Origin of the sequence: Nocardia sp. NBC_00508 (assembly GCF_036346875.1) — a bacterium.
Classification (GTDB): Bacteria; Actinomycetota; Actinomycetes; order Mycobacteriales; family Mycobacteriaceae; genus Nocardia.
The window spans coordinates 1147242-1204912 of record NZ_CP107852.1 but is presented as its reverse complement, the minus strand read 5'-3'; the positions used below and the strand labels follow the sequence as shown (position 1 = coordinate 1204912).

Genomic DNA, 57671 nt, shown 5'->3' with positions numbered 1-57671 from the left:
CGCGCGGTGTGCTTCGGCGAGCGGGAACGGCTGGGCGGGTGTATCGCATGTCCACGCTTCCGGCCACTGGATCGGGCGCAAACGGCACTGCGTACGGGCGGGCCTGCGTGCGGGTGCTCGGCGGCGCGGCTGGTTGGTGGGCCACACGCACCCGACACCGAGCAGTGCCACACCACATCCGCTGTTCTGTGAGCATCCCTCCGCAGCTCAGCGCCCGTAGGACACGAGCCTGGGCGACGGTGAGGCTTCCGTCTTGTCGGACCATGCGGTTATGGTGCTGCACGCACACAGCATTCGAAGGGCCGAAACGGATAGTCCGATGAAGTCGGCCATCCACCCAGAGGCCGGGCCGGTCCAGACGTAGTCTATCCGGCGCGCAGTGGTTCAAATCGAGCCGAAGCACTGGCAAGGAGGCTTGCGTCGAAGTCGCCTGGCTCGACGCCGGGCACGTCGGTGTCCGCGATTCGAAGAACCCGACCGGCCCGGCGTTGATCTTCGCACCGGGCGAGTGGGCAACGTTCACTGCCGGACTGAAGGATGGCGAATTCGATCGCTGGCAGCGAGATACGAACGGTGACCATTGACCTAACCGGCGCACAGTGGTTCAAGTCATCACGTAGCGGTCCAGCGAACGAGTGCGTCGAGGTCGCCTGGCTCGAGGCTGGGCATGTCGGTGTCCGCGATTCGAAGAACCCGACCGGCCCGGCATTGATCTTCGCACCGGACGAGTGGGACGCCTTCACCGCAGGCGTCCGTGACGCGGAGTTCAGCCGAGGGGCCTGACCCCGGACTCCCACCCGACCACGACGGCGCCCTGCACCCGGCTGCGGCGCAACTCCGGGACAGGGCCGTTGGCGCAATCGGCCGACCGTGCCGTCCAGCCGCACCACCGGCCAACTGGAGTGCGGGTGACGCCTTCATCGCCGCCGTATGTCGCCCTCCCGGTACCGGGGAGATCGCCGGTACCCGGAACCGTGGTTTGTCGTTCAGCCATCACGGTGAGACCGCGACGCCGAGCGTCTGGGCGGCCTCGAAGCGGGGGGCGCCTTCGCCGTAGCACGACTCGGCCTCGCGGATCTCGAAACCGGCGGTTGTCAGCAGGGAGCGGATGTCGCGGTTCAGGTGGCAGCCGCCGAACAGCCTTTTCTGTACGGGGTTCAGCCGGTTCTGCCAAACCTGCACCTTATGGTCTGGTGCGAGCCCGTGCTCGACGAAATGCAAGGTTCCACCGGGCGCCAGCACCCGCCGCACCTCGGCCAGCGCGGTCGCGATGTCGGGAATGGTGCACATCGTCCAGGTCGACAATGCGCAGTCGAAGGTGTTGTCCGCGAAGGGGAGGGCTTGCCCATCCAGCCCCGAGCGCTCGATCGGCACTGTAGTCGCGGCGATCCGCTTGCTCGCCAGCCGCCACCCGAGATCGGCGGGTTCCACCGCGCTGACCGACTCCACCGCCGCAGGATAGAACGGCACGTTGAGCCCCGAGCCGAACCCGATCTCCACGACCCGTCCGTGCAACCCGGCGCACACGCGCTCACGCAGCGGTTTGTTGACCCGCATCCCGCAGGCGACGTTCACGATCCGCGGGACGACCTGCTCGCCATAGATGCCCACACCCCCACTCTCGCAGGGATCGCGAGCCCAGACCAGAGGTATGCGGACGCTGTCGGGCTGCTGGAGCCCCGGGGCGGGCGGCGGTCTCGGTCCGGTGAACACGCCGGTCCGCCGACGGGGCCGCATAGTGCTGCTTTCGCGCCGCCGAACTGGGTGGTGGCGTTCTCACGTCGCTGAAATGGCGGCGTCGCCGTACGGCAGGAGTACGAGGCCGAGATGCCGCCGGGTGCGTGATTTGCCAGGCGTGCAGCCCGCGAAGCATTCGCGCTGTCGGACCGGGTGTTCGTACCCGGCGGCCGGGTCACGCTCATGGGATGCTGGCGCGGTGACGGTGTTCGAGGTGTGGGCGCCGCGGCCGGAGTCGGTGTGGCTGGACCTGGACGGCGTGGTCCACTCGATGACGCGGTCGCCGGACGGATGGTGGCGTGCCGACGTGCCCGCCGCGAGCGGGGCCAGGTACGGGTTCCTGCTGGACGACGACCCGGCCGTGCTGCCCGACCCACGCTCGCCGCGCCAGCCGGACGGGGTGCACGCCCGCTCGGCGCTGCATGCCCTCGATCCGGCGCTGTGGACCGACGCGGACTGGACCGGGCGGCCGCCGGCCGGGGCGGTCTACTACGAACTGCACATCGGGACCTTCACCGCGGCGGGCACCTTCGACGCCGCGATCGAGCGGCTCGACCACCTGGTCGAGCTGGGCGTCACCGTGGTCGAGCTGATGCCGGTGAACGCCTTCGACGGCACGCACAACTGGGGTTACGACGGTGTGCTCTGGTACGCGGTGCAGGAGAGCTACGGCGGCCCCGACGGACTGCAGCGGTTCGTGAACGCGTGCCATGCCCGCGGGCTGGCGGTCTGCCTGGACGTGGTCTACAACCACCTCGGCCCGTCCGGCAACTATTTGCCCCGCTTCGCGCCCTATCTCACGGAGGGCCGCAACACCTGGGGCCAGAGCCTCAACCTGGACGGCCCGCAGTCCGATCACGTGCGCAGGCACGTCATCGACAACGCGCTGCGCTGGCTGCGTGATTTCCACCTCGACGCGCTGCGCCTGGACGCGGTGCACGCCCTGGTCGACCGCACCGCCACCCACCTGCTCGCCGAACTCGCCGTCGCCACCGAACGCCTCGCCGCCCACGTACGCAGGCCGCTGACGCTGATCGCGGAGAGCGATCTGAACGACCCGAAAGTGATCACCCCGCGCGCGGCCGGTGGTTACGGGCTGACCGCACAGTGGAACGACGACCTGCACCACGCCGTGCACACCGCCGTATCCGGCGAGCGGCAGGGCTACTACGCCGACTTCGGCTCGCTGCGCTGCTTGGCCCAGACCCTCACACACGGGTTCTTCCATGCCGCAACGTATTCCAGCTTCCGTCGCCGCATCCACGGCCGTCCGATCGACCCGAGCCTGATCCCCGGCAGCGCGCTGCTTGCCTACACCTGCGATCACGACCAGATCGGCAACCGAGCCCTGGGCGATCGGCCGAGCGCTTACTTGACCGACGGCCAGTTGGCCATCAAAGCAGCTCTGGTGCTGTGCGGGCCGTTCACCCCGATGCTGTTCATGGGCGAGGAGTGGGGCGCCCGCACGCCGTTCCAGTTCTTCACCTCGCATACCGATCCGGTGATCGCCGCCGCGACCGCGGCCGGACGCAAGGACGAGTTCGCCGAGCACGGCTGGACCACCGACGAGGTGCCCGATCCGCAGGATCCGCGGACCTTCCAGCGCTCGAAGCTGGACTGGGCCGAACGGGAAGAACCGCGCCACGCCCGGCTGCTGTCCTGCTACCGCGCCCTGCTCGCGGTGCGCCGGGAACGGGCGGAGCTCAGCGACCCCTGGCTCACCCACGTTTCGGCAGATTACGACGAGGTCGCGCGCTGGATCGTCGTCCATCGCGGCACGCTGGCCCTGGTGTGCAATCTGGGCGAGGACCAGGCCGCCGTGCCGGTCGTCGGTCTCCCGCTGCAGTACTGGGAACCTCCGACCGTAGGCCCTTCCGCGACAACCGTTCCCGGTCACTCGTTCGCCTTGCTGGAAACGGCGCCGCCGGGCCCGCGATGAGCCCCCGGAAGGCCAAGTACCGGCCCCTTTCTGGGCATTTGTTAAATAACGTACGCACAACTGTCCGAGACAGGGGCTTTGCCGGATGTGATCCACGCCATTACCGTGGAGGAATGAGCAACGTCGCTTCCGGGGACCTTGCGGTTCTTCCCCCGGGAATGGGCGGCAGCGCTGCCGCCGAATTCGCACCGTTCGTGCGTGCTTTTGCGCGGGCATTCGGCAACCGCCGAGGTGCAGGCGCGGCGTTCACGCTGCACCGGTATGGCGAGCCGCTGCTGGACATCTGGATCGGCTCCGGTGGTGACGCTCCCTGGGCCAGAGACACCGGCACAATCATCTTTTCCGCCACCAAGGGAATCTCCGCCACGGTCGTGCACCGCCTCGCCGACCGTGGATTGCTCGACTATTCCGCCCCCGTCGCCGAGTACTGGCGGGAGTTCCGGGCCAACGGCAAGCACAAGATCACCGTCCGGCAGCTGATGACGCACCGAGCGGGACTGTCCGCCCTGGCTCCTATCGCCACCGGCTTGGCCGACGTGCTGGATCATCGGCTGATGGAGCAGCGCCTTGCCGCGGCGAAGCCGGACCGGCTGCTCGGCGTTCCCACCTACCACGCCCTGACCTTCGGCTGGTTGGTCGCGGGCCTGGCCCGCGCGATCACCGGCACCAGCCTGGCCGAGCTGTTCCGCACCGAGGTCGCCGAGCCGCTCGGCATCGACGATGGCCTGCACTTGGGCCGGCCGCCCGCGGACGCGGCGATCAGCTATGCGCCACTGGCGGGCACCCAGCTGAGTATGGCCGGAAAGCCGCTCGGCGCGGCGGTCCTCGGCCGCAGCCATCGGATTCCCGGCGCGCTCGGCGCCGCGACGCGCTGCCTGTTCCTGCCCGGTCTGGAAGCCATCCTGGAGGGCCCGCATCCGCCGATCCTGGACACCGAGCTGGGCGCGGGCAACGGCGTGTGCACCGCACCCGCGCTGGCCACGATGTACGGCGCGCTCGCCAACGACGGTGTCCTGGCCGGCCGCAGGTACCTCGGCGGCCATACCATGAAGGCGCTGCGCCGCATCGAGACCTACCAACCCGACCGCGCGCTGTTCTATGCGCCGATGCTGTGGCGGCTCGGCTACCACTCGCTGCCAATGCCGGGCGCGCACGCCGGGTTCGGGCACATCGGTCTCGGTGGCTCGTTCGGCTGGGCCGAACCGCGGCTGGGTCTGTCGGTCGGGTTCGTGCACAACCGGCTCTCCGCCGCCCAGCTGCACTACGACCAGTCGGCGGCCTTCTGGCTGCTGCCGCTCATGCTGAACTGCCTACGCGCGACACGCCGCCGGGTGCCGGTGACGGAGACGCCGAAGGCGGCCTGACGCCCGACGGGCAAGGATCTAGCCCATCGACGTGGCTGAACCGGCGGTGGCGAATCGACGTAGCCGGATCGGCGCGGCTGGACCGGCGTGGTCGATAGGCGGGGGCGGCACGGCTGCGGGATCGGCGCGGCTGGATCGACGTGGCCGAACGGGCGCGATCGGACCGGGATCGTCCGATCGACGTGGCCGATGGGCCTGGCTGAACCGGTGGTGGCGGGTCGGCATGATCGGATCGACATGGCCGTTCGGTGTGGCCAGACCGCCGGGGCGCATCGGCGCGGGCGTATCACGTAGCGGGACCGGCCGGGGCAGGATCGTCCGGGCCGGTGCGGCGGGACCGGTCCGGCCGGTCAGGTCAGGTAGCGGTAGGCGGGCGTGTCCGGCTCCAGGCGCTCGCACTGGATCGGGGAGTGCCGCATGCGTTCCAGCAGCGGCCCGAGGCCGTCCGGCGCGCCGAGTTCGATGCCGACCAGCGCCGCGCCCGTCTCGCGGTTGTTGCGCTTGACGTACTCGAACAGCGTGATGTCGTCGTCGGGGCCGAGCACCTCGTTGAGGAAGCGGCGCAGCGCGCCGGGTTCCTGCGGGAAGTCGACCAGGAAGTAGTGCTTGAGGCCGCGATGCACGAGCGAGCGCTCGATGATCTCGCCGTAGCGGGAGACGTCGTTGTTGCCTCCGGATACCAGGCACACCACCGTCGAGTGCGGCTGCACGGTGATCTCCGTCAGCGCCGTCACGGTGAGCGCGCCCGCTGGTTCGGCGATGATGCCCTCGTTCTGGTACAGGTCGAGCATGGTCGTGCAGATCGCGCCCTCGTCCACCTGCATCATCTGGAAAGCGCCTGCGCCTCTGGGGGATTCGGTGGTGGTCAACAGCGGCAGCGAGGCGTGCGAGACCACCCGCCCGCCGAAGCCGGACACCGCGGCGAACGGTACCGCGCCGACCCGGCGCACCGCGGCGCCGTCCACGAACGGATCGATCTCCGGCAACGTCACCGGGGCGCCCGCCACCAGCGCGGCGGTCATCGACGCCGCGCCCGCGGGCTCCACGCCGAGGATGCCGGTGCGCGGGGAACGCGCGCGCAGGTAGGTGCCGATACCGGCGAGGCAGCCGCCGCCGCCCACCGGCACGATCACCAGGTCGGGGGAGGCGCCGAGCTGGTCCAGGATCTCCGCGGCGATGGTGCCCTGACCGGCTGCGGTGCGCGCGTCGTCGAAGGGCGGCACCATGGTCGCGCCGGTGCGCGCGACGTCGTCGGCGGCGGCCGCGGCGGCCGCGTCGTAGGTCTCGCCGACGGCGATCAGCTCGACGGACTCGCCGCCGTGCGCCCGGATGCGATCGCGCTTCTGCTTCGGCGTCGTGGTCGGCACGTAGATGCGGCCGGTGATCCCCATCGTCTGGCAGGCGAACGCGACACCCTGCGCGTGGTTGCCCGCGCTGGCCGCGACCACACCCGCGGCGCGCTCGTCCTCGGTCAGCTGGATGACGAGGTTGTAGGCGCCACGCAGCTTGTAGGAGCGGACCGCGCCGAGGTCTTCGCGCTTGAGGTAGACGTTCGCCCCGGTCAGCTTCGAGAGCCGCTCGCTGCGCTGCAGCGGGGTCGGATCGATGACGTCGGCAATTCGCTTGGCGGCAGCATCGATCTCGTCCGCGGTGAGCGCGGGACGAGTAGCGGACAGTGCATCGAGGACCTCGAGCGGATTGGACACCCGAAATATGCTGCCACCTGCCGCAGCGGCGGGCTGCGGCGGGTGGCGGTCACACGGTTTCCACCTGCCCCGGGCTACCTGGGGGTGAGGACGAAGACGGGGATCTGGCGGTCGGTTTTGGTCTGATAGTTCGCGTAGTCCGGCCACACCGCGACCGCGCGCTCCCACCACAGCGCCTTCTCGTCGCCGAAGACCTCGCGCGCGGTGTAGTCCTTGCTGACCTCGCCGTCGCGCAGCTCGACGTGCGGTTCGGCCTTGATGTTGTGGTACCAGACCGGGTGCTTGGGCGCGCCGCCCAGCGAGGCGACCACGGCGTATTCGCCGTCGTGCTCCACCCGCATCAGCGGGGTCTTGCGCAGCTTGCCGGTCTTGGCGCCCTTGCTGGTCAGCAAGACGACGGGCTTGCCCTGCAGCGTCGTAGCCTTGGTGCCGGCGGAGCCCTCGTAGCTCTCGGCTTGCTCACGGGCCCAGCCGGATGTGCTCGGTTCGTATTCACCTGTCAATGGCATGTCTGCGGCAACGCGGTAGTGATTCGATGTGTTCCCACGACAAAGTTCGCTCGCCCGAACTTTGATTTCCGACTACCCTGAGGACATGGCAGTGGTGCACCCTCCGGCACGCGGCGCGACGGTCGACATCGCCGGTAGCGCGTGGCCGGTATACAAGCTCGACGCGGTCGTCGTCGGGCTGGTGACCTGCCTGGCGCTGGCGGTGATCACCGGATCGCTGCAAATCGCGGTGCTGGCCGCGGCCGCGGTGGGTACGACGCGATGGCTCGTCGGGCTGGCGGCCGGCCGCCGCGACTCGTCGGCCGGCAAAGCGTCGTAGTCGCACACCTGCGGGGTGTGGCGATCGCCGGAGATCACAAATCGATCAATTCCTCGACGTGTCGCGCGTCACTGTAATAGCTATCTGCTACTACAGTCGTCGCCTATGCCGTCGAATGTCATGAGAGCGCTGCTCGTAGCAGCTGGAGCGGTCGTGGCCGTTGTGCCTTCGGTCGCGTTCGCCCCGTCGGGGGAGGCGGAGATCATCAGCCTGCCGGCGCACGAAAAGCAATTCACCTCGCCGAACGGAATGATCTTCATGGTCGGAAGCCGGGACGAGACGATCAATCGCATCCCACCGCTGAACATGATGGGAACGACGAGAGAGGCTTTCGTCAGCGGCACCGCCTACGCCCGGCTGGAAGGCGACGCCGCGGGCAAGCTCCGGATCGGTTATCACGTCGGCTGCGCCGTGAGTATCGGCAGCGGCACCATAGGTTTTCAGCCCGAGATCGTCATCGCGCCACAAGCATTTCTCAACATCGGACCGGTCGCCGTCCTCGACCTCGCCCCCGGTGAGGTCGTCGAGGTGCCGATCCGGGAGAAGGAGTTGATCCCCGGCAAGCTCGTCCAGATCGTCATGCGCGACTTCCACCTCCGGGTCAACGCGTGCAGCGGCCCGGTGACGCTGCGCCAGTACGCCTACGTCGATCTCGAGACGCCCGAGTTGGACGACTCCGGCGCGGTTTTCGGGGATCCCGGCTGGCTCTGACTCGCGGATACGGCCTCGTCCGTTAACGTTCTCCCGTAGGGCCCGCGATGAATTCGAGTAGTCGAATACGCGAGTCACGGGGACGTTGCCAGCGGGAGGATGGGGCCCATGAAGCGCCTGGTTGTGTGTTGCGACGGCACCTGGAAGGCCGAGTCGAGCAGCACGGTATCCAATATCATCAAGATCGCCCAGACGGTACGGTTCGACGCGCCGGGGCCCGCGGGGGAGACGATCCAGCAATGGGTTACCTATGTGTCCGGCCCCGGCGCCCGCGGATTTCTCTCCGACCGCCTGATGGGCGGGGCCTTCGGGCTCGGGCTCGAGGCGAACCTCTCGTCCGCATACTGGCATCTAGCCCTGAACTGGGAAAAGGGCGACGAGATATACATTTTCGGCTTCAGCCGCGGCGCCTTCACCGCCCGCAGTTTGGCCGGCCTGATCAGCCGTATCGGCATCATGACCCCGGAAGCAATGATCAACGGCAAGTACCCGGACGCGCTGCGGATGTATCGGCAGCGGCCGCCCGGGAAGACCCCGGAGAACCCGGATCCGCCGGAACCCGCCGAGTGGAAGGACTTTCGCCGGAAGTACTGCAGGAAGGCCAAGATCGACTTCCTCGGCGTGTTCGACACCGTCGGCGCATTGGGCGTACCAGGGTTGACTTCGCTGCGGCACCGGTTCCACGACGTCAAGCTCTCGCGACACGTGTACTGCGCGCGCCAAGCCCTGGCCATCGACGAGCGGCGGCGCAACTTCGAGCCGTCGGTCTGGGAGGTGCCGGTCGAACCGACCGTGAAGTACCGTCGCGGGTTCGAGCGGGTCAAACAGGTGTGGTTTCCGGGCGTGCACAGCGATATCGGCGGCGGCTACGCCGAATGCGGCCTGTCCGACGCCACCTTGCAGTGGATGGTCAGCGAGGCGGAATCGGTCGGTCTGGCCTTCGACCGGGACCGACTGGCGGAGCTGTCGAAACGCTGTCGGGCCGCGGGCGGGGACCACATGCGGCTGCACGACTCGCTCGGCATCGGCTACCGCATCCTGAATGTGGTCCGCACGCTTCGCCGCCCGCGCAGCCGCCGCTTCCACTGGGATTCCTGGCGCCGGATGTCCATGCCGACCGATCAGGGCGTCCGGCTGGCCTCCAGCACCCAGGACGCGCTGGACTACCAGCCCACCAACCTGCAGCGGTGGCGCGGGGAGCTCGGCGGCGTGTTCCCGGAACAGATCTTCGAGAAGGTCGACGCGGTGACTGCCGCGTCGACGCCCGAACGCTCAGCGCACCAGTAGCGCGACCGGCAGCCGGGCGAACACCTTCTCCAGCCGGGCTCGCCCCTGGAACGTGTGACCGGTCAGCCGGTCGGTCCAGTTGCCCGAGGGAAGGTCGAGGAACGTGTCGCCCCACCCGCTTTCGGCCAGGCCGACGCTGTGGCGGGTGGCGGCGACGATCACCTCGGGTGCTTCGCCCGTGCGGCCGCGCGCGTAGGACACCACCTTGCTCGCGTGGTCGCCGGTGGCGAACAGCGGACGGTAGCTGCCGCCGACGAAGCAGTCGGGACGCTCGCGGCGCAGCCACAGCGCGTAGGCGACGATCCACATCTTCGCCGCGCCGGTGGTGTCCAATGCCGGTGTGCCGGTGAGTGATTGCAGCATGCCCGCGCGGGCGGCGAAATCGACCGGACGACGGTTGTCCGGATCGACGAGGGAGTCCTCCCACAGCTCGCAGCCCTGGTAGATATCCGGGATGCCGGGGCCGCACAGCTGCAGCAGCTTCTGCGCCAACGAGTCCGACCAGGCGTGCGGAGCCAGCTCGTGCACCAGGTCACCGAGCTCCGAGCCGACCGGCCCGTCGATCACCGCGTCCAGCCAGGTGTGCACGGCGGCCTCGAAATCGGCGTCCGGCTCCTCCCAGGAGGTCTTGCTGTTCGCCTCCCTGATCGCCTTCTCGGCGAAGACGTGCAGGCGTTCGCGCAGGCCCGGCACCGACGCGGCGGGCCGGCCGTCCGCAGGCCACACGCCGAACATGTTCTGCAGCAGGAACAGCGCGGTCGCGCCGTCCGGGGCCGGCGTGGTCTCCAGCCAGGATTCGACACCGCGCGCCCAGGGCTCCGCGGCCTGGGACAGCACGCCGATGCGGGCGCGCACGTCCTCCCCGCGTTTGGTGTCGTGCGTGGACAACGTCGTCAAGGTCGCGGGCCAGCGCTGCGCGCGTTGACTGTTGGACAGGTGGAACTCGTTGAGCGAGTGGCCGAACCGGGCCGGGTTGCCGCCCACCTCCTGCAACGAGACCAACCGCCCGGCCTGATAGAACATGGTGTCCTCGACTGCCTTGGCGGTCACCGCCCCGCACACCTGGCTGAAGCGCACCGCCGCGCCCGAGTCGGCGGCCAGCGCCGCGACCAGCACCGCAAGCGGGGCGGTGAGCTCGCTGTTGCGTTTCTCCACCTCGGCGATCACCGCGCCGACCATCCCGGCCAGCGGCGCGTAGTCGGCCCGGTAGACCGGCATGAACGCGAGCACCTCGATGGTGGCGTTGGTCAGGGCCATCGTGTCGAAGCTCTCGGCGTTCGCGTCCTGCTTGATCGCGGCGACCAGCCGCCGGACCTCCGGCGCCAGAATGCTTTCCGCGACCGCGCGCTTGATCCGGTGCTCGGTCTCGCCGATCCACGCGCGATCGCCGCCGTGCCCGGCGACGCGCCGCGACAGTTCGGTGAGCGCCGGTTCGCCCCGCGGATCGATCAGCACGCCGCCGAAGTCGGCCAGCGCCTCGTAGCCGGTGGTGCCGTCCACCGGCAGTGTCTCGTCCAGTGGCTCGCGGTTGGCCAGGATCTTCTCCACCAGCAGCAGCCGGTGCGGGCCGATGAGCCTGCGCAGCCGGGCGAGGTAGCCGACGGGGTCGGACAGTCCGTCCGGATGATCGACCCGCACGCCGTCGATCAGATCGTGCTCGCACCAGGCGGCGAGCTCGCGGTGGGTGATGTCGAAGACCTCGGGGCTCTCCTGTCGGAGCGCGGCCAGGCTGCTGACCGCGAAGAACCTCCGGTACGTGCACAACCCGGCCTTCCAGCTCACCAGACGGTAGTGCTGTTTGTCGTGGATGCGCAGCGCGTTGTCGCCGTCGGTGCCCGGCGCGATCGGGAAACGCAGATCGTGCAGCGCCAGCATGGGTTCGGCGCCGGAGCGGTCGACGGTCAACGCGGCCGGGTCGTTCTCGCTCTGCAGCACCGGCAGCGCCAGCCGCCCGCCCGCGCCGTTGCCCGGGCTCCAGTCGATGTCGAAATACTGCGCGAACCTGGACTCCTGGCCGTTCCGCAGCACGTCCCACCACCAGGCGTTCTGCCGCGGGTCGGCGACGCCGACATGGTTGGGCACCAGGTCGACGATCAGGCCCATGCCGCGGCTGCGCACTTCGTCGGCGAGAGCCTTGAGGCCGGTCGGCCCGCCGAGGGCCGCGGCGACCGTGGTCGGGTCGGTGACGTCGTAGCCGTGCGTGGAGCCGTGCGCCGCGGTCAGGATCGGCGACAGGTAGAGATGCGAAATGCCGAGTTGCTGCAAGTATTCCGCGATAGCGCGGGCTTCGGCGAAAGTCAGCGCGTCCGGTCGTAGCTGTAGCCGGTAGGCGCTGCGGATCGTCGTCGGGCGGGCGGGCTTGCGGCGCAGGGATACCGGGTCGGTCACGTGCATCTCAGTGGAATCGGGTGCGTTCATCGGCATTCGGGTCAGGCAACCTGGCGGAGGACGAGCAGACAGCGAGCTTCGACGGTAACGGTGGCGCCGCCGGCGTACCCGGTGTCGGCCAGGCCGGTCGGGGTCGAGCAGTCCAACGCCACCGACCAGTCCGCGTCGTCGTCGGTGCCGGGTAGCGCGAAGTCGATGGCCTCGTCGTGGGCGTTGAAGCAGAGGAGGAACGAGTCGTCGGTGATGCGCTCCCCGCGTGGCCCCGACTCGGGAATGCCCGCGCCGTTGAGAAAGACCGCCAGCGACTTGCCGAATCCGCTGTCCCAGTCCGCCGCGGTCATCTCCTCCCCCGACGGGGTGAGCCACGCGATCTCGCGGGCCTGGCCGGTCGGCCGCAGCGGCCCGGCGAGGAACCGCCTGCGCCGGAAGACGGGGTGCTCGGTGCGCAACGCGATCACGGTGCGGGTGAACGCGAGCAGATCGGCATTCGTTTCCCGCAGCGACCAGTCCATCCACGCCAACGGCGAGTCCTGGCAGTACACGTTGTTGTTGCCGTACTGGGTGCGGCCCATCTCGTCGCCGTGCGCGAGCATCGGCACGCCCTGGCTGAGCACCAGCGTCGCCAGCAGGTTGCGGCTCTGGCGGTCGCGCAGGGCGAGGATCTCCGGATCGTCGGTCCGGCCTTCGACGCCGCAGTTCCACGACCGGTTCCAGCTCTCGCCGTCGCGGTTGCCCTCGCCGTTGGCCTCGTTGTGTTTCTCGTTGTAGGACACCAGGTCCCGCAAGGTGAATCCGTCGTGCGCGGTGACGAAGTTGATGCTCGCGCTGGGCCTGCGCCCGGTGGCCTCGTACAGGTCGGAGGAGCCGGTGAGCCGAGAGGCGAACTCGCCCAGCGTCGCCGCTTGGCCGCGCCAGTAGTCGCGCACGGTGTCCCGGTATTTGCCGTTCCACTCCGTCCAGAGGCCGGGAAAATTGCCGACCTGGTAGCCGCCCTCGCCCACGTCCCATGGCTCCGCGATGAGCTTGACCTGGCTCACCACCGGGTCCTGCTGCACCAGATCGAAGAACGTCGACAGCCGGTCCACGTCGTGCAGTTCGCGCGCCAGCGTCGCGGCCAGGTCGAATCGGAATCCGTCGACGTGCATGTCCAGGATCCAATAGCGCAGCGAGTCCATGATCAGCTGCAGGGTGTGCGGATGACGCACGTTGAGACTGTTTCCGGTGCCGGTGTAATCCATGTAGTGCGACGGGTCGTCGTCGACCAGGCGATAGTAGGCGGCGTTGTCGATGCCACGGAAGCCGATCGTCGGGCCGCGGTGGTTGCCCTCGGCGGTGTGGTTGTAGACCACGTCGAGGATCACCTCGATGTCCTCGGCGTGCAGCGCCCGCACCATCGCCTTGAACTCGGTGACCGCCGAACCGGCGCGGTCGATCGCCGCATACTCGTTGTGCGGCGCCAGGTAACCGAAACTGTTGTAACCCCAGTAGTTCCGCAGCCCCTGGTCCAGCAGCACTCGATCGTGCAGGAACTGGTGCACCGGCATCAGCTCGATCGCGGTGACGCCCAACCCCTTCAGATGGTCGATGACCGCAGGGTGCGCGATGCCGGAGTAGGTGCCGCGCAATTCCTCGGGCACCTCGGGATGCGTCATCGTCATGCCCTTGACGTGCGCCTCGTAGATCACCGTCTCGTGGTAGGGCCGGTGCGGCGCGCGGTCGGCGCCCCAGTCGAAGTACGGGTTGATCACCACGCCGGTCATGGTGTGGCCGAGCGAATCCAGCCCATAGGTGTAAAGCGACGGGTGATCGCCGAAGTGTCCGTCGAAGGCCTTGCCGTACGGATCGAGCAGCAGTTTGCTCGGATCGCACCGTAATCCGCGGTCGGGGTCGCAGGGCCCGTGCACCCGGTATCCGTAGCGCTGGCCGGGCTCCACCGCGGGGAGGTAGGCATGCCAGACATAGCCGTCGACCTCGTCGAGCGCGATCCGGGTTTCGGCGTCGTCCCCGGCGATGAGGCAGAGTTCGACCGCGTCGGCAACCTCCGAGAACACCGAGAAATTGGTACCAGCTCCGTCGTAGGTGGCGCCCAGGGGATAGGCGGTGCCGGGCCAGACACCCAGTGGTGTCGCGTCGCTGGGCGCTGCGTCGGGCTGAGCCATGGCAACGACAGTAGCGGCAGCGGAACGTTCGCCTGTGCGGGTGGTCTGGCTGGGTGAGTCAGGGGAGGTCGGAGCCGTTTTCCAGCCAGCGGCGGCGATAGCCGAGGCGTACGGCGAGGCGCGCGAGGCCACCGAGCGGCTGGTCGGCGTGGTCGCGTTCCCGCGTGGCCGGTCCGTCCGGGCGTGCAGGAATGGCTCTGGTCCGGACTCCCTTCGTGCTCCCGCAGCTCGGATGTTAACTTGAACGGTGTTCAAGGAGCCTCGGGCGGGCCGGGGCCGGGACGCGAGGATTCCTGTGGCACTGACCCCTGACGAGATCACCGCCCTCGACGCGAAGCATGTCTGGCATCCGTACGGCGGCTTCCCCGCGACGACCGAGCCGCTGGTGGTGGCGGGCGCCGCGGGAACCAGGCTGACCCTGGCCGACGGGCGCGAGCTGGTCGACGGCATGAGTTCCTGGTGGGCCGCCATCCACGGCTACCGGCATCCGGTGCTCGACGCCGCACTGGCCGCCCAGTCGCGGCGGATGAGTCATGTGATGTTCGGTGGGCTCACCCATGAGCCCGCGGTCCGGCTGGCCGAGCTGCTGGTCGACGTGACGCCCGCCGGTCTGGACAAGGTGTTCCTGTGCGACTCCGGCTCGGTGTCGGTGGAGGTTGCCGTCAAGATGTGCCTGCAGTACTGGCGTTCGCTGGGCGAGCCGGGGAAGCGGCGGCTGCTCACCTGGCGCGGCGGCTATCACGGCGACACGTTCACGCCGATGAGCGTGTGCGACCCGGAGGGCGGCATGCACTCGCTGTGGACCGACGTCCTGGTGGACCAGCTCTTCGCACCCGTACCGCCGCGCGACTACCGGCAGGGGTATGTCGCGGAACTGGAGCGCATGCTCGCCGCGCACGCCGACGAACTCGCGGCGGTCATCGTGGAGCCTGTCGTCCAAGGCGCGGGCGGGATGCGCTGGCATCACCCCGGCTACCTCGCCGACCTGCGCAGGCTGTGCGACGAGCACGGCGTGCTGCTGGTCTTCGACGAGATCGCGACCGGATTCGGCCGCACCGGAACCCTTTTCGCCGCCGATCAGGCCGGAGTGAGCCCGGACGTGCTGTGCGTCGGCAAGGCGCTCACCGGCGGCTATCTCACGCTGGCCGCCGCGCTGTGTACCGCGCGGATCGCCGAGACGATCAGCGCGGCACATGGCGGTCTCATGCACGGGCCTACGTTCATGGGCAACCCGCTGGCCTGCGCGGTCGCGGTCGCATCGATCGAGTTGCTGCGCTCGCGCGACTGGCGCGGCGAGGTGGCGCGGATCGAGGCCGAGCTGGAGGCGGGCCTCGCCCCGGTGCGCGAGCTGCCGAATGTGGTCGAGGCGCGGGTGCTCGGCGCGATCGGTGTGATCGAGCTGGACCGCCCGGTGGACATGCGCGCCGCCACCGATGCCGCGGTCGCGGCCGGGGTGTGGCTGCGTCCGTTCCGCAACCTGGTGTACGCCATGCCGCCGTTCATCAGCACCTCGGACGATGTCGGGACGATCACCGCCGGGATGCGGGCGGCGGTCGCCGCGCAGTCCGATCGGTGACCTCGGTCGAGCGATCCAGGGCGGGACGATCGTGCCGTCGCTGTCCCGTCCCGCCGCTTCCGCCGACGAGGTGACGATGGCGGTGAATCCTTCGCCGGTGCCGACCTGACGCAGCACGTTCGCAAGGATCATCGTATCGCCCTCGGCCGCAGTGAGTTTCGTGAGTTCAACGGGTCCGTGAATCATTCGCGGCCGCGGGTGTCGGCGATGTCCGGACGATCGCTGTCGGACAACACTTCCCAGACTCGGAAGATGCAGTGGTATTCGTCGGACCAGCCGCGCACCATCAGCAAGTAGGTGTCGCCGTCACGCAGGACGACGCGGCGGCCGCGCAGTTTGGGATGCTCGGGGGTGTAGGTGGGCAGCACGCCGGCCAGCTTGGCCAGTGCCTGTGCGCGGGTGCCGACCACTTCCGCGAGAATCCGGGGTGACCAGCGCTTGTGATCGCCCGAGCCCGTTGTTTCCTCGACGACTATCGCCCACCGCGGCATCCGGCCGTTTCCTCCGGGGTGAAGCTTCGTCACCGCAGGCCGGTGACGCCACCAACGATGCAACAACGGTACCAGCCGGGTCGGCGGCTAGCCGTCCTGAACGGCGTTCAAGTATGCTGCGGAGCTGTGACTACCGATCCGTTGAGCTGGTTGGACGAGCGCGCCGCCGCGCGGGTGGCCGCGGGGCTGCGCCGTGAGTTGCGGCCGCGCGCCCCGCAGATGCCCTCGATCGATCTCGCCTCCAACGACTACCTCGGGCTGGTCCGCCACCCCGCGGTGCTCGACGGCGCGATCGAGGCGGTGCGCCGCTGGGGCGCCGGATCGACCGGGTCTCGTCTGGTCACCGGCACCACCGCCGAGCATGAGCTGCTGGAGACCGAGCTGGCCGAATTCGTCGGCGCCGAAGCCGGACTCGTGTTCGCCTCCGGGTACGCGGCCAACCTCGGCGCGGTCACCGCGCTCGCGGGCCGCGGCTCGCTCGTGGTCTCCGACGCGGGCAGCCACGCATCGCTGGTGGACGCCTGCCGCCTGTCGCGAGCACGGGTGGAGATCGCGCCGCACCGCAATGTGGCGGCGGTGGGCCTGCTGCTGGCGGAGCGCACCGAGGAGCGGGCGCTGGTGCTCACCGATTCTGTGTTCAGCGCCGATGGAGACCTCGCTCCTCTGGCCGAGCTGCATCGGGTGACCAGGGCCAATGGTGCGGTACTCGTCGTGGACGAGGCGCACGGCCTCGGTGTGCGCGGCGCGGGCGGGCGTGGGCTGGTGCACGAACTCGGGCTGGCCGGGGCGCCGGATCTGGTGATCACCGCGACGCTGTCGAAATCCCTTGCCGCGCAAGGCGGTGTGGTGCTGGCCAGTGCGCGGGTGCGCGCCCACCTGATCGACGCCGCGCGCACATTCATCTTCGATACCGGTCTCGCGCCCGCTGCCGTCGGTGCGGCGCGGGCCGCGTTGCGCCTGTTGCGCTCGGAACCGGAACTGGCCGGGCGGGTACTCGAACGCGCCGCGGACATCGCCCGGATCGCGGGTGTCCCCGCCCCGGATTCGGCGGTGGTTTCGGTTGTACTCGGCCCCGCGCAGGTGGCCTTCGACGCGGCTCAGGCGTGCCGGGCGCGCGGGCTCGACGTGGGCTGCTTCCGTCCGCCGTCGGTTCCGGAGGGCACCTCGCGCTTGCGGCTGACCGCGCGAGCCAACCTCACCCCGGCCGAACTCGACACCATCGCGACGGTGCTCGGTGAGGTGCTGGCCGAGGCGCGGGGAGCGGTGCCGGCATGACCATCCTGCTGATCACCGGAACCTCCACCGACGTCGGCAAGACGGTCGTCACGGCCGCCGTCGCCGCCGCCGCTCTGGCGGACGGTCGCTCGGTGGCGGTGTGCAAACCAGGTCAGACCGGTGTCGCGGTCGGTGCACCCGGCGACCTCGCCGAAATCCAGCGCCTGTCCGGCGTCACCCGGACGCTCGAACTCGTCCGCTATCCGGACCCGCTGGCGCCCGACACCGCCGCCCAGCGTGCCGGTCTGCCGGAGCTGACCCTCGCCGAAACCGCGGCAGCCATCGACGCTCTCTCCGACGCCGATCTCGTCCTCGTCGAAGGCGCGGGCGGATTGCTTGTGCGGCTGGGCGATTTCACGCTGCTCGACCTCGCCCAGAAACTCGGCGCCCCGGTCCTGCTGGTCACCGCCGCTGGTCTGGGAACCCTCAACCACACCGAACTGACCACCCGCGCGCTGCAGTCGGCGGGCGTGCGGTGCACGGGCCTGGTGATCGGCTCCTGGCCCGCCGAACCCGACTTGGCCGCGTCGTGCAACCGCACCGACCTGACCCGGGTAACCGGCGTCGACCTCGTCGGCGCGATCCCCGCGGGCGCGGGCCGCTGGGACCGGGAACGTTTCACGGCCGCGGCCCCCGGCTGGTTCGAACCCGCCTGGTCACCCGGAATGCTCGGTCCCCTCGGCTGACGCGTTACGCGACCGGAGCGTCCTGGCGTTCCGGCGCTGCCCATGGCTGGGGCGACGCTACCCTGAGAACGCCATGGAGAACGAGGAATTCGCCAACCTGATCACAGGCACGGGGATCGGTTCGATCACGCTGGTCGAGCCGGGTTCGTCGGTAGTGGCGCGGGTCCCGCAGGCATGGCGGCCGATCGCGTCTTCGGTCTCCTCCCACATTCGGTGCGAGTCGGCGCTGGCGCTGTGGAATCTCGATTTCCTGCTGTCGCTGCCGCGGTTCGCCGCGGCTCTCCAACGGGATCTCGCCGACGTGCGGGTGGGTCTGCTGCGCGGCGACTGGGTGCTGTGTTACGCCATCCGGCGGCGTTATCGGCCTTTCCTGGTGCGTATCGGTTGGCATCCGGAGACGTTCGGCGCAGGCGACCCGCCGCACTGGGGCTGTGTTCCGGAGCCATTGCGGTTCTTCCTCGCCGCGGTTCACGCCGGATTCACCGCGCCGGACGGATCGTACGGGCCGCTTCGGCCACGGCAGATGGAGCTGTACGAGGACATTCCCGAGTGCGACTACCGGGTGCGGAACTGGGACGCCGAGGCGTATGTGCCCAGCGACCGGGTGATGCTCCTGGCCAAGGCCGCCGGAATCTTCAATTGCTGTGTGTCGCCGGACTTTCCGTCCGGCACGATGGGGCGCGAAGCCGATGGCAACATCTCGCATGCCGAGCAGTTCGACCTCTGCTTCGACGAATTCCTGAGTACCGGTTTCGACGTCGATACAGACGTGGCCATCGAGGCCGAGCAGCTGGCGGAGGTGTCCGGCCCGGGCACCGCGACGCTCGAGATAGCTCCCGACGCGCTGCGGGCAGCCGCCGCGAGCCTCCCGCCGGTGGCGCGAGCGGTCGGAGTCGTCTCGAGACTCACCGAAGCCGGGGCGCGTCACCGAGTCGACGAGTGTCTCGACGAGCTGTTGCGCCATCTCCCGGTGCCGGTGTCGCTGCACTACCCGAACGGCCGCGGAACCGTGGCGCCATGCGACGACGGGATCGGGACGGAGTATCCGGTGCTGAGTATCCGGCTGAGATGCGTTCTCGTCGGCCCGCCGGAGCACGAGACCGCGCAGTACCTCGGACTCATCACCGGCGGGTCCCGCCACCTCGGATGGCGTGTCGACGATCCCGGCGACGGGCCGTCCCGGCGCCTGCGCACCCCCGACTACTACCAGTTCGTCGTCACCGATGTCGGAGGCACGATCCAGATCGACGTCGAGTCGCCCGGCTTTCCTCGAACCGCCGCCCAGCGGTGAATGGCCTGGCGACGTCGCATCCGAAACACGGAATCGCTCCCGAGGACAACGAACTCGGCTGGCGGATCTCGCTCGGCAAGCTCGCCGCGACGGCCGCGAAGGTGCGCTGACCAGCAGAGAGCCTGTGCGATAGCGGTGGCGTCGCGCGTCTCGGGGGCACGGCTCGCGGTGGACCGGGCCGCCCGACACGCCCGCGCCGGTGCTGCCGTCATGGTAACCGTCCGCACCCGTGCCTACAGTGGGGTGGATGTCGCCGTTGGACGAGAGGCACCCGTCCACCGTCTCCGACTGGGATGACGCGCGACGCCGAGCTCGGCTGCGGGACACGGGCCTGGGGCACGGGTGGAAGACGTTGCGCCGCACCAGGGTGACGGTGCTGCGGGTCGCCGCACTGCTACTGGCCGGGCTCGTGGTGTTCGCACAGTACTGGAAATACGACGTCGTGCCGGAACAGGCGCGATTGGCGCGCACCGACCCGGCCATCCTGCCCGTCGCCCCGCCGGTGGACCCGAAGAATTGGGACACCGTCGTGGTGGACCTGGTCGGATTGGGCGGCCTGGACGCCAGAGACACCGCCGCCGCGCTGCCCGCCCTGCGCACGATGGGCATGGTGTGGGCGATCCGCTACGACAATCAAGGCATCGATACCAAGGTGATCGCCGACCTGATCGTCCGCGCCGCGGAACTGTCCGGGCTGAAGAACGTGGTGCTGGTCGGGCACAGTATGGGCGGGGTGATCGCGCTGGAGGTCGCCGAGCACATCCACCGGGACAGCGACCGCAGGCTGGTCGGCGTGATCCTGGACTGCACGCCGATGGACCTGAACGCGGTCCGCCTGGAGAGCCGCGGGCGCGGCGAGGACATGCTGCGCTGGATGGGGTGGTTGCCCGGCGCCAGGGAAAGCCGCCTGCTGCGTTTGACCGTGGAGTCCTACGCCCGCCGCGAACGGTTCCTCGACCGTGGCGAAGGACTGCCCGGCATCCGGTTCGGCGAGCTGGGCGAGGTGCTGCGGGAGGTGCTGCGGGAGAAGATCCTCTCGGGCGACGCCGCGAGCAACGGCCTGATCGAGTCCCAGTTCACCGCCATCGTGGCGGGTGGTGCGGCGGACAATCTCCGCGCCTTGGCCGAACCCGTGCCCGAGAAGCCGAGGCCCGCCATCGTTTTCATCCGTCCGCGCGATGCGGGCCGAGACCGCGTGGTCGATGTGGAGTATTCCCACCAAGTGCTGATCGAGCGGTCCGGCGGCGTGGACGGCACGCTGCTGGTGGTGCTCGCGCGAAACACCGGGCACGCCAATCCGATGCAGCGTCCGCGGGAGTACAACACGGTGATCGAACAGCAGGTACTACCGTTCGTCCAGCGCTACCAGCAGCAGGTTCGAGGGACGACGGTGGCGGCGCCGCCCCGCTGACGGAGGTTCGAACCAGGCTGAGACAAACCGTTCTCCTGCCGGATTCGACTTGTTTCAATTCGCCTATGTTCCGACCAAGCACGTTCCGGTCCGGCCTCCGTAGCCGCACGACCGCCGCATTGCTCGCCGTGGCAACCGTTGCGACCCTGGGACTCACCGGCTGCGCGAACGACGACAAGCCGGTCGGTCCCACCACCGACGGGCCGCTGCCCACCGAGGTTCCGGCGGGCACCACCCTCGTGATCGCCGACCAATCCGAGCGCCTGCAGTCCGTCCTGCGTATCTCCGGTGAACTCGACAAACTTCCGTTCACGGTGGAGTTCGCCAACTTCGTCGGCGGCCCTGCCATTCTCGAGGCGTTCCGCGCAGGCGCCGCCGATGTGGCGCAGGTGGGCGACGTTCCCCCGATCCACGCGCTGGTGGCCGGGCAGGACGTTCCGATCATCGCGGCCTACCAGACCAGCACCACCGCGCTGAAACTCGCGGTGGCGCCGGGCAAGCCGGTGTCCACGCTGGCGGATCTGAAGGGCAAGAAGATCGCCTACGCCGAGGGCACCGCCCAGCAGGCCGCCGTGCTGCGCGCGATCGACAAGGCCGGACTGAAAACGTCCGACGTACAGCTGGTGCGGTTGCAGCTGGCCGAGTTCCTCGACGCGGTGCGCACCGGCCAGGTCGACGTCGCCCCGCTGATCGAACCGAACGTCACCCGGTTCCTGCGCACGCCGGGCACTTCGCTGATCCCCGACTCCGAGACCGCGGGCATCTACGGCGGCCTCGCCTACCTGTATGCCCGCCGCGCCGTCGTGCGGGACCCGGCCAAGGCGGCCGCCACCCGCGCCCTGGCCGGTGCGTTCGTGCGCGCCTACCAGTGGGCCAACACGCATCCCGAGGAGTGGGCGCGCCGCTACTACGTCGAGAACCAAAAGGTGAGTGCGGACGACGCCGAGCGCATTGTGGACTCGTTGGGCACGTACGTCTTCCCGCACCTGGACCAGCAGCTCGTCGACCGCCAGCAGTCCACCATCGACGCTATCGCCGAAGCGGGGGAATTGCCCAAGAAGGTGCAGGCCGCCAACGGCTTCGACCTGCGTTTCGACGCCGCGATCACCCAGGCGGTCACCGAGAGCGGTGCCGCGTTCGAACCGAAGGCACGCTGATGGCAACGCTGGACGCCGGAGTACTGCACCGCATCGGCCTCGGCCGTTCCGGGCCGGAACCGATACTCGCCAAACGCAAGATCGCCCGCCCGCGACTCGGGCCGGGCCGCCCGATCCCGTTCGGCATCGCCGTGGGACCGACGTTGCTGGTCGCCGTGTGGGTGGCCGGGTCGGCTTCGGGCGCCTTGGATCCGGAGACCCTCCCCGCGCCGTGGACGGTCGCGCAGACCGCCGGTGACCTGCTCGCCGACGGCCGCTTGCAGAGCAACCTGCGCACCTCCGTGCAGCGCGCCGTGATCGGGCTCGGCCTCGGCGTCGCCATCGGCTTGGTGCTCGCGCTGCTGGCCGGGCTGAGCCGGATCGGCGAGGCATTGGTGGACGGGCCGATCCAGATCAAGCGCGCCATTCCCACGCTCGCGTTGATCCCGCTGTTCATCGTGTGGTTCGGCATCGGCGAGGAAATGAAGCTGCTGGTCATCACCACCAGCGTGGCGGTGCCGATCTACCTGAACACGCACGCGCACTTGCGCAGCGTCGACGCGGGATACCTGGAACTCGCCCAGACCGTGCAGCTGTCGCGCTGGGGGTTCGTCCGCCGGATCGCTTTGCCGGGATCGCTGCCCGGATTCTTCACCGGCCTGCGGCTCGCGGTCACCATTTCCTGGCTGGCACTCGTCGTCGTGGAACAGGTCAACGCGACCAGCGGTATCGGCTATCTCATGACCCAGGCCCGCACCTACGGCCAGATCGACGTCATCGTGGTCGGCTTGGTGATCTACGGCCTGCTCGGCCTGTTCGGCGACATCCTGGTGCGCGCCGCGGAAAGGAAGGCGCTGTCATGGCGACAGACACTCGCGGACTGAATGTGGTCCGCGCCAGGCAGCTGCGACGCGGGTTCGGCGACCGGGTCGTGCTGCGCGATCTGGATATCGACATCGCCCGCGGCGAGTTCGTCGCGCTGCTCGGCCGCAGCGGCTCCGGCAAGAGCACGTTGCTGCGGGCACTGGCCGAACTGGACTACGACGTGCCGGGATCCGGTGAACTGAGTGTGCCCACCGAACGTTCGGTGGTGTTCCAGGACTCCCGGCTGCTGCCATGGGCGCGGGTGCTCGACAACGTGACCCTCGGGCTCAGCGGCTCCGAGGCGGCCGAGCGCGGACGCTCCGCGCTGGCCGAGGTCGGCCTTGCGGGGCGGGAGAAAGCCTGGCCCAAGGAGCTTTCCGGTGGCGAGCAGCAGCGCGTCGCGCTGGCGCGGTCGCTGGTGCGAGAGCCGGAGCTGCTGCTGGCCGACGAACCTTTCGGCGCGCTCGACGCGCTGACCCGGATCAAGATGCACGCACTGCTGCAGGACCTGTGTGCCAGGCACCGGCCCGCCGTGCTGCTGGTCACCCACGATGTGGACGAGGCCGTGCTGCTGGCCGACCGCGTCTTGGTGCTCGACGACGGGCGCATCGCGGTGGATCAGCGCATCGACCTGGAACGTCCACGCCGCCATGGTGATCCGGCGTTTCTGCGGCACCGATCTCTGCTATTGGCCAGCCTGGGTGTCGGCGTGGAGACGCCCGCCGACGACGAAGAGAAGAAAGCCTCATGACCACACCACGCCAACTCAGCCTCAACGCGTTCATCTACCCCTCCGGTCACCACGAAGCCGCGTGGCGGCATCCGTGGAGCAGCCCGGAGCGGATCTACGATGTCGCCTACTACCAGGAGATCGGCCGTACCGCCGAGGCGGCGAAGCTCGACGCGGTGTTCTTCGCCGACGGTCCTGCGCTGCGCACCAACGTGAAGCACAACGCGGCCTCCGGATTGGAGCCGATCACTCTGCTCACCGCGATCGCCACGGCCACCACGCATCTCGGTCTCATCGCCACCGCGTCGACCACGTACTACGAGCCCTACAACCTGGCCAGATTGTTCTCCACGCTGGACCACATCTCCGGTGGCCGCGCGGGCTGGAACATCGTCACCACGGGAACGGATCTCGCCGCGGCGAACTTCGGGCTGGACCAGCACCCCGACCACGCCGAAAGGTACGCGCGGGCACGGGAATTCGTCGACGCCGTGGTGGCGCTGTGGGACAGCTGGGAGGACGACGCCATCGTCCTGGACCAGGCTTCCGGAGTGTACGCCGACCCCGGCAAGATCCACCGGATCGACTTCGCGGGCGAATACCTGCGGGTGCGCGGGCCGTTCAACGCGCCGCGTACGCCGCAGGGGCACCCGGTGCTGGTACAGGCGGGCGCGTCGAACGAGGGCCGCGCGTTCGCGGGCAAGTACGCCGAGGCGATCTTCACCGCGCACCAGCGGCTGAGCGACGCGCAGGCGTTCTATGCCGACATCAAGGCGCAGGCCCGCGGTTTCGGCCGCGACCCGGAGCACGTCAAGATCCTGCCCGGCATCAGCCCGTTCATCGCCGATACCGAGGCGGCGGCCAAGCGACTGGAACGCGAGTTCAACGAGCTCACCGTGCCGGAATACGGCCTGGCCCAGCTGGAGGGCGTCGTCGGGATCAGCCTGCGGCACCTGCCGCTGGACGATCCGATTCCGGTCGAACTGTTCGACACGGCAGGAGATGTCACCGACAACGGACAGAGCCGCTTACAGGTCGTCGCGGGCATCGTGCAGCGGGAACGGCCGACCGTGCGCGGTCTGCTGCACCGCCTCGCCGGTGCGCGCGGTCACCGGGTGTTCGCCGGGACCCCCGAGCAGGTCGCCGACACCATCGAGGAGTGGTTCCGCAATGGCGCCGCGGACGGTTTCAACGTGATGCCGCCGTACTACCCGGGAGGACTGGAGGTCTTCGCCGAGACGGTCGTGCCGATCCTGCAGGAGCGCGGTCTGTTCCGTACCGAGTACACCGGCACCACCCTGCGCGACCACTTCGGCCTGCCGCGTCCGGAAAACCGATTCACCCGGGAGCCCACGCTGACCCATTGAGCGCCACGGGCGAAACCGGCTGCCCGCCGCGCGACCGGACCGCCGCACTGTCCGGAGGCGCCGTGCTGATATCTGCGCGGAAGTGGCCGCTTCGATCGGCGTGCCACTTCGGTAGCCGGGTGTGGCCGGGTGCGGGTCAGCGGACGCGGGTACCGAGCAAGTGCCGCACGCCGGCGACGAACAATTGGAGACCGAAGTCGAAACGCGCGGTGGCGTCGGGGGTTTCGTCCAATGGCGTCGCGTCTTCGGCGAGCGCGCCGACCGAATCCATCTGCATTCTCGACTGCTCGTCCACGGTCTGGCCCAGCACGTAGTAGAGCAGGGTGAACGCCGCGAGCTCGGCCTCGTGCCGCGGCATGCCCGCGCGAATCGCCGCGCTCACCAAGCGTTCCCGGCCCTTGCTGGTGGTGAGCCGGGAAGCGTAGGTCGCCGAGACCAATTCGGCGCCGTCGCGATAGGCCAGCAGGCAGTCGCGCAGGCGATGGGCCAATTCGGTGACCTGCCCGGACCACTCGTCGGCCGCGATCGGGTCCTCCATCGGGGCGAGGATCTTGTCCGCGACCGCGCCGAGCAACGCTTGCTTATTGGGGAAGTGCCAGTACAGCGCGCCGGGTTGCACCTGAAGTGAACCGGCCAGCCTGCGCATCGTGAGATCGGCGAGGCCGTACTGATCCAGAATCGCGATGGCTCCATCCACCACGTCCGCCCGGTGCAGTTGCACTGGAAGTCCTTCCCCGTCGTGTTTTGACTCACTCTTACCGCTACCCTAGCCTGAACACCGTTCAAGTTGCACGGCCACCTCGGCCGGACGAAGGGATTCGTGCAGTGACCCAGGCACCCGTTGATATCGATATTCTGTCGATCGCCCGTGCGCAGGTGCTAGAGCGCGGCCAAGGGCTGAACCAGGAACAGACCCTGGAGGTACTGCGCCTGAGTGACGACCGGCTGGAGGAATTGCTCGCTCTCGCCCACGAGGTGCGGATGAAGTGGTGCGGTCCCGAGGTCGAGGTCGAGGGCATCATCAGCCTGAAGACCGGCGGCTGCCCCGAGGACTGCCACTTCTGCTCGCAGTCGGGGCTGTTCCAGTCGCCCGTGCGCGCCGCGTGGCTGGATATCCCGAGCCTGGTCGAGGCCGCCAAGCAGACCGCGAAGACCGGCGCCACCGAGTTCTGCATCGTGGCCGCCGTGCGCGGCCCGGACGAGCGCCTGATGGCCCAGGTCGCCGCGGGCGTCGAGGCGATCCGCAACGAAGTCGACATCCAGGTCGCCTGTTCGCTCGGCATGCTCACCCAGGAGCAGGTCGATCAGCTGGCCGCGATGGGCGTGCACCGCTACAACCACAATCTGGAGACCTCCCGCTCCTACTTCCCGAACGTGGTGACCACGCACACCTGGGAAGAGCGCTGGGACACGCTGCGCATGGTCCGCGAAGCGGGCATGGAGGTGTGCTGCGGCGGCATCCTCGGCATGGGCGAAACCCTGGAGCAGCGTGCCGAATTCGCCGCGAACCTGGCCGAACTCGAGCCCGACGAGGTGCCGCTGAACTTCCTCAACCCGCGGCCGGGCACACCGTTCGGCGACCTGGAGGTGCTGCCCGCCGCCGACGCGCTACGCGCTGTCGCCGCGTTCCGGCTCGCGCTGCCGCGCACCATGCTGCGCTTCGCGGGCGGCCGGGAGATCACCCTGGGCGATCTCGGCGCGAAGCAGGGCATCCTGGGTGGCATCAACGCCGTCATCGTCGGCAACTACCTGACCACCCTCGGCCGCCCTGCCGAGCAGGACCTGGACCTGCTCGGCGAGCTGAAGATGCCGATCAAGGCGCTCAACGAAACGCTCTGACCCCGGCTCGGTTGGAGGAAAGAGACCACGACCATGGGTACTGTCATGGACATGGACGAGCGCTACAACCCGTTCACCGGCAAGCGGATCGTGCCGGGGCTCGACGACGCGATCCCGGCGGCCGCCGCGCTGGGCTTGGAGCCGCCGCGCTTCTGCGAACAGTGCGGCCGCCGCATGATCGTGCAGGTGAGCCCGGACGGCTGGTGGGCGAAATGCTCCCGGCACGGCGTGCTCGACTCCGCAGATCTGGAACGCCGCTAGTGGTGCCGGTGACGGCGCCGTCCCGAGGCGGGATGCGGCGCGAGGTGCGTGCCGCGGCGGTGGTCGCCGTGGCGGTGCTGCTGGCGAGTGCGATCGGCGGTGTCGGATGGGGGTTGCTGGCGCCGACCGAGCGGCTGCTCGTGGTCGAACCGGGTCGAGGTGTCGCGCTGACCGGCGAGAGCGCGCACCAATTCGACGGGCTGGCGATGTTCCTGCTCGCGGGTGCGGTGCTCGGTCTGCTGTCGGCCATGGCCGCGTGGCGGTGGCGATCCGCGCGCGGACCGCTGCTGCAAATCGGCTTGCTGGTCGGTTCCGGTGTGGGCGCGGTGATGATGGCGCGAGTCGGCGAACAGGTCGCCGAATGGCTGCATCCGCGCCCGGATGATCCGCCGGTCGGCCAGATCGTCGCGCTGCCCATCGAGATGGGCAGCGCGCTCGCGCTCATCGTGCAGCCGCTGATCGCGTCGTTCGTCCTGCTGTTCCTCGCCGCGCTGAACACCTCGGAAGACCTCGGCACCGGTCTGCGCGCTGCTGGGGTCGCGCGCGGATCCTTCGACACCACCGACGCGTTCACGTCCTATGGTGACGCTGCGCGTGGGGCGGAGTTGCCCTCTCGTGGCTACGCCCCTGCCGCCGACGGGTATTCGCTGCCCGAGTCACGTCCACGGCACTGACGCCTTTTCTGCGCGAGTCAACCGCGAGCCGGGTCGATGTGGGAGATGATCAGCGAGCAGTCTCTGCCGCCGTGCCCGGTGTCGACCAGCTGCTGCAGTTGGGCACGCACGAGTTCCGCGGCGGGCAACTCGGTCCCGGTCGACGCGGCAGCCGCGAGCGCCAGCCCGATGTCCTTGTTTGCCAGCTCGGCGGTGAAGGTGGCGGCGAATCCATTGTTGGCGGCGGACGTTTCGACGATTCCGGGCACCGGATACCAGGTGCGCAGCGCCCAGGAGTCCGCCGAGGAGACCGAAGCCACATTCCAGAAGACCTGCGGATCCAGGCCGAGGCGCTCGGCCAGCACCGCACCCTCGGCGCAGCCGGCCAGGTTGATCAGCAGCATCATGTTGTTACAGATCTTGGCGGCTTGGCCGCTGGTGGCGCCGCCGGTCCGAATGATGTTGCCGCTCATCGGCTCGATCAGGCTCGCGGCGGAGGCGACCGCGTCGGGTGCACCGCCGACCATGAACGTCAGGGTGCCGGCGGCGGCGCCGCTGATGCCGCCCGAAACCGGTGCGTCGACGAATCGGAAGCCGCGCTCGCGCGCTGTCTCGTGCAGCGTGTGCGCGGAATCAATATCGATGGTCGAGCTGTCCACCAGTAGCGTGGTCGGTGCCGCGTGGTCGAGCACACCGTCCTCGCCCAGGTACACCGAGCGGACGTGCTCGCCCTTGGGCAACATGGTGAACACGGCGTCGACGTCGCCGACAGCCTCGGCGAGCGAGGCCGCGGGGTGGACGCCGCCGGCGGCCGCGGCGTCGACGGCCGCCGCGTCGAGATCGAAGCCGGTCACAGTGTGCCCACCCTTGACGAGGTTCGCCGTCATGCGGCTTCCCATGTGCCCCAGGCCGATCCACCCGATTGTTGCCATGCTGCGCTCCGTTCCGTCCGTGCGGGCCGCGTGATGTGGACCACGCTACGAAACCGATCGAGCCGATATCAATGCAGTTGGCGGCGCGATTTCGCAGTAATGCCCTGCAGATTTGCAGCTCGAGTGGTGGAATCATCCCATGACACAGCGCAGTGCCCCGCTCGGCATCCGGCCCAGTCCGGATGATCTTCTCGTCCTGCTCGCCGTGGCGCGGCTGGGCCGGTTCGCCGCGGCGGCCACCGCGCTGGGCGTCAATTCGACGACAGCGTCCCGGCGCATCGCGGCCCTGGAGAAAGCGGTCGGCGGCCGACTGCTGGTACGCGGTCCGCGTGGCTGGGAGCTGACCGAGATGGGCCGCGGGGTGCTCGGGGTCGCCGAGGAAATCGAGAAATCGATGCAGCTGCTCGCCACGCCCCTGCGGGCGCGCAGCGACGGTCTCGGCGGACTGGTGCGGATCGCCGCCTCGGACGGATTCGTCGCCCGGTTCGCGGTGCCCGCGCTGGCGCGGCTACAGGAAGCGCATCCGCGGCTGGCCATCGAACTCATCAGCGCGACACAGCGGGTCCGGCAGAACCGATCCGGCGTGGACCTCGAGATCGTGGTCGGTCAGCCCGACGTACACCGTGCGATCGCCCGGCACCTGACCGACTACCGCCTGGGTCTGTACGCCGCCGATACCTACCTGAACCGGCACGGGACACCGGGCGCCCTCGCGGATCTGGCCCAGCACCGCCTGATCTTCTACGTCGAATCGTCGCTCCAGGTGGACGAACTCGACCGCGCGGCCAAACAGTTGCCCGAGCCGGTCGCCAGCATGCGGTCCACCAGCGTTTTCGCACATGTCGAGGCCGCTGTCGCGGGTGCGGGGGTGGCAATTCTGCCCGCGTATCTGGCCGACGCACGTCCCGAGCTGCGGCGCCTGCTGCGCGAGGACTTCGACTATCAGGTCTCGTATTGGACCGTGGCGCGGGAGGAGTCGCTGCGCAGCAATGCGGTCCGGGCAGTGCTGGCCGCGTTACGCACCGAGGTGGCCGAGCGTGCCGCGGAACTGCGCGGCCAACCGGACTGACACCCCGGCGCACTGCACTCCGCAGGGCATCAGCTGCACAGCCGCCTCGACATCACCTAGGCCGATTCGCTCGAGCGACTGCTGGGCTGTCGGGCACTGTCAGTAGTCGAGGTCGGACCAAGGTATGTGAATGGCGAACGGGAAATCGATGTGGATTCCGTCGGTGGTCGCCGGGGTCCACTCGTCGGCCAGAATGTAGTTGGCCCGGTGTAGCGGCCGGACTCCGGCAGGGAGTTGGCCGTGCCCGGTCTCCAGCGCATAGGCGCGGACGATCTCGATTCCGCGCGGATCGCGTGCCAGCCTGACCTCCCAGTACCACGGGATGCCACCGTCGGCATAGCGGGCCTTCTTGGCTTCGATGTCTCTGTGTGTATTCGATGGCGAGAGTACTTCGCCCGCGATCAGGACATCGCTCGCTCGGATGTCCTGATAATCGGACTCGAGACAGCGGAAAACCAAGAAATCCGGTGTGACGAAGTCGGATTTCCCGTTGGGCTGCAGAAAGACGTTCGTTTCCATGCCCACCTGCCAGCACTGCTCCGGCTGCCCGGACATGACGTGGTGGACGCATCGCCGCAGAGCGGTCCAGAACAGTCCGGTGTACTGCTGGTGCTCGAAGGGGCCACGCCGGACCCAGACGACACGACCGTCCCAGAGCTCGATCTGGCTCGCGATTTCCTCGGGGAGGCGCTCGAGCTCCTCCCACGTCATGAACTCGGGAAGCTCCGGCCGATCTACTCGCGGGGTAGACATGCCGCTCATGGTAGCCGGGTGAGCCGTCGCCACCGAGCGATCCGGTCATCGCCATTCGCGCCGCGGACAGCTCTGCCGGAGAGCTTCGCCACCCGAGCTACTGTCGCCTACCGCGAGTCGCACTCGACGTGCCGTCGCCCGAGGTTGACGCGACATTCGAATACCACCCGAGCCCCACCGCGATCATCGATTTCGTGCACAGCGGGACAGAAATCACTGGAGCCGAGAAGGTTTCATCGATACCGTGATCCGGTCGAGTGGTTGAGGATGTGTCGAAGGGAGGTAGGTGGTGAATCGCGCACAGCGGGTGGCTGCCGACGCGCCTTCGGCGGCGTCCGCGGAGCGCGCCGATCTGGTCGCGTGGCGGCGGCGGGATGCATTGCGGCGCAGCAACGCGGCGCGGCCGGTGCCGAACAAGCGTCGGTATCGGCGCGGGCACAAGCATCGCAAGGCGGCGGCGGAATGCTGAGCGGGAAGGCGGCTGGGCTTGGTCGGGGAGACGCAGACTGCGGCGTGCCGGCCGAGTGACTCGCTCAGGACGGTGGGCGCAGGGCCGCGAATTCGTCGGTGACGCGTAGACCGGAGTCGGTGAATCGGTAGACGGCGGCGGGGCGGCCGCCCGCGCGACCCGGAGCGGCGGTGGCGCCGGTGGGCGTGATCACCTTGCGGCGCGAAAGAACCCGCTGGAGGTTCGTGGTGTCCACGTCGTATCCGAGTGCAGCGCAATAGATTTCGCGCAAGGTCGACATAGTGAACCGGTCGGGCGCGAGCGCGAAGGCGATGTTGGTGTAGGACAGTTTCGCGGCCAGTCGGGTGCGGGCGTGGTCGACCACGGTGCGGTGGTCGAAGGACATGTCCGGCAGGGCCGAGACCGGATGCCAGGCGGTGTCCGAAGGTAGCCGCGGGTCGGCGGTGAGCGGCACTAGGCCGAGGTAAGCCGAGGCGATGCGCCGCGGGCTCGGCACCCGGTGGGGGGCGCTGAACACCGAGAGCTGTTCGAGGTGGGTCAGCTCGCGCACGTCGACCTTCTCGGCGAGCTGGCGGCGCGCGGAGGCGTCCAGGTCCTCGTCGTCGCCGAGTCGGCCGCCGGGCAGCGACCAGGTGCCCTTCTGTGGATCGAGCGCGCGTTCCCACAGCAACACCGCCAGTTCGGTCCGCTGGTCCGGTGGGCAACGTTGCAGCATGCCTTCCGCGCGGTCCGCGGAGCTTCTACCTGCGGCGATCTCGACGGGGAAGCGGCGAACCTGGAACACCGCGGTGAGCGATTCGTGGATGGTGCTACCATGGGGCACGTTTTCGATTGTAAGACGAAAACCTGGTTTGGTGCGAATCGGCGGAGTAGCCGACCGCACGAGGAAGGGAGCCATCCATGGCGACGACGGGTGCGAAACTGGCGCCCCCGCTGATGGGGCAGGTGTTCGACGGACCCGCGGGGTTCGCCGGAGTCGAGGCGACGCCGGAATGGGCGCAGGAGGTCAAGCGATTGGCCAGGGAGCGCAACGCGACCATTCTCGCGCACAACTATCAGCTGCCCGAGATCCAGGACGTGGCCGACCACGTCGGCGACTCGCTGGCGCTGTCGCGAATCGCGGCGGAGGCGCCGGAGGACACGATCGTGTTCTGCGGCGTGCACTTCATGGCCGAGACCGCCAAGATCCTCAGCCCGGCCAAGACCGTGCTCATCCCGGACCAGCGCGCCGGATGCTCGCTCGCGGACTCCATCACCGCCGACGACCTGCGTGCCTGGAAGGCCGAACACCCGAAGGCGGTGGTCGTCTCGTACGTGAACACCACCGCCGAGGTGAAGGCGCTCACCGACATCTGCTGCACCTCGTCCAACGCGGTCGACGTGGTGGCCTCGATCGATCCGGACCGCGAAGTGCTGTTCCTGCCGGACCAGTTCCTCGGCGCGCACGTCAAGCGGGTCACCGGACGCGCGAACATGCACATCTGGGCGGGTGAATGCCACGTGCACGCGGGCATCAACGGCGACGAGCTGACCGAGCAGGCGCGCACCCATCCGGACGCGGAGCTGTTCGTGCACCCGGAATGCGGCTGCGCCACGTCGGCGCTGTACCTGGCGGGCGAGGGCGCGTTCCCGGCCGAGCGCGTGCACATCCTGTCCACCGGCGGCATGATCGACGCGGCCAAGGCGGCGAAGTCGAACCAGGTGCTGGTGGCCACCGAGGTCGGCATGCTGCACCAGTTGCGCAAGGCCGCCCCCGGCATCGACTTCCAGGCCGTGAACGACCGGGCCTCGTGCAAATACATGAAGATGATCACCCCGGCGGCACTGCTGCGGTGCCTGGTCGACGGTCGCGACGAGGTGCACGTCGATCCGGAAACCGCTGCGCTGGGCCGCAATTCGGTGCAGCGGATGATCGCGATCGGCAACCCCGGCGGCGGTGAATGAGTTCGACCTCCGTGGTCGGTCCCCGGCGGAACGCGGTGGACGAGGCGCGAGCGCTGATCGCCCCGAATCCGCCCGAGGCCACGCGGATCGGAAGGCAGCGAGGCGCGAGCCGATGACACCCGGGATTTCGATCGACTGGGAGGCCGAGACCGACCTGGTCGTGATCGGCGGCGGCGTCGCGGGACTCACCGCGGCGCGGACGGCGTCATTGCGCGGTTTGCGGGTGCTCACGCTCAGCAAAGGCGGGCCCACCGACACCTCGACCCAGTACGCGCAGGGCGGCATCGCCGTTGTGGCGCCGCACGGCGATTCCGTCGAATCACACGTGCACGACACGGTGGAGGCGGGCGCCGGGCTCTGTGACCCGGGCGCCGTGCGCTCCATCGTCGAGGGCGGGCAGGCCGCGGTGGACGCACTGACCGACCTGGGCGCGGTGTTCGATCTCGGTCGCGACGGCCAGGTTTCGCGTACCAGGGAGGGCGGCCACAGCACCCGCCGGATCATCCACGCGGGCGGCGACGCGACCGGCGCGGAGGTGCAGCGGGCGCTGAACGAGGCCGGTCTGCCGGTGCTGTTCGGGGCCGCGGTGGGCGAGATCGTCACCGGGCGCGGCGGCGTGCAGGGTGTTGTCGCGGTGTCGGACAAGGGATTCGGCGTCGTCCACGCGCCCGCGGTGCTGCTGGCCACCGGCGGGCTCGGCCAGCTGTACGCGCTGAGCACCAACCCGCCCGGCGCCACCGCCGACGGCATCGCGCTCGCGCTGTGGGCGGGCGCCACCGTCACGGATCTCGAGTTCGTGCAGTTCCACCCGACCGTGCTCTACACCAAGGGCGGGGTGGGCTGCAGGCCGCTGATCAGCGAAGCGGTTCGCGGTGAAGGCGCGATACTGGTCGATACCGAAGGCAATTCGGTGACCGCAGGGGTGCATCCGCGTGGCGACCTCGCACCGCGCGACGTGGTCTCGCGCGCCATCGCCGCGCGCATGCGGGCGCTCGGCACCGAGCATGTCTACCTCGACGCACGCTCGATCGACCACTTCGCGCAACGGTTTCCGACGATCACCGCCTCGTGTCTGGCCGCGGGCATCGATCCGCGTACGGATCTGATCCCCGTCGCCCCGGCCGCGCACTATCAGTGCGGCGGGGTCGTCACCGACACCCACGGCCGCACCGAAGTGCCCGGCCTGTACGCGGCGGGTGAGGTCGCGCGCACCGGCCTGCACGGGGCGAACCGATTGGCATCCAACAGCCTGCTGGAGGGTTTGGTGGTCGGCGAGCGCGCCGGAGCCGCCGCGGCCGAGCGGCTCGGCGAGCGGGCGTCCGTCACCGAGATCCCGGTTCGCGTCGCCGCGTGTGCCGATCGCGAGATCGTGCAGCGGTTGATGACCACGCACGCCTCGGTGGTCCGCGACGGCGCGGGCCTGGCCGAAGCACTGAAACGGCTGGACGACGTGGTCGCCCGGCGCGTCACGTGCACCGGCGTCACCCACCCGATCGCCGCGATCGAGGACGCCGCGCTCACCCTCGCGGCGCGCACCCTGCTGCTGGCCGCCCTCGCCCGCACCGAAAGCCGTGGCTGCCACACCCGGTCGGACCACCCGGACCTCGTCGACGGACTCCGCCGCGGCCTCCCGATCCGGCTGAACGACGAGGGCGCCCCCGAATACCCATCACCCATTCCCTGAACACAGCCGTCGAGCAGGACTACGGGAGCTCTCCACCATGTCCCGCTCGGCGAGAGAGGAGCGCTCCCATGGCTCTGGACGCCGGTCTGGATCATGACGAGGTGCTGCGGATCATCCGCGCCGCGCTGGACGAGGACCTGCGCTACGGCCCGGACGTCACCACGACGGCCACCGTGCCCGCCGACGCGGTGGTGAAGGCGTCGGTGGTATCGCGGCAGCCGGGAACGATCGCGGGGCTCGACGCCGGGCTGCTGGTGCTCGACGAGGTGATCGGCGCGGGCGAGTACGAGGTCACCGACCGCCTGGCCGACGGCACCCGGGTGACGCCGGGACAGTCCGTCCTGACCGTGGTAGCGCCGAGCCGCGGCCTGCTCACCGCGGAGCGCACGATGCTCAACCTCGTCTGCCATCTGTCCGGCATCGCCACCGCGACGGCCGACTGGGTGGACGCGGTCGCGGGCACCCGCTGCCGAATCCGGGACAGCCGCAAGACGCTGCCGGGACTGCGCGCGTTGCAGAAGTACGCCGTCTGCGTCGGCGGCGGCGTCAATCACCGCATGGGTCTCGGCGACGCCGCGCTGATCAAGGACAACCACGTGGTCGCCGCGGGGTCGGTGGTCGAGGCGCTGCGCGCGGTCCGCGCCGCCGCCCCCGGCATTCCCTGCGAGGTGGAGGTGGACAGCCTCGACCAACTCGACGCCGTGCTCGCCGAGAACGTGGAACTCGTCCTGCTGGACAACTTCCCGCTCTGGCAGACCCAGGCCGCCGTGCAGCGCCGCAACGCCACGGCACCGCAAACCAAGCTGGAATCCTCGGGTGGCCTGAGCCTCGACGTGGCCGCCGACTACGCCCGCACCGGCGTCGACTACCTCGCCGTCGGCGCCCTCACCCACTCGGTCCGCGTCCTCGACCTCGGCTTGGACATGTAGGCGCCCTTCCGAACCGTTCGGCGGCGCGGCACATGAACCGGCTCATCTCGCGGGAGGTCGCCCGAACAGGGGCGGGCGCTCCGCGTTCCCGGTACCACGCCGCCGTAACCCTCAGCTGTCGCGGACCATCGTGCGCTGATGCACCCGTTTGCCGTGATAGCGCAGGCCGGGTACCAGGGGCTCCCGGCCGTGGGCGGTGAAGCCCATGCGGTCGAAAAACCTGACGGCGCGGCTGTTTTCGACCAGGGTCTGTAGATGGCAGCCGGGTGACCCCGCCTCGGTGAGTCGCTCGAACCAGCGCAGCATCAACCGGTCGGCAGCGCCGATGCCTCTGGCTTCGGGTGCGACGTTGATGTGCAGATGGCTGGGCCAGCGGTCGTCGTGGATCTCGCCTGCCGTCGGTGCCCGGCGGATGGCCGCGCCCGCCATGTCGGCGAGGCTGCGTGCGAAGAACGCGGCGGATTCGCGGCGGAACATCAGGCGATAGCGACGGATCGCCTGATCCATGCGCTCGCCTTCGCTGGGAAATGCCGAACTGTCCACGCACCCGGTGAGATACCCGACCAGTGCGCCGTCGGACTCCGCGACGAACAGCGATTCGGGTTCCAGATCCATATACGGCTCGAGATAGACCGCCGCCTCGGATTCCGGGTGGCCCCACAGCGACTCGGTCGGCGATTCCGCGCCCGCACGCACGAACAAATCGCGCAGGGCGGATCGGTCGCCGTCGGCGAACCCGCGAATCTCCATGCCGCCCAAGCTACCAGTGCCGACGAATTGGCCGAGGCGCCCGCAGCCGGGGCAATCGGGTGGTCGCGATGATCAGGCGGTGAGTTCGCGTTCCAGCGGTGTCCGGAAGCGCGGAACGGCGCGCACGTCGCCGAACCAGTCCGTGACCCGCTGGGATTCCGTGACGATCAACGATTCGGCGTCCGCCCCGACGTCTTCCAGGAGGCGGTAGACGATCTCGCCGTCCTTGCGCTGCGCCCAGCCGCCGACGATCCGACCGTCCCACCAGACGGTGGGGCCGATATTGCCGTTGCGATCGAACAGGCGGGCGGCGTGCGGGCCGAGAAACCAGTCCCGTGCCTGCCAGCCCATCGGGGTCGGGTCGAGCGCGGGCAGCAGCGCCGCCCAAGGCTGCGGCGCCGCGACCGGCTCGACGTCGTCGGCGAGCAGTACGCCGGTGACACCGTCCAAGTCGGCATCGACCAGGTCCAGCGCGCCGAGCGCCGCGCGGACTTCGCCCAGCGTCCAGCCGGTCCACCACTTGATATCGGACACCGGCGCGGGTCCGAAGGCGCGCAACCAGCGCCGGACCAGCTCCACACGGGCCTCCGCGGCGGGCATGGCCGCGACGCCCTCCGGCAACCACGATTCGATCGGCGCCCAGGTGTACTGGCTGCTCGCCCAGCTGCCGTTCGGCCTACCGCGCACGATGCGACCCTCGCAGCCCAGCGTCACCAGCACCCACGTGGTGATGTTCGTCGGCTTCGAATACGCCTTGTCCGGCGCGGGGTTCACCTGGGTGCGCAGCCGCGGGACGGCCTTGCTCAGCTGCGCGCCGGTGGCGGCGCCGCGGTCCAGCAGCGCCTTGTGCGTCTCGGCTTCGACCTCGGCGAGCCAGCGCTGCACGTCGCCGTCGCCGACGCCCTCCTGCGCGAGGTACTTGCCGTAGGTGCGGCGCTGCTTGTGCGCCAGGGCATCCGCGCACGATGCTTGCAGGACCGGGACCAGATCCACCGGCGCCACGAACATGGTGCGGCGCATCGCCAGCATGCGCAGCAAGGCGCGGTCCTCGTACAGGGCGCGCTCGACATCCGCAGGGGTGAGGCCGTCGCCGCGGGCCGCGACCGAGAGGAATACGGTGGCCGGATCGGTGGCGTGCAGCGCCACCATCGACCCGGCGATCTCGGCGACCCCAGTGGCCCGTTCTGGTGTCGCGAGCCGGTGCCGTACCGCCAGCCGAGCGCGCCGCTCGGCGGCATCAATCGAACGCATAGGCGAATCGTAGCGTCAGCCGGGATGGATCAGCGCCCGAAGCTCTCTGGGGTGACCGTCGGTGTCCGGCAGGCGCCGCCGGTTTCGGCGGGTCGGTGACTACCTGTCGGAGTGCGCGGTAGCCAGCTGATCAGCGTCGGTCGTCCGATCTCCATGCCCACCAGCGCTGTAGCGAAATATCGCCACCTGCGGCCGTTCCCGGCGTGCCCGCACAACAGTCGGGTCGAAATGCGATTCCCGCCTAGACGGGGGTCGGCAGGCGGGGTGGGAGTCGCGGCGCGTGCCATGATTCGAGCATGAGGCGCTGGTATCCGGTGTTCGTGTGCTGTGTTCTCTCGACCCTGTTCGTGGCGACGAGTATTGCGGCGCTTCCCGTTTCGGCGGCGCCCGGCTGCGCGGCAGGGGTGGTGGTACGCCCGGTGACGCTGAGCGTGGACGGCGAGAACGCGACCGGCCGGGTCTACGAGCCCTACCGGTGCGCCGAAGGCGACGTGACCGCGCAGGCGCTCGTCGTCGCCGTGCACGGGCACGAGGGGTCCTCGGCCGACTTCGCCGACTACCTCGTCTCGATCGCGCGGCGCACCGCGACCCCGATCCTGTCGATGGACCTGCGCTCGGTGCAGAGCGTGTGGCGGCCCGGGGAATGGAACCTGTGGGCGGGATGGCGCGACATCGTCGCCGCGACCGCGTGGTACCAGGACGCCCATCCCGCGCTCACGCGCACCGTGCTGTGGGGCTGGAGCCAGGGCGGCATCACCAGCGGTCTCGCGGTGGCGCACGGTCCGCGCGGGATGTTCGACTATTGGGTCGACAACTACGGTCCCGCCGACGATTTCACCATGTGGCTGGGCGCGGTGGCCGTCGATCCCGCACTGCCGGGGCAGATCGAGCGCGACGCGGGCGGCTGTCCTCCCACGGCCTGCCCGCTGGCCTACGTCGACCGTTCACCCGCGCTGCTGGCGCACCGGATGGATGTGCGCCGCGCGTTCCTCGTCCATGGCACCGCCGACGACGTGGTGCCTTACGCCACCAGCGTGGAGATGCGTGCCGGGCTCCTCGCCGCGGGCAAACCCACGTCGATGTACACCGTCGTCACCGGCCGCGATCTGACCGGGCGGGTGGTCCCCGGCGATCACAGTGTCGGCCCGGCTTTCTTCGAGGGCGGCTGCGTGGTCGAGCGCCTCCTGCTCGGCGTGGAGCCGGTCGACGGCCCGGATCGCGACTACGTCGTGGACGTCGCGCACGGCGTCGTCACCGCTCCGTCCGCCCCGCCGGGCGCCAAGTGCGCGGCCTGAGACGAGCGCGGGAACAGGATCGCGGCGCCGCGCGGTTGATCATGTGGAGCCCGATGACGAAGTGAGGACGCGATGACCAAGCCGACCGACCCGGCTTACCACTGGAACGGCGCCGATCTGGATCTGGACGCCTACCTGGCCCGGATCGGCTTCGATGGCGAGCGCGCCGCCACCGTGACGACGCTGCACGAACTGGTGCGGGCGCACACCACCGCGATCCCGTTCGAGAATCTGGAGATCATTCTCGGCCGCTCGATCGACCTGGACCTGGCCACCTTGCAGGACAAGATCGTCCGGCGCCGCCGCGGCGGCTACTGCTACGAGAACGTCGGACTGTTCGCGGCCGCGCTGGAACGGCTCGGTTTCGGCGTCACCGGCCTCAGCGGCCGGGTGAGCATGGGCGCGGGCGCGGGATTGCGGCCTGCCACCCACGCCCTGCTGCGCGTGACGACCGCCGATGACGACCGGATCTGGCTCTGCGATGTGGGCTTCGGCTCGGGCCCGCTCGTGCCGTTCGAGTTGTCCACGCAGACCGGCGAATTCGCCGCCGGGGCATGGCGGTTCCGGCTGGAGCGCACGTTCGGCGAGCTGGATTCCGACTTGTGGGTGCTGCACCAATTCGGCCGGGAAGGCTGGGTCGACCGCCACAGCTTCACCCTCGACCCGCAATACCGCATCGATTACGCCGTCGGCAATCACTTCGTGTCCACCTCGCCGCGTTCCCCTTTCACCACCCGGCCGTATCTGCAGCGCTTCCACCCCGACGTGCACTACGTGCTGGACGGCACCACGTTCATCACGGAGCATCCCGACGGAACGAGCGAGACACGGGAATTGGAACCGGCCGAGCTGCCCAAGATCCTCGCCGAGGTGTTCGACATCGAGCTCGCCGACGCCGACGCCGCCGCGCTGGCTCGAGCCCCGTGGGCGCGCGACTGACACCGCGACCCGATGGCGCCGCTGGACGTGGGCCGTCTACAGCCCGAGCCGCTTACTTCGTTGCCTCGCTCCGGCCCGATAGTGTCGTCGGCGTGCGTATCAACCGGAACTCTCTCGTCCTGTTCGCCGCACCTGTCCTCGTGCTCGCCGCGTGCTCGTCCGGACCGGAGCAGCCCGACACCGTAGCCGGGCAGTTCGCCGAGGCGCTCAATCGCGACGACATCGCCGCGGCCGCCGCGCTCACCGACAACCCGGCCGCGGCGTCCGACACGCTCGGCAGGCTCTACGACGGGCTGGGCAAGGACGTGCGTTTCGAGGTCAGCTCGGCCGACGACAACGGCTTCGCGCTGGCCGCGACCTGGAAGCTGGGCGAGGGCGGCAAGGCCGAGTGGGCTTACACAACCAACGGCACCGCGAGCGACAGTGGTGCGGGTTGGAAGGTGAAGTGGGATCCCGCCACCCTCGCCCCTGGTCTGGCTTCGGGGCCGTTGAGCTACAGCCCGCTCTATCCGGAACCCGCCCGCGTTCTCGATTCCGCCGGCGGCGACTTGATGACCGAACAGGTCGTCACGCTGGTGAACATCGCCCCGGGCGTCGATCTCGCGGCGGCGGCGGATCTGCTCGGTCCGCTCGCATCCGGTCTCACCACGCAGTCACTGCAAGCGGAACTGGTCCAGGCGCAAGGAAAGCCGGTCACCGCGATCACCCTGCGCGACACGGATATCGCTCCGATCCGGGATCGGCTCGCCGCGCTTCCCGGTGTCACCCTCGCGCCGCAGACCCGGTTGCTGACGACCGACAAAGCACTGGCCACACCGACCTTGTCCGGGCTCGCCGAGTTGTGGCAGGAATCCGCCGACGCGAACGCGGGCTGGGCGGTGCGCGCCCAGACGCCCCAGGGCACCCAGCGCGTTGCCGGAAAGGACCCGACACCGACCGCCGATATCGTGACCACTCTCGACCTCGGCCTGCAGCGCGCGGCGGAGGCGGCGCTGGCCCCGATCACGCAGCCCGCCGCGATCGTCGCCCTGCGACCTTCGACCGGTGACGTGGTCGCGATCGCACAGAACGCCACCGCCGACGCGCAGGGCCCGATCGCGCTGACCGGCCTGTACCCGCCCGGCTCGACGTTCAAGACGGTCACCGTCTCCGCCGCGCTGCAGGCGGGGACGGTCACCCCCGACACCGAGGCGCCCTGTCCCGGCACGGCGAACATCGAGGGACGCCGCATCCCCAACGACAACAATTTCGATTTGGGCACAGTGCCGCTGCACACCGCGTTCGCCCGTTCCTGTAACACCACCATGGGCTCGCTCGCGGTGAAACTGCCCGCCGACGCCCTGCCGAAAGCCGCCGCACAACTCGGGCTGGGGATCGATTACGTCACACCGGGCCTGACAACTGTCACCGGAAAGGTGCCACCGTCCGACACTTCCGCATTGCGTGTGGAGTCGGCGATCGGTCAAGGACAAGTGACAGCGTCGCCGTTCGGAATGGCACTGGTCGCCGCCTCGATCGCCCGCGGTGCCGTGCCCGCGCCCGCACTCGTCGCGGGCAGGCCCGGCACCCCGGACCGTACGCCCGACGCGCTGCCGCAGACCGTCGCCGACCAGGTGAAGTCCATGATGCGCGAGACGATCACCGCGGGCACCGCGACGCAGCTGCGCGATGTTCCCGGCCTGCTCGGCAAGACCGGCACCGCGGAGTACATCGATGACACCCACGCGCACGGCTGGTTCGTCGGTATCGACGGTGACCTGGCGTTCGCCGCGTTTGTCAGCGACGCGAGCGGTTCGGCTCCCGCGGTGGAGGCCGCCGGCCGGATGTTGCGCGCGGCGCGATAGTCCGTTTCGGGCGATTTGGGGCTGGAACATGGCCCGGCTGACGCGTGCGAGCATTCCGGCGCCCGCTACACTCATCCCCGGACCGCGTGAAGTTATCAATATGCGGGATGTCACGATTTCGAGAAGGTTCGGAGTAGGCGCCATCGATACCGGTCAGTTGATCGCGGAGCATTACCGCCTGGTCGAGCGGATTGGTAGCGGCGGCACGGGCGTGGTCTGGCGTGCCGTCGATGAACGCCTCCAGCGCTCCGTAGCCGTCAAGCAGATCCACATCCAGCCGAGCCTGCCCGAGGCCGAACGGGACGTGGTGCGCCAGCGCGCCATCCGGGAGGCCCGCAATGCCGCCCGCTTCCAGCACCCGAACGCGATCGTCGTGTTCGACATCACCGAGCACGAGGGTGACCCCTGCCTGGTGATGGAGTACCTGAAGTCCAAGAGCCTCGCCGCGGTGATCGGCGCGCAGGGCACGCTGCCGCTGACCCAGGTGGCGCGGATCGGCGAGCAGGTCGCCTCGGCGCTGATCGCCGCGCATCAGGCGGGCATCGTGCATCGCGACGTGAAGCCGGGCAACATCCTGCTCGACGACCACGGCACGGTGAAGATCACCGACTTCGGGATCTCCCGCGCGACCGGCGACGTCACGCTCACCGAGACCGGACTGATCTGCGGCACCGCCGCCTATCTCGCACCCGAGATGGCCCGCGGCGCCGATCCGACGCCCGCGTCCGACGTGTTCGCGCTGGGCGCCACGCTGTTCCACGCGCTGGAGGGCGAACCGCCCTACGGCGGGGGCTCCAACCCGCTCGCGGTGCTCTACGCCGCGGCCAACGGTCAGCTGAGCGAGCCGCGCAACGCGGGTCCGGCAACGGATTTCCTGCTCGACCTGCTCAGCCCCGAACCGGCCGAACGCCCCAGCATGCGGGTGGCGCGACAGCAGCTCGCCGCGTTCGCCGACGCCGGTCCCGCGCCGGTGGCAGCCGGATTCGTCCCGGCCAGTGAGGCTTTCGCCCGGCCGAGAGCAGGCGAGTCGGACGCGGCCACCCGCGCGCTGCGACCGTCGGCGATGTCCTCGGCGCCCTATACGCCGGCCGAGCGGCATCAGCGTCCGCGTCCGGCGCCGGCGCGCTCGGCCGACCGGTTCGACACCGCGGCACATCCGCCGACCATGGCGCAGCCGCGGCCGGTGCCCGAGCGGCGCTCGGGCGGCAAACGACGCGCGGTGCTGATCGGCGCGCTGGTGGGCACGCTCGCCGCCGTCTCGGCGCTGCTGATCAGCGCGTTCAGCCAGTCCGATGGCGACTCGCCGGGTCCGCAGGCGAACCCGCCGTCGGCGACCGCGACGACGAAACCCGGTTCGACCTCGACTGTCGCGGCCGAGCTCGGTCGAACCCCCAGCTCCGGGGAGCGGGTCGACATCGGGGCGGCAGGTGGCCTGATCGAGCAGTTCTACAGCGACCCGAGTGCCTCGTGGACCCTGCTGACGCCCGCCGCGCAGCAGATCTACGGCAACGAACAGGGCTTCCGTCAGTACTGGGGGTCGCGGACGATCGAGACCTTCGCCACCATCGAGGCGGCCAAACGGTCGAACAACGAGGACGGGTCGGTCGACATGCGACTGGCCAGCCTCACGATCGAGGGCCAGACCAAGGGCCTGACCTTACGGGTGATCAGCTCTGGCGGGCGTCTGCTCATCGATAGCGACACCCGTTAGGTATCGATCGCCGAGTAGGTCGAGCACCGCTGAGTAGTAGTCGCCCACGGCGGTTCGGGACGAGAGTGCCGTCACATTTCGCCTCATCGAGACGCCGACCCGGACAGGTCGACGCACATTCGTGTCGCGAGCGCTGTCGTGACCACGCAGATCACGGGCGGTTCGGGCTTGCCGGGCGCCCAGCCCGGCGGCGGCTGTGGCCGGATCGGGTCCGGACGCGTCGATTAGGCTGGAGCTGCAACTTTCCTGTTGCGAATCAGCTGGAGACAAGGACCGACACCACATGACAACCCGCATCGAGCTCGCCCGCGTCGATCTGCGCGGTCGCACTCCCTCTGTTGCCGAGCTGCGCGCCGCGCTGCCGCGCGGGGGAGTCGACGTGGACTCGGTGCTGCATCAGGTGCGGCCGGTGGTCGAGGCGATCCGTGACGAGGGTGTGTCGGCGGCCTTGGAGTTCAGCGAGCGGTTCGACGGCGTCATCCCGGCGACGGTGCGGGTACCGGCCGCCGAGCTGGACGCCGCACTGGACCGGCTGGACCCGGCGGTGCGCGCGGCACTGGAGGAATCGATCGCCAGGGCGCGCAAGGTGCACGCCGATCAGCGGCGCACCGACAAGACCACCGAGGTGGTTCCCGGCGGCACGGTGACCGAGCGCTGGGTGCCCGTCGAGCGAGTGGGCCTGTACGTGCCGGGCGGCAACGCCGTCTACCCGTCCAGTGTCGTCATGAACGTGGTGCCCGCGCAGACCGCGGGCGTCGGCTCGCTGGTGGTGGCCTCGCCGCCGCAGGCGCAGTTCGGCGGGCTGCCGCACCCGACCATCCTCGCCGCCGCGCGGATGCTCGAGGTCGACGAGGTGTGGGCGGTCGGCGGCGCTCAGGGCGTCGCGCTGCTGTCCTATGGCGGCGTCGACACCGACGGCGCACAGCTGGAGCCGGTCGACCTGATCACCGGCCCCGGCAACATCTACGTCACCGCGGCCAAGCGGCTGTGCCGCGGCCTGGTCGGCATCGATGCCGAGGCGGGCCCCACCGAGATCGCGATCCTCGCCGACGCGACCGCCGATCCGGTGCACGTGGTCGCCGATCTGATCAGCCAGGCCGAGCACGACGTGCTGGCCGCCAGCGTGCTGGTCACCGACAGCGAGCAGCTGGCCGACGCGGTGGACGCGGCGCTGAACGCGCAGCTGACCGTGGTCAAGCACGCTCACCGGGTGAGCGAGGCGTTGCGCGGCAAGCAGTCCGGCACGGTCCTGGTCGACGACATCGAGCAGGGCCTGCGCGTGGTGAACGCCTACGCCGCCGAGCACTTGGAGATCCAGACCGCTCACGCGCCCGCGGTCGCGGCCCGAGTGCGCAGCGCGGGGGCGGTGTTCGTCGGCGCCTACGCGCCGGTCAGCCTCGGCGACTACTGCGCCGGTTCCAATCACGTGCTGCCCACGGCGGGCTGCGCCCGGCACTCGTCGGGCCTGAGCGTGCAAACCTTCCTGCGCGGCATCCATGTGGTGGAGTACACCGAGGCGGCGCTGAAGGACGTCGCCGGTCACGTGGTGGCGCTGGCCAACGCCGAGGACCTGCCCGCGCACGGCCAGGCCGTGCAGGCGCGTTTCGAGGCGTTGTCGTGACCGGCGCGGTACGCGCGCCCGGCGCGGACGTGACCCTGGACGACCTGCCGCTGCGGTCCAATCTGCGCGGCAAAAAGCCTTACGGCGCACCGCAATTGACGGTCCCGGTGCAGCTGAACACGAACGAGAACCCGCATCCGCCGAGCCGGGCGCTGATCGACGACGTCGCCGAATCGATCCGCGCGGCAGCCGCCGATCTGCACCGCTACCCGGACCGCGACGCCGTCGCGCTGCGCACCGACCTGGCGCGGTACCTGACCACGCAGACCGGCGTCGCGGTGGAGACCGGCAACGTGTGGGCGGCCAATGGTTCCAACGAGATCCTGCAACAGCTGTTGCAGGCGTTCGGCGGCCCCGGCCGCAGCGCCCTCGGTTTCGTTCCCTCGTACTCGATGCACCCGATCATCTCCGAAGGCATCGACACCGAGTGGATCGAGGCGAAGCGCAACGCCGACTTCTCCCTCGACGCCGACCACGCGCTGGCCGCCATCGCCGAGCGCACGCCCGACGTAGTCTTCGTGACCAGCCCGAACAACCCCACCGGGCACAGTATTCCGCAGCGGGACCTGGCGCGCATCCTCGCCGCCGCCCCCGGCATCGTGGTGGTCGACGAGGCCTACGGCGAGTTCTCCGCGCAGCCGAGCGCCATCGGGCTGATCGAGGAGTTCCCGGCCAAACTCGTGGTCACCAGGACGATGAGCAAGGCGTTCGCGTTCGCGGGCGGGCGGCTGGGCTACCTGGTGGCCGCGCCCGCGGTGATCGACGCGATGTTGCTGGTGCGGCTGCCCTACCACCTGTCGGTGGTCACCCAGGCCGCCGCGCGTGCGGCCCTGCGGCACGCCGAGGAGACCCTCGGTAGCGTCGCCGAGCTGGCCGCGCAGCGCGATCGGGTCGCGGCGGCGTTGCGGGAGATGGGTTTCGACGTGATTCCCAGCGACGCCAATTTCCTGCTGTTCGGGCGGTTCACCGACGCCGCGCAGACCTGGCAGCGCTATCTGGACCACGGCGTGCTGATCCGCGATGTCGGCATCCCCGGCTATCTGCGCACCACCATCGGCCTCGCCGCCGAGAACGACGAACTGCTGAAGGTCAGTGCCGCCCTGGCGGGCACCGACCTCACACCGCGATGACCCAGCGCCGGGAAGCCCTCGGCGCCGACCCGATTGGACGTGAGCATGAGTAGGACCGCCCGGGTGGAGCGGATCACCAAGGAATCCGGCATCGTCGTCGAACTCGATCTGGACGGCACCGGCAAGACCGAGATCGCCACCGGCGTCCCGTTCTACGACCACATGCTGACCGCCCTCGGCGCGCATGCGAGCTTCGACCTGACCGTCCGCGCCGAGGGCGACATCGAGATCGAGGCGCACCACACCGTCGAGGACACCGCGATCGTGTTCGGCCAGGCGCTGGGTAAGGCGCTGGGCGACAAGGCGGGGATCCGCCGTTTCGGCGACGCCTACATCCCGATGGACGAGACGCTCGCACACGCCGCGGTCGACGTGTCCGGCCGCCCCTACTGCGTGCACACCGGCGAACCAGAACACCTGCTGCACACGGTGATTCCAGGCTCCGGTCCCGGCGCGCCGTATTCCACCGTGCTGAACCGCCACGTATTCGAGTCGATCGCGCTGAACGCGCGTATCGCCCTGCACGTGCGCGTGCTCTACGGCCGCGACCAGCACCACGTCACCGAGGCCGAATTCAAGGCGGTCGCGCGGGCCCTGCGCGCCGCGGTGGAACTCGACCCGCGGGTGAGCGGGGTCCCGTCCACGAAGGGAACGCTGTGAGTAGATCCGTCGCCCTACTCGACTACGGTTCCGGCAATCTGCACTCCGCCGAGCGGGCGTTGACCAGGGCGGGCGCCCGGGTCGAGGTGACGGCGGACCCGCAGCTGGTGCTGGCGGCCGACGGTCTGGTCGTGCCCGGAGTCGGCGCCTTCGCCGCGTGCATGGCAGGCCTGAAGACAGTGCGGGGGGAGCGCCTGATCGGTCAGCGGCTGGCCGGCGGACGCCCGGTCCTGGGGATCTGCGTCGGCATGCAGATCCTCTTCGAGCGCGGCGTCGAGTTCGGTGTGGAAACCGACGGGTGCGCCGAATGGCCCGGCACTGTCGAACGCCTGTCCGCGCCGGTGTTGCCGCACATGGGCTGGAACACCGTCTCCGCCCCCGCCGACAGCGTCCTGTTCGCGGGCCTCGACGCGGCCACTCGCTTCTACTTCGTGCATTCCTACGCCACCCAGACCTGGGATCTTCCGCCCAGTGACCATTTCGCCACACCCGGACTGACCTGGGCCGAGCACGGGGTGCCTTTCCTGGCCGCGGTGGAGAACGGTGCGCTCTCGGCAACCCAGTTCCACCCGGAGAAGTCCGGCGACGCGGGCGCACATCTCCTGCGCAACTGGGTGAACTCGCTGTAGCGACGATCCCGCGCACCCGGCGCGGGATCCGGCCACTCAGCGTGACACGACTGTGGCGGAGGTGCAGGCGACGGTGAGTGCGGCCAGCGGGAGTGCGAGCACGGGGAGGGCGAGGCGAATCTTGCGCATCGGACGAGCCTTTCGGTCATAACGTTGGAGGTGCCAACGTTGGCGTCGTCAACGTTATCGGGTCGTGGGCGGCACCAACCACAGCGGCTGACCGTCGCCGGTGATCGAGGTCCCATTCGCCCAGGCCCATGACTCCGACGCGGACCGGTAACCACTAGGCTGCTCTCGTGAGTCTTGTGCTGCTACCCGCCGTCGATGTCGCCAACGGAGAGGCCGTGCGTCTCGTGCAAGGAGAGGCCGGTAGCGAAACCAGCTACGGTTCGCCTCGTGACGCGGCGCTGGCTTGGCAGGAAGCCGGCGCGGAGTGGGTCCATCTGGTCGACCTGGACGCGGCCTTCGGGCGTGGCTCGAACCGGGAGCTGCTCGCGGGCGTCGTCGGCGAACTCGACGTCAAGGTGGAATTGTCCGGCGGTATTCGCGATGACGAGAGCCTGGAGGCGGCGCTGGCCACCGGCTGCGCCCGGGTGAACCTCGGTACCGCGGCGCTGGAGGACCCGGCCTGGTGCGCCAAGGCCATCGCCCGTCACGGCGAGCGCATCGCCGTCGGCTTGGACGTGCGCATCGTCGACGGCGAGCACCGGCTGCGCGGTCGCGGCTGGGTCAGCGACGGCGGCGATCTGTGGGAGGTGCTCGAACGCCTGGAACGCGACGGCTGCTCGCGCTACGTGGTGACCGACGTGACCAAGGACGGCACGCTCACCGGCCCCAACCTGGACCTGCTGCGCGAGGTGTGCGCGGCCACCGACGCGCCGGTCATCGCCTCCGGCGGCGTCTCCACCATCGACGACCTGGTCGCGATCGCCGAACTCGTGCCGGACGGCGTCGAAGGCTCGATCGTCGGTAAGGCGCTGTACGCGGGACGGTTCACCCTGCCCGAGGCGCTGGCCGCGGTGAGATGACCCAGGCGCTGTCGGCACTGCTCGCGGTGGCGAGTGAGGTCCTGGACTCGGTGCGCTCGCGGTTCGTCGAAGGTGTCGGCGCGCCGAGTGCGGTCGTGAAGGGCCGCAACGACTTCGCCACCGCCCTCGACCTGGAGCTGGAACGCACCATCTCCGCCGAGCTGCAGCGGCGCACCGGCATCGAGGTGCACGGGGAGGAGTTCGGCGGCCCGCAGCTCACCTCCGGCACGGTGTGGGTGCTCGACCCGATCGACGGCACGTTCAACTATTCCTCCGGCCATCCGCTCTCGGGCATGCTCCTGGCGCTGGTGCGCGATGGCGAGCCGGTCCTCGGCCTGACCTGGCTGCCGCTGCTCGGCCGTCGCTACGCGGCCATGGCCGGTGGCCCGCTGCTGCTGGACGGCCGGGCGCTGCCGCCGCTGCCGCGGGGCGCATTGGCCGAGTCGATGATCGGTTTCGGCGCGTTCAACGTCGACTCGCACGGCCGCATCCCCGGACAGTTCCGCTTCGATCTGCTCGGGCCGCTGAGCAGGTTGTCCTCGCGGGTGCGCATGCACGGCTCCACCGGCATCGATCTGGCGTTCACCGCCTCCGGCGTGCTCGGCGGCGCGATCGTCTTCGGGCACCACCCCTGGGACAACGCGGCGGGCGTCGCGCTGGTGCGCGCGGCGGGCGGCGTGGTCACCGACCTGGCGGGGCAGCCGTGGACCATCTCCTCCGGCTCCGTGCTGGCGGCGGCCCCGGGCGTACACGAAGAACTGCTCGACATGATCTGCACGGTCGCCGACCCCGCGACCGCGGAGAAAGGGTGAGGCAATGACGTTGGCGGTACGTGTGATTCCTTGTCTGGACGTCGACGCCGGCCGGGTGGTCAAGGGCGTCAAGTTCGAGAACCTGCGCGACGCGGGCGATCCCGTCGAGCTGGCCGCCCTGTACGACGCGCAGGGCGCCGACGAGCTGACCTTCCTCGACGTGACCGCCTCCACCGGCGACCGGGGCACCATGATCGATGTGGTCACCCGCACCGCCGAGCAGATCTTCATCCCGCTCACCGTCGGCGGCGGGGTGCGCACCGTCGAGGACGTGGACCGGCTGCTGCGCGCGGGCGCGGACAAAGTCTCGGTGAACACCGCCGCGATCGCCCGTCCCGAGGTATTGCGCGAGATGTCCGAACGGTTCGGTTCGCAATGCATCGTGCTGTCGGTGGACGCGCGCACCGTGCCGGACGGCGAGCCGGACACCCCCTCGGGCTGGGAGGTGACCACGCACGGCGGCAAACGCGGCACCGGCATCGACGCCGTCGAATGGGCGGTGCGCGGCGCCGAACTCGGTGTCGGCGAGATCCTGCTGAACTCGATGGACGCCGACGGCACCAAGGCCGGTTTCGACCTGCCGATGATCCGCGCCGTGCGGGCCGCGGTCACGGTGCCGGTGATCGCCAGCGGAGGCGCCGGCACGGTCGAGCACTTCGCCCCTGCCGTGCACGCCGGGGCCGACGCGGTGCTCGCGGCCAGCGTGTTCCACTTCGGCGACCTGACCATCGGCCAGGTCAAGGACTCCATGCGGGCGGAGAAGATCGTCGTCCGGTAGCGGTTGGCGGAAATCTGCCGGGCCGGAAGGGGCGTCGCGCGGTCGCGGTCGATCGAGTTGTCCGGCGCGACGCGCGCCGCGGATCTGGTGGTGATCGGCGACGAGGAGCTGGTCGCGGCGCGGGTCGAGGAGTACTTCGCGGCGGGTGCGACGGAGGTGGTGTTCTCGCAGACCGATGTTATAAACGGTGCTATGAGTCTGGATCCCGCCATCGCCGCCCGTCTCAAGCGCAACGACGCCGGGCTGGTGTCGGCCGTCGCGCAGGAGCGCGCCACCGGTGAGGTGCTGATGGTCGCGTGGATGGACGACGAAGCGCTGGCGCGGACGCTGGAAACACGCAAGGCGACGTACTATTCGCGCTCGCGACAGCAGTACTGGGTCAAGGGGGAGACCTCCGGTCACACGCAGTTCGTGCACGAAGTGCGGCTCGACTGCGACGGCGACACGATCCTGCTCGTCGTCGATCAGGAAGGCGCGGCCTGCCACACCGGGACGCACACCTGCTTCGAGTCGGATGTGCTGCTGCCCGCGGAATCCTGAACGCGCGCCTTACGAGTTGGACGGGCGGTTGTCGTCCGTACCTGCCGAGGTGAGTCCGCCGGGCCGGTCGAGCGTGTCGGCGAGCCGCGCGGCCAGCAGCTCGCCCAGTTCGGCGAGCTGGGCTTTCTGCCCGTCGTCCAAGCCGTCGAAGACCAACTGGCGCACGGCGTCCACATATCCCGGCGCGGCCTCGACGACCTTCAGGTATCCGTCGTCGGTGAGCACGGCGTGCACGCCGCGCCGCCCCGCGGTCGCCGAACGCTCGGCCCAACCCATGCGCTCCAATTTGGACACCACGTGGGACAGTCGTGATAGCGATGCGTTTGCTTTGTGGGCAAGCTCACTCATTTGGAGCCGGTGTCCCGGTTCCTCCGACAGCAGGGTCAGTACCCAGTACTCGAAATGTGTCACGCCGGACTCGCGCTGCAGCTGGGTATCCAATGCCGCTGGTAGACGTGTCATCAGCGCCACGATCGCGCGCCAAGCTCGTTGTTCGACGGGGTCGAGCCACTTCGTCACCGTGTGCCTTCTTTCAAGCCAAGTGACGTGGTTGTGTTCGTGGTCCTAGTGATTGTTGAAAAGCATGTGCACAGTCACCCGCGTGGATGAGTTTGCCACGACTTCGCTCGACCGTCATAAAGATAGCGAATGACGTGAGTTCACTCACACCTTCTCGGAGCCCGTCGTCGGCTGGGTTGCCGCGGTGCGGGGGTGCGTGCGCCGCCACTTGCGCAGCAGCAACACGCCGACCGCGAGCAGGAACAGCAAGGTGGAGACGATCGCGCCGGCGAGCGCGGCGCCACGGAACGCGGGCGCGTCCACATCCAGGGTGCGCTCGCCCGCATGGGCCGCGCTGCTGTTGCCCAGCACGATGGTCAGCGTCATCAGGTTGGGGATCGCGAACAGGATCGCGACGACCGCGGCCGCGCCCGCCAGGAACCGGCCCGCCTTGCGGCGCCAGACCAGTACGGCGAACAGCATCAGGAAAAGCGGTACGACGGTGCACAATCCGCCGTAGAGCAAGCCCCACCCGATGCCCTTGGCGAAGCTGCCGCCCACCATCGACCCGAGCCGCTGGGCCCACCAGCGCGGGATGAACGCGGCCAGGACGAAATAGGTGAGGACCAAAAGAGCGAGGATCGCGGCACCGACGATGATCCGTGTGCGCCAGACGGCGGCCGTGGATTTGCGTCCGCCGGGCTGAGCCTCGGTCGAAGTCATCTGCCCAGCCTAAGCGGCTGCCTCGCCTTTGCTCGGCCCGGCGCGCTGGCTCGGGACGGACTTCGTCCCGCTGCGCCCGTTATGCCGCCCACCAGCGCGAATCCGGCTTTTGCGGACGCGGCGCGTGGTCTACCTGGTGCGCAGGTACTTCAGCGCCTCGTCGGCGTGCACCGTGGCGCGCAGTTCGCCATTGATGACCTTGCGGACAGTGCGATCGGTGTCGATGACGAACGTCTGGCGCTTCACCGGCGCCAGTCTGCCCAGCAGCCCGCGCTTGACGCCGAAGCGGGCGGCCACGGCGCCGTCGGCATCGGACAGCAGCGGATAGCCGAGGCGCTGCTTCTCGGCGAACCCCGCCTGGGTGTCCACCCCGTCGGTGCTGATGCCGACGCAGGTGGCGCCGACGGCGGCGAATTCGGCGGTCAGGTCACGGAAGTGACAGGCTTCGGCCGTGCACACCGGAGTGTTGGCGGCTGGAAAGAAGAAGAGGACCAGCGGGCCGTCCGCCAACAGCGCGTCGAGCGAGCGGGGGGTGCCGGACTGGTCGGGAAGCTCGAAGTGCGGGGCGAGCTGTCCTGGCTGCATGCCCGAGGACACTACCGGGCACTTGGTTCATTCGGTACACGGTCGGGCCTGCGTCACAGTGGGGCTCCCAGCGCTCTTGCCCGCCGGTGCGCCGCTCGCGATCCGATCGCCGCGCCGGTGGCCGGGCATGAGGCCTGCCGCCACCGCCGATGTGCGCGGCCATCTCGGGATTCTGGCTAGCTAGCCCCCCACCCGTCCGGGAGACCGTGTGGGACTGGACGGGCGACCCGATTTGCCGGTTTTGTCTCCTCCGGTGCCGTGTCACCGGCACCGCTGACCGGCCTGTCGGTCCGGCCTGGGATGATATGTCCCATGCCAGGCACGTCCACTCCCACCACCACGACCCGCGAACAGTTCCATCTGCTGGCCGCGGAACACCGGGTCGTCCCGGTGACCCGAAAAGTGCTGGCGGACTCCGAAACCCCGCTGTCGGCCTACCGCAAGCTGGCGGGTGACCGGGCCGGCACGTTCCTGTTCGAGTCCGCGGAGAACGGTCGGTCGTGGTCGCGCTGGTCGTTCATCGGCGCGGGCAGCCCGTCGGCGCTCACCGTCGTCGACGGCGAGGCGGCCTGGCTCGGTCACATCCCGGCCGACGCTCCCTCCGGCGGAGACCCGCTGGTCGCGCTGCGCGAGACCCTCGAGTTGCTGCGCACCGAGCGACTGCCCGGACTGCCTCCACTGACCGGCGGCATGGTCGGGTACCTCGGCTACGACGCGGTGCGCAGGATCGAGCGGCTGCCGAATCTGGCGATGGACGACCTGGGCCTGCCGGAGATGGTGTTGCTGCTGGCCACCGACCTGGCCGCGTTCGACCACCACGAGGGCGCGATCACGCTGATCGCCAACGCGGTCAATTGGAACGGCACCGCCGAGCGGGTCGACGAAGCCTACGACGACGCGGTGGCCAGATTGGACCGGATGACCGCCGCGCTTGGCGCGCCCGCCGATTCCACCGTGTCGGTGTTCGACCAGCCCGAGCCGCAGTACCGGCGCAGGCGCACCACCGAGGAGTTCGGCGCGGGAGTGCGCCGCCTGGTCAAGGAGATCGAGGCGGGCGAGGCGTTCCAGGTCGTCCTGTCGCAGCGTTTCGAAATGGACTACGGCGGCGCGCCGCTGGACCTGTACCGGATGCTGCGCGCCTCGAACCCGAGTCCGTACATGTATTTGCTGCACATCCCGGACGGCGAGGGCGGCACCGCGTTCTCCATCGTCGGCTCCAGCCCGGAGTCGCTGGTGACCGTGCAGGACGGTGTGGCGACGACCCATCCGATCGCGGGCACCCGCTGGCGCGGCGCCACCGAGGAGGAGGACCTGCTGCTGGAGAAGGGCCTGCTCGCCGACGAGAAGGAGAACGCCGAGCACCTCATGCTCGTCGATCTCGGCCGCAACGATCTGGGCCGGGTGTGCGAGCCCGGCACCGTGCGGGTCACCGAGTACCGGCACATCGAGCGCTACAGCCACGTGATGCACCTGGTGTCGACGGTGTCGGGGCGGCTCGCGCCCGGCCGCATTGCGCTGGACGCGGTTCGTGCCTGCTTCCCGGCGGGCACCCTGTCCGGCGCCCCCAAGGTGCGCGCCATGGAGCTGATCGAAGAACTCGAGCCGACCCGCCGCGGCGTCTACGGCGGCGTTGTCGGCTACCTGGACTTCGCGGGCGACGCCGACACCGCGATCGCCATCCGCACCGCGCTGCTGAAGGACGGTACGGCCTACGTGCAGGCGGGCGCCGGTGTGGTCGCGGACTCGAACCCGGAGTACGAGGACGTGGAATCGCGCAACAAGGCGATGGCGGTGCTGAAGGCGATCGCGGCGGCCGGAACCGTCCGCGCCTACGGCACGGAACCGGGTGTGGAGAGCGGCGAACCGCGATGACCGCGGCCGACCGCGACAAGGAACCGGGCAGGGCCAGGGAACCCGCCCCGGACGCGAGCGCCGCGGCAGAGCCGGAATCCGTTCGCGCGCAGGACGATTCCGCCGCGTCCGCGCAATCGCCTCCCGACGCCGATCCGCGCCGCGGGTATCCGGTGGGTCCTGTCGTGTTGCTCGCCATCGCCGCCGCCGCGCTGTGGGCCTCGTCCCGGATGACCTGGGTGACGGTCGGTTCCTCCGACGGTCTCAGCCAGCCGCGCATCGATCGACTCAACGGTGGGGTGTGGTTCGGGGCTCTGACCCCGCTGGCGCTGGTGCTGCTCGCCTCGATCGCGGCCGTGCTGGCCACCAGGGGCTGGTTGCGCCGTGTGGTCGGGGTGCTGATCGCCCTGGTGGCGGCGGTGGCCGCCGTGCCTGCGTTCGCGCTGCTGACCAACTCCGGCAAGATCGCCGAACGGGCCGCGAAGCTCGCCGAACTCCCGGGGCGTGCGCAGGTGGCGGAGGCGACCACGTCGGCGTTCCCGGCCGTGCTCGCCTTGCTCGGTGCGATCGCCGCCTTCGGCGCAGGCGCCCTGTTGACCAGAATGCCCGCCGAGACGGCCCGGCTGTCCGGCAAATACGACAACCCGGCCGTCCGTCGCGCCGCCGCGACGGCGGAGGTCACGCAGCGGCGCGCGCAGTCCCCGGACGACCGGTCGTCACCGCAGTTGTCCGAGCGTGTGCTGTGGGACGCGCTGGACGCCGGTACCGACCCGACCGAGGAACCTCCGGACGATCCGCACCCCGGCGAGGCGAGCCGACGTGGGCGCTGAGCTGATTCCGCGTGGCGGGTGTGGCGGGTACCACCTTGCGCCGGGCCCTTCCGCGTGGTCCAACTCGAGCCCCGGCGCAAACGCGCCCCGTAGGTCCATTTATTCTTTGTCAGCATCGGTGAGACAGCGCCTGGGGGGATTCTCAGGTAGCAAGTCCGTCTCCCCAGAAAGGATTCGAGCCAGATGACGGTACTCGACTCGATTCTCGACGGGGTCCGCGCGGATGTGGCCGCTCGGGAAGCCCTTCTCGACTTCCAGGCGGTAAAGGCCGTCGCCGCCGCCGCGCCCGCGCCGCTGGACGCCCGCGCCGCGCTGCTCGAAGACGGCATCGGCGTGATCGCCGAGGTCAAGCGGGCCAGCCCGTCCAAGGGCGAACTGGCGGACATCCCGGACCCGGCGAGCCTGGCCAAGGCATACGAGGACGGCGGCGCACGGATCATCAGCGTGCTCACCGAGGGCCGCCGCTTCAACGGGTCGCTGGACGACCTGGACGCGGTCCGCGCCACGGTGAACATCCCGATCCTGCGTAAGGACTTCGTCGTCGGCCCGTACCAGATCCACGAGGCCCGTGCGCACGGCGCGGACGTCATCCTGCTCATCGTCGCCGCGCTGGAGCAGGACGTGCTGTCCTCGCTGATCGACCGCACCGAATCGCTGGGGATGACCGCGCTGGTCGAGGTGCACACCGAGGAGGAGGCCGACCGCGCGCTGGAGGCGGGCGCCTCCGTGATCGGCGTGAACGCCCGCAACCTCAAGACGCTCGAGGTCGATCGCGACGTGTTCGCCAGGATCGCGCCCGGACTGCCCACCGAGGTCATCCGGATCGCCGAGTCGGGCATCCGCGGCACCGCCGACCTGCTGGCCTACGCGGGCGCGGGCGCGGACGCCGTTCTGGTCGGCGAGGGCCTGGTGACCAGCGGCGACCCACGTGCCGCGGTGTCGGAGCTGGTGACCGCGGGGACCCACCCGTCCTGCCCGAAGCCGGCGCGGCGGGGCCGGTGACGGCCGTGGCGGCATTACCGCAGGCCAGCGACGGTGTCGCCCAACGTAGCGGTCACGAGCCGGACGCGGGCGGGCACTTCGGCGTCTACGGCGGCAGGCACGTCCCCGAGGCGCTGATGGCCGTGATCGAGGAGGTCACCGCCGAGTACGAGAAGTCCCGGCTCGACGAGTCGTTTCTCAACGAGCTCGACCGGCTGCAACGCGACTACACCGGCCGCCCATCGCCGGTGTTCGAGTGCACGCGGCTGGCCGAGCACGCGGGCGGTGCGCGCATCCTGCTCAAGCGCGAGGACTTGAACCACACCGGGTCACACAAGATCAACAATGTGCTCGGCCAGGCCCTGCTGGCCAAGCGGATGGGCAAGACCAGGGTGATCGCCGAGACCGGCGCGGGCCAGCACGGCGTGGCCACGGCGACCGCCTGCGCGCTGCTCGGCCTGGACTGCATCGTCTACATGGGAGCGGTCGACACGGCGCGCCAAGCGCTGAACGTCGCGCGGATGCGCCTGCTCGGCGCCGAGGTGGTCTCGGTGACCTCCGGTTCGCAAACTCTCAAGGACGCGATCAACGAGGCGTTGCGCGACTGGGTGACCAACGCGGACGACACCTACTACTGCTTCGGTACCGCCGCGGGCCCGCACCCGTTCCCGATGCTGGTGCGCGATTTCCAGCGCATCGTCGGCATGGAGGCCCGCGCCCAGGTGCAGGCCTCGACCGGCCGGTTGCCGGACGCGGTCGTCGCCTGCGTCGGCGGCGGCTCCAACGCCATCGGCATCTTCCACGCGTTCCTCGACGACGCCGACGTCCGGTTGATCGGCTACGAGGCCGCCGGCGACGGCGTCGAGACCGGGCGGCACGCGGCCACCTTCACCGGCGGGACACCCGGCGCCTTCCAGGGCGCGTACTCCTACCTGCTGCAGGACGACGACGGCCAGACCATCGAGTCGCACTCGATCTCGGCGGGCCTGGACTACCCGGGTGTCGGCCCCGAGCACGCCTTCTTGAAAGACATCGGCCGCGCCGAGTACCGCCCGATCACCGACACCGAGGCGATGGATGCGCTGCTGCTGCTCAGCCGTAGCGAGGGCATCATCCCGGCGATCGAGTCGGCGCACGCGGTGGCGGGTGCGCTGCGGCTGGGCAAGGAACTCGGCCCCGGCGCGATCATCCTGGTGAACCTCTCGGGCCGAGGCGACAAGGACATGGACACGGCAGCGCGGTGGTTCAGGCTGTTCGACACCGAGGAGGCGGAGTTGTGAGTGAGCGTCAGCGAGTGAACCGAGGACACGGCGCGTGGTGGCGCGCGACGGAGCTGAGCGGCAGCGAGGCGGAGTTGTGAGTGAGCGTCAGCGAGTGAACCGAGGACACGGCGCGTGGTGGCGCGCGACGGAGCTGAGCGGCAGCGAGGCGGAGTCGTGAGCCAGCAGTCCCGGCTGGCGAACACCTTCGCCGCCTGCCGCGCCGAGGGCCGCGCCGCGCTGATCGGCTACCTGCCCGCGGGCTTCCCCGACCTCGCCGGTTCGATGGACGTCGTGCGCGCGATGGTCGAATCCGGCTGCGACATCATCGAAGTCGGCGTCGCCTACTCCGATCCCGTGATGGACGGCCCGACCATCCAGGCCGCCGCGGAGCAGGCGCTGCGCGGCGGTGTGCGGGTGCGCGACGTGTTCTCCGTGGTCGAGGCCATCGCGGGCGCGGGCGGCAAGGCCGTGGTG

55 protein-coding genes and 1 pseudogene (1 of these 56 only partly in view) are annotated in these 57671 nt (G+C 69.6%); 41 read left to right on the top strand and 15 right to left on the bottom strand.

Translation table 11 applies throughout. The annotated features are described in order from the left end of the window. Positions 1-434 precede the first annotated feature (434 nt). A pseudogene (locus OHA40_RS05300) lies at positions 435-584 on the top strand (DUF397 domain-containing protein); the annotation flags it as partial. Then, positions 574-783, top strand: a complete 210-nt coding sequence (locus tag OHA40_RS05295) for a DUF397 domain-containing protein (protein ID WP_330231946.1) — start codon at positions 574-576, stop codon at positions 781-783. The pseudogene OHA40_RS05300 and the gene OHA40_RS05295, both read left to right, overlap by 11 nt. A 210-nt stretch (positions 784-993) precedes the next feature. Here OHA40_RS05295 and OHA40_RS05290 read toward each other — a convergent pair whose 3' ends face one another. Next, positions 994-1611, bottom strand: a complete 618-nt coding sequence (locus tag OHA40_RS05290; RefSeq protein ID WP_330231945.1) for a class I SAM-dependent methyltransferase — start codon at positions 1609-1611, stop codon at positions 994-996. Between the two features lie 325 nt (positions 1612-1936). Between OHA40_RS05290 and treZ the strand changes: the two genes are divergently transcribed. Both treZ and OHA40_RS05280 read left to right on the top strand, forming a co-directional pair. After that, positions 1937-3676, top strand: coding sequence for a malto-oligosyltrehalose trehalohydrolase (gene treZ, locus OHA40_RS05285; RefSeq protein WP_330231944.1), 1740 nt, complete (start codon positions 1937-1939; stop codon positions 3674-3676). A 113-nt stretch (positions 3677-3789) separates the two neighbouring features. Beyond that, complete coding sequence (locus OHA40_RS05280) at positions 3790-5040, top strand: serine hydrolase domain-containing protein (protein ID WP_330231943.1); 1251 nt, start codon at positions 3790-3792, stop codon at positions 5038-5040. A 350-nt stretch (positions 5041-5390) separates the two neighbouring features. Here the strand turns inward: OHA40_RS05280 and ilvA are convergent, their stop codons facing one another. Continuing rightward, positions 5391-6746: a threonine ammonia-lyase IlvA gene (ilvA, locus tag OHA40_RS05275; protein WP_330231942.1), complete on the bottom strand. Its 1356-nt coding sequence runs from the start codon at positions 6744-6746 to the stop codon at positions 5391-5393. A gap of 74 nt (positions 6747-6820) precedes the next feature. Beyond that, positions 6821-7255, bottom strand: coding sequence for a nitroreductase family deazaflavin-dependent oxidoreductase (locus OHA40_RS05270; protein WP_330231941.1), 435 nt, complete (start codon positions 7253-7255; stop codon positions 6821-6823). 85 nt (positions 7256-7340) lie between these two features. Between OHA40_RS05270 and OHA40_RS05265 the strand changes: the two genes are divergently transcribed. The 3 genes from OHA40_RS05265 (at position 7341) to OHA40_RS05255 (ending at position 9572) form a co-directional block, all read left to right on the top strand. Next, positions 7341-7574: a hypothetical protein gene (locus OHA40_RS05265; RefSeq protein WP_330231940.1), complete on the top strand. Its 234-nt coding sequence runs from the start codon at positions 7341-7343 to the stop codon at positions 7572-7574. Positions 7575-7727: 153 nt separating this feature from the next. Further along, entirely contained in the window at positions 7728-8285 is a 558-nt protein-coding gene (locus OHA40_RS05260) for an MspA family porin (protein WP_330231939.1), read from the top strand. A gap of 108 nt (positions 8286-8393) precedes the next feature. Then, entirely contained in the window at positions 8394-9572 is a 1179-nt protein-coding gene (locus OHA40_RS05255) for a DUF2235 domain-containing protein (RefSeq protein ID WP_330231938.1), read from the top strand. Here OHA40_RS05255 and treY read toward each other — a convergent pair. Beyond that, positions 9558-11966, bottom strand: coding sequence for a malto-oligosyltrehalose synthase (gene treY / locus OHA40_RS05250; protein WP_330234053.1), 2409 nt, complete (start codon positions 11964-11966; stop codon positions 9558-9560). The genes OHA40_RS05255 and treY overlap by 15 nt on opposite strands. A 35-nt stretch (positions 11967-12001) precedes the next feature. Continuing rightward, a complete protein-coding gene (glgX, locus tag OHA40_RS05245) occupies positions 12002-14119 on the bottom strand; it encodes a glycogen debranching protein GlgX (RefSeq protein ID WP_330231937.1) in 2118 nt (705 codons plus the stop codon). Between the two features lie 295 nt (positions 14120-14414). Here glgX and OHA40_RS05240 point away from each other — a divergent pair, with 295 nt between their 5' ends. Continuing rightward, entirely contained in the window at positions 14415-15695 is a 1281-nt protein-coding gene (locus tag OHA40_RS05240) for an adenosylmethionine--8-amino-7-oxononanoate transaminase (protein ID WP_330231936.1), read from the top strand. 182 nt (positions 15696-15877) lie between these two features. On the opposite strand, the gene OHA40_RS05235 is transcribed toward OHA40_RS05240, so the two are convergent. Beyond that, on the bottom strand, positions 15878-16186 hold the full coding sequence (locus OHA40_RS05235) for a hypothetical protein (RefSeq protein ID WP_330231935.1): 309 nt from the start codon (positions 16184-16186) through the stop codon (positions 15878-15880). Positions 16187-16312: 126 nt separating this feature from the next. Here OHA40_RS05235 and OHA40_RS05230 point away from each other — a divergent pair, with 126 nt between their 5' ends. From OHA40_RS05230 to OHA40_RS05195, 8 genes are all read left to right on the top strand, one after another. Further along, positions 16313-17461, top strand: a complete 1149-nt coding sequence (locus tag OHA40_RS05230; RefSeq protein WP_330231934.1) for an 8-amino-7-oxononanoate synthase — start codon at positions 16313-16315, stop codon at positions 17459-17461. Further along, a complete protein-coding gene (bioD, locus tag OHA40_RS05225; protein ID WP_330231933.1) occupies positions 17458-18147 on the top strand; it encodes a dethiobiotin synthase in 690 nt (229 codons plus the stop codon). Before OHA40_RS05230 ends, bioD begins: the two co-directional genes overlap by 4 nt. A 73-nt stretch (positions 18148-18220) precedes the next feature. Further along, entirely contained in the window at positions 18221-19438 is a 1218-nt protein-coding gene (locus OHA40_RS05220; protein ID WP_330231932.1) for a hypothetical protein, read from the top strand. Between the two features lie 247 nt (positions 19439-19685). After that, positions 19686-20849, top strand: coding sequence for a lipase family alpha/beta hydrolase (locus OHA40_RS05215; protein WP_330231931.1), 1164 nt, complete (start codon positions 19686-19688; stop codon positions 20847-20849). Between the two features lie 65 nt (positions 20850-20914). Further along, positions 20915-22006, top strand: a complete 1092-nt coding sequence (locus OHA40_RS05210; RefSeq protein WP_442943928.1) for an ABC transporter substrate-binding protein — start codon at positions 20915-20917, stop codon at positions 22004-22006. Further along, entirely contained in the window at positions 22006-22869 is an 864-nt protein-coding gene (locus tag OHA40_RS05205) for an ABC transporter permease (protein ID WP_330231929.1), read from the top strand. Before OHA40_RS05210 ends, OHA40_RS05205 begins: the two co-directional genes overlap by 1 nt. Then, the gene (locus OHA40_RS05200) at positions 22845-23600 is read left to right on the top strand and encodes an ABC transporter ATP-binding protein (protein WP_330231928.1); all 756 of its coding nucleotides are present in this window, start codon (positions 22845-22847) and stop codon (positions 23598-23600) included. Before OHA40_RS05205 ends, OHA40_RS05200 begins: the two co-directional genes overlap by 25 nt. Continuing rightward, positions 23597-24946 carry an LLM class flavin-dependent oxidoreductase gene (locus tag OHA40_RS05195; protein WP_330231927.1) on the top strand — a complete coding sequence of 450 codons (1350 nt, stop codon included), beginning with the start codon at positions 23597-23599 and terminating at the stop codon, positions 24944-24946. Before OHA40_RS05200 ends, OHA40_RS05195 begins: the two co-directional genes overlap by 4 nt. Positions 24947-25082: 136 nt before the next feature. Here OHA40_RS05195 and OHA40_RS05190 read toward each other — a convergent pair whose 3' ends face one another. After that, entirely contained in the window at positions 25083-25667 is a 585-nt protein-coding gene (locus tag OHA40_RS05190; protein ID WP_330231926.1) for a TetR/AcrR family transcriptional regulator C-terminal domain-containing protein, read from the bottom strand. 104 nt (positions 25668-25771) lie between these two features. On the opposite strand from OHA40_RS05190, the gene bioB reads away from it, so the two are divergent. The 3 genes from bioB to OHA40_RS05175 are packed head-to-tail and all read left to right on the top strand — an operon-like array spanning position 25772 to position 27720. Beyond that, positions 25772-26785, top strand: a complete 1014-nt coding sequence (gene bioB, locus OHA40_RS05185) for a biotin synthase BioB (protein ID WP_330231925.1) — start codon at positions 25772-25774, stop codon at positions 26783-26785. A gap of 33 nt (positions 26786-26818) precedes the next feature. Beyond that, positions 26819-27046 carry a biotin synthase auxiliary protein BsaP gene (bsaP, locus tag OHA40_RS05180; RefSeq protein WP_228838226.1) on the top strand — a complete coding sequence of 76 codons (228 nt, stop codon included), beginning with the start codon at positions 26819-26821 and terminating at the stop codon, positions 27044-27046. Positions 27047-27054: 8 nt separating this feature from the next. After that, positions 27055-27720, top strand: a complete 666-nt coding sequence (locus OHA40_RS05175) for a DUF2567 domain-containing protein (protein WP_330231924.1) — start codon at positions 27055-27057, stop codon at positions 27718-27720. Between the two features lie 17 nt (positions 27721-27737). Here the strand turns inward: OHA40_RS05175 and mmsB are convergent, their stop codons facing one another. Beyond that, complete coding sequence (mmsB, locus tag OHA40_RS05170) at positions 27738-28631, bottom strand: 3-hydroxyisobutyrate dehydrogenase (protein WP_330231923.1); 894 nt, start codon at positions 28629-28631, stop codon at positions 27738-27740. 139 nt (positions 28632-28770) lie between these two features. Between mmsB and OHA40_RS05165 the strand changes: the two genes are divergently transcribed. Next, positions 28771-29700: a LysR family transcriptional regulator gene (locus OHA40_RS05165; protein WP_330231922.1), complete on the top strand. Its 930-nt coding sequence runs from the start codon at positions 28771-28773 to the stop codon at positions 29698-29700. A 99-nt stretch (positions 29701-29799) separates the two neighbouring features. On the opposite strand, the gene OHA40_RS05160 is transcribed toward OHA40_RS05165, so the two are convergent. Continuing rightward, a complete protein-coding gene (locus tag OHA40_RS05160; protein WP_330231921.1) occupies positions 29800-30453 on the bottom strand; it encodes a Uma2 family endonuclease in 654 nt (217 codons plus the stop codon). Positions 30454-30742: 289 nt separating this feature from the next. Here OHA40_RS05160 and OHA40_RS05155 point away from each other — a divergent pair, with 289 nt between their 5' ends. After that, positions 30743-30922, top strand: a complete 180-nt coding sequence (locus OHA40_RS05155) for a hypothetical protein (RefSeq protein ID WP_330231920.1) — start codon at positions 30743-30745, stop codon at positions 30920-30922. Positions 30923-30986: 64 nt separating this feature from the next. On the opposite strand, the gene OHA40_RS05150 is transcribed toward OHA40_RS05155, so the two are convergent. After that, positions 30987-31745, bottom strand: a complete 759-nt coding sequence (locus OHA40_RS05150) for an NUDIX hydrolase (protein WP_330231919.1) — start codon at positions 31743-31745, stop codon at positions 30987-30989. A 77-nt stretch (positions 31746-31822) separates the two neighbouring features. Between OHA40_RS05150 and nadA the strand changes: the two genes are divergently transcribed. The 3 genes from nadA to nadC all read left to right on the top strand — a co-directional run bounded on the left by nadA (position 31823) and on the right by nadC (position 35479). Next, positions 31823-32866 carry a quinolinate synthase NadA gene (gene nadA, locus OHA40_RS05145; protein ID WP_330231918.1) on the top strand — a complete coding sequence of 348 codons (1044 nt, stop codon included), beginning with the start codon at positions 31823-31825 and terminating at the stop codon, positions 32864-32866. Between the two features lie 112 nt (positions 32867-32978). Next, positions 32979-34550: an L-aspartate oxidase gene (locus tag OHA40_RS05140; RefSeq protein WP_330231917.1), complete on the top strand. Its 1572-nt coding sequence runs from the start codon at positions 32979-32981 to the stop codon at positions 34548-34550. Positions 34551-34618: 68 nt separating this feature from the next. Further along, a complete protein-coding gene (nadC, locus tag OHA40_RS05135) occupies positions 34619-35479 on the top strand; it encodes a carboxylating nicotinate-nucleotide diphosphorylase (RefSeq protein ID WP_330231916.1) in 861 nt (286 codons plus the stop codon). Positions 35480-35590: 111 nt separating this feature from the next. Here nadC and OHA40_RS05130 read toward each other — a convergent pair whose 3' ends face one another. After that, positions 35591-36229, bottom strand: a complete 639-nt coding sequence (locus OHA40_RS05130; protein ID WP_330231915.1) for a GNAT family N-acetyltransferase — start codon at positions 36227-36229, stop codon at positions 35591-35593. 72 nt (positions 36230-36301) lie between these two features. Further along, positions 36302-37480 (bottom strand): winged helix DNA-binding domain-containing protein, encoded by a 1179-nt coding sequence (locus tag OHA40_RS05125; protein WP_330231914.1) that lies wholly within the window; start codon positions 37478-37480, stop codon positions 36302-36304. 296 nt (positions 37481-37776) lie between these two features. Between OHA40_RS05125 and OHA40_RS05120 the strand changes: the two genes are divergently transcribed. From OHA40_RS05120 to hisI, 12 genes are all read left to right on the top strand, one after another. Next, positions 37777-38775, top strand: a complete 999-nt coding sequence (locus OHA40_RS05120; RefSeq protein WP_330231913.1) for an alpha/beta hydrolase family protein — start codon at positions 37777-37779, stop codon at positions 38773-38775. Positions 38776-38847: 72 nt separating this feature from the next. Beyond that, entirely contained in the window at positions 38848-39714 is an 867-nt protein-coding gene (locus OHA40_RS05115; RefSeq protein ID WP_330231912.1) for an arylamine N-acetyltransferase family protein, read from the top strand. 92 nt (positions 39715-39806) lie between these two features. Beyond that, positions 39807-41558, top strand: a complete 1752-nt coding sequence (locus tag OHA40_RS05110) for a penicillin-binding transpeptidase domain-containing protein (protein ID WP_330231911.1) — start codon at positions 39807-39809, stop codon at positions 41556-41558. Positions 41559-41658: 100 nt separating this feature from the next. Beyond that, a complete protein-coding gene (locus tag OHA40_RS05105) occupies positions 41659-43269 on the top strand; it encodes a serine/threonine-protein kinase (RefSeq protein WP_330231910.1) in 1611 nt (536 codons plus the stop codon). 283 nt (positions 43270-43552) lie between these two features. Then, complete coding sequence (hisD, locus tag OHA40_RS05100) at positions 43553-44890, top strand: histidinol dehydrogenase (RefSeq protein ID WP_330231909.1); 1338 nt, start codon at positions 43553-43555, stop codon at positions 44888-44890. Further along, positions 44887-46020, top strand: coding sequence for a histidinol-phosphate transaminase (locus OHA40_RS05095; protein WP_330231908.1), 1134 nt, complete (start codon positions 44887-44889; stop codon positions 46018-46020). Before hisD ends, OHA40_RS05095 begins: the two co-directional genes overlap by 4 nt. Positions 46021-46065: 45 nt before the next feature. Then, entirely contained in the window at positions 46066-46680 is a 615-nt protein-coding gene (hisB, locus tag OHA40_RS05090; RefSeq protein ID WP_330231907.1) for an imidazoleglycerol-phosphate dehydratase HisB, read from the top strand. Beyond that, positions 46677-47309, top strand: a complete 633-nt coding sequence (hisH, locus tag OHA40_RS05085) for an imidazole glycerol phosphate synthase subunit HisH (protein ID WP_330231906.1) — start codon at positions 46677-46679, stop codon at positions 47307-47309. Before hisB ends, hisH begins: the two co-directional genes overlap by 4 nt. 296 nt (positions 47310-47605) lie before the next feature. Then, positions 47606-48337, top strand: a complete 732-nt coding sequence (gene priA / locus OHA40_RS05080; protein ID WP_330231905.1) for a bifunctional 1-(5-phosphoribosyl)-5-((5-phosphoribosylamino)methylideneamino)imidazole-4-carboxamide isomerase/phosphoribosylanthranilate isomerase PriA — start codon at positions 47606-47608, stop codon at positions 48335-48337. Continuing rightward, on the top strand, positions 48334-49149 hold the full coding sequence (locus tag OHA40_RS05075; protein WP_330231904.1) for an inositol monophosphatase family protein: 816 nt from the start codon (positions 48334-48336) through the stop codon (positions 49147-49149). Before priA ends, OHA40_RS05075 begins: the two co-directional genes overlap by 4 nt. Positions 49150-49153: 4 nt before the next feature. Further along, the gene (hisF, locus tag OHA40_RS05070) at positions 49154-49927 is read left to right on the top strand and encodes an imidazole glycerol phosphate synthase subunit HisF (RefSeq protein ID WP_330231903.1); all 774 of its coding nucleotides are present in this window, start codon (positions 49154-49156) and stop codon (positions 49925-49927) included. Between the two features lie 192 nt (positions 49928-50119). Further along, entirely contained in the window at positions 50120-50467 is a 348-nt protein-coding gene (gene hisI / locus OHA40_RS05065) for a phosphoribosyl-AMP cyclohydrolase (protein WP_330234052.1), read from the top strand. A gap of 9 nt (positions 50468-50476) precedes the next feature. Here hisI and OHA40_RS05060 read toward each other — a convergent pair whose 3' ends face one another. The 3 genes from OHA40_RS05060 to OHA40_RS05050 form a co-directional block, all read right to left on the bottom strand. Further along, positions 50477-50929 carry a MarR family winged helix-turn-helix transcriptional regulator gene (locus OHA40_RS05060; RefSeq protein WP_330234051.1) on the bottom strand — a complete coding sequence of 151 codons (453 nt, stop codon included), beginning with the start codon at positions 50927-50929 and terminating at the stop codon, positions 50477-50479. A gap of 201 nt (positions 50930-51130) precedes the next feature. Continuing rightward, on the bottom strand, positions 51131-51688 hold the full coding sequence (locus OHA40_RS05055) for a permease (RefSeq protein ID WP_330231902.1): 558 nt from the start codon (positions 51686-51688) through the stop codon (positions 51131-51133). A 129-nt stretch (positions 51689-51817) separates the two neighbouring features. Continuing rightward, the gene (locus OHA40_RS05050) at positions 51818-52273 is read right to left on the bottom strand and encodes a peroxiredoxin (protein WP_330231901.1); all 456 of its coding nucleotides are present in this window, start codon (positions 52271-52273) and stop codon (positions 51818-51820) included. Positions 52274-52585: 312 nt separating this feature from the next. Between OHA40_RS05050 and OHA40_RS05045 the strand changes: the two genes are divergently transcribed. The 5 genes from OHA40_RS05045 to trpA all read left to right on the top strand — a co-directional run. After that, on the top strand, positions 52586-54145 hold the full coding sequence (locus tag OHA40_RS05045) for an anthranilate synthase component I (protein WP_330231900.1): 1560 nt from the start codon (positions 52586-52588) through the stop codon (positions 54143-54145). After that, positions 54142-54954, top strand: coding sequence for a TIGR02234 family membrane protein (locus OHA40_RS05040; protein ID WP_330231899.1), 813 nt, complete (start codon positions 54142-54144; stop codon positions 54952-54954). The genes OHA40_RS05045 and OHA40_RS05040 overlap by 4 nt, the downstream gene beginning before the upstream one ends. Positions 54955-55137: 183 nt before the next feature. After that, the gene (gene trpC / locus OHA40_RS05035) at positions 55138-55956 is read left to right on the top strand and encodes an indole-3-glycerol phosphate synthase TrpC (protein ID WP_330231898.1); all 819 of its coding nucleotides are present in this window, start codon (positions 55138-55140) and stop codon (positions 55954-55956) included. Then, on the top strand, positions 55953-57215 hold the full coding sequence (gene trpB / locus OHA40_RS05030; RefSeq protein WP_330231897.1) for a tryptophan synthase subunit beta: 1263 nt from the start codon (positions 55953-55955) through the stop codon (positions 57213-57215). The genes trpC and trpB overlap by 4 nt, the downstream gene beginning before the upstream one ends. A gap of 156 nt (positions 57216-57371) precedes the next feature. Continuing rightward, positions 57372-57671, top strand: the 5' portion of a protein-coding gene (gene trpA / locus OHA40_RS05025; protein ID WP_330231896.1) for a tryptophan synthase subunit alpha. The gene runs 504 nt beyond the window's last position; the window shows 300 of its 804 coding nt (coding positions 1-300); it begins with the start codon at positions 57372-57374; its stop codon lies off the right edge, out of view.

Coding starts and splice junctions, on each gene's coding strand:
- OHA40_RS05280 (WP_330231943.1), top strand. CDS start 3,790: ATGAGCAACGTCGCTTCCGGGGACCTTGCGGTTCTTCCCCCGGGAATG.
- OHA40_RS05270 (WP_330231941.1), bottom strand. CDS start 7,255: ATGCCATTGACAGGTGAATACGAACCGAGCACATCCGGCTGGGCCCGT.
- OHA40_RS05265 (WP_330231940.1), top strand. CDS start 7,341: ATGGCAGTGGTGCACCCTCCGGCACGCGGCGCGACGGTCGACATCGCC.
- OHA40_RS05255 (WP_330231938.1), top strand. CDS start 8,394: ATGAAGCGCCTGGTTGTGTGTTGCGACGGCACCTGGAAGGCCGAGTCG.
- treY (WP_330234053.1), bottom strand. CDS start 11,966: ATGCACGTGACCGACCCGGTATCCCTGCGCCGCAAGCCCGCCCGCCCG.
- glgX (WP_330231937.1), bottom strand. CDS start 14,119: ATGGCTCAGCCCGACGCAGCGCCCAGCGACGCGACACCACTGGGTGTC.
- OHA40_RS05235 (WP_330231935.1), bottom strand. CDS start 16,186: ATGCCGCGGTGGGCGATAGTCGTCGAGGAAACAACGGGCTCGGGCGAT.
- bioD (WP_330231933.1), top strand. CDS start 17,458: ATGACCATCCTGCTGATCACCGGAACCTCCACCGACGTCGGCAAGACG.
- OHA40_RS05220 (WP_330231932.1), top strand. CDS start 18,221: ATGGAGAACGAGGAATTCGCCAACCTGATCACAGGCACGGGGATCGGT.
- OHA40_RS05215 (WP_330231931.1), top strand. CDS start 19,686: ATGTCGCCGTTGGACGAGAGGCACCCGTCCACCGTCTCCGACTGGGAT.
- OHA40_RS05210 (WP_442943928.1), top strand. CDS start 20,915: ATGTTCCGACCAAGCACGTTCCGGTCCGGCCTCCGTAGCCGCACGACC.
- OHA40_RS05205 (WP_330231929.1), top strand. CDS start 22,006: ATGGCAACGCTGGACGCCGGAGTACTGCACCGCATCGGCCTCGGCCGT.
- OHA40_RS05200 (WP_330231928.1), top strand. CDS start 22,845: ATGGCGACAGACACTCGCGGACTGAATGTGGTCCGCGCCAGGCAGCTG.
- OHA40_RS05195 (WP_330231927.1), top strand. CDS start 23,597: ATGACCACACCACGCCAACTCAGCCTCAACGCGTTCATCTACCCCTCC.
- bsaP (WP_228838226.1), top strand. CDS start 26,819: ATGGGTACTGTCATGGACATGGACGAGCGCTACAACCCGTTCACCGGC.
- mmsB (WP_330231923.1), bottom strand. CDS start 28,631: ATGGCAACAATCGGGTGGATCGGCCTGGGGCACATGGGAAGCCGCATG.
- OHA40_RS05165 (WP_330231922.1), top strand. CDS start 28,771: ATGACACAGCGCAGTGCCCCGCTCGGCATCCGGCCCAGTCCGGATGAT.
- OHA40_RS05160 (WP_330231921.1), bottom strand. CDS start 30,453: ATGTCTACCCCGCGAGTAGATCGGCCGGAGCTTCCCGAGTTCATGACG.
- nadA (WP_330231918.1), top strand. CDS start 31,823: ATGGCGACGACGGGTGCGAAACTGGCGCCCCCGCTGATGGGGCAGGTG.
- OHA40_RS05140 (WP_330231917.1), top strand. CDS start 32,979: ATGACACCCGGGATTTCGATCGACTGGGAGGCCGAGACCGACCTGGTC.
- nadC (WP_330231916.1), top strand. CDS start 34,619: ATGGCTCTGGACGCCGGTCTGGATCATGACGAGGTGCTGCGGATCATC.
- OHA40_RS05130 (WP_330231915.1), bottom strand. CDS start 36,229: ATGGAGATTCGCGGGTTCGCCGACGGCGACCGATCCGCCCTGCGCGAT.
- OHA40_RS05125 (WP_330231914.1), bottom strand. CDS start 37,480: ATGCGTTCGATTGATGCCGCCGAGCGGCGCGCTCGGCTGGCGGTACGG.
- OHA40_RS05120 (WP_330231913.1), top strand. CDS start 37,777: ATGAGGCGCTGGTATCCGGTGTTCGTGTGCTGTGTTCTCTCGACCCTG.
- OHA40_RS05115 (WP_330231912.1), top strand. CDS start 38,848: ATGACCAAGCCGACCGACCCGGCTTACCACTGGAACGGCGCCGATCTG.
- OHA40_RS05105 (WP_330231910.1), top strand. CDS start 41,659: ATGCGGGATGTCACGATTTCGAGAAGGTTCGGAGTAGGCGCCATCGAT.
- hisD (WP_330231909.1), top strand. CDS start 43,553: ATGACAACCCGCATCGAGCTCGCCCGCGTCGATCTGCGCGGTCGCACT.
- hisB (WP_330231907.1), top strand. CDS start 46,066: ATGAGTAGGACCGCCCGGGTGGAGCGGATCACCAAGGAATCCGGCATC.
- OHA40_RS05075 (WP_330231904.1), top strand. CDS start 48,334: ATGACCCAGGCGCTGTCGGCACTGCTCGCGGTGGCGAGTGAGGTCCTG.
- hisF (WP_330231903.1), top strand. CDS start 49,154: ATGACGTTGGCGGTACGTGTGATTCCTTGTCTGGACGTCGACGCCGGC.
- hisI (WP_330234052.1), top strand. CDS start 50,120: ATGAGTCTGGATCCCGCCATCGCCGCCCGTCTCAAGCGCAACGACGCC.
- OHA40_RS05060 (WP_330234051.1), bottom strand. CDS start 50,929: ATGACACGTCTACCAGCGGCATTGGATACCCAGCTGCAGCGCGAGTCC.
- OHA40_RS05055 (WP_330231902.1), bottom strand. CDS start 51,688: ATGACTTCGACCGAGGCTCAGCCCGGCGGACGCAAATCCACGGCCGCC.
- OHA40_RS05050 (WP_330231901.1), bottom strand. CDS start 52,273: ATGCAGCCAGGACAGCTCGCCCCGCACTTCGAGCTTCCCGACCAGTCC.
- OHA40_RS05045 (WP_330231900.1), top strand. CDS start 52,586: ATGCCAGGCACGTCCACTCCCACCACCACGACCCGCGAACAGTTCCAT.
- OHA40_RS05040 (WP_330231899.1), top strand. CDS start 54,142: ATGACCGCGGCCGACCGCGACAAGGAACCGGGCAGGGCCAGGGAACCC.
- trpC (WP_330231898.1), top strand. CDS start 55,138: ATGACGGTACTCGACTCGATTCTCGACGGGGTCCGCGCGGATGTGGCC.